At 71.1% G+C, this 56974-nt stretch carries 53 protein-coding genes and 4 pseudogenes (1 of these 57 cut by a window edge); 29 read left to right on the forward strand and 28 right to left on the reverse strand.

What is annotated here, in order from left to right; genetic code table 11:
- The 10 genes and pseudogenes from P3T35_RS27850 to P3T35_RS27895 form a co-directional block, all read left to right on the forward strand.
- Positions 1-213, forward strand: a 213-nt coding sequence (locus P3T35_RS27850; RefSeq protein ID WP_280708213.1) for a potassium-transporting ATPase subunit C, incomplete at its 5' end; no start/stop codon positions are given.
- Between the two features lie 175 nt (positions 214-388).
- Complete coding sequence (locus tag P3T35_RS27855; protein WP_101378627.1) at positions 389-2941, forward strand: ATP-binding protein; 2553 nt, start codon at positions 389-391, stop codon at positions 2939-2941.
- Positions 2942-2966: 25 nt separating this feature from the next.
- Positions 2967-3644, forward strand: coding sequence for a response regulator (locus P3T35_RS27860; RefSeq protein ID WP_101378628.1), 678 nt, complete (start codon positions 2967-2969; stop codon positions 3642-3644).
- Positions 3645-4089: 445 nt separating this feature from the next.
- On the forward strand, positions 4090-5457 hold the full coding sequence (locus tag P3T35_RS27865) for a hypothetical protein (RefSeq protein WP_101378629.1): 1368 nt from the start codon (positions 4090-4092) through the stop codon (positions 5455-5457).
- Positions 5458-5588: 131 nt separating this feature from the next.
- Positions 5589-5759: a hypothetical protein gene (locus P3T35_RS27870; RefSeq protein ID WP_218976625.1), complete on the forward strand. Its 171-nt coding sequence runs from the start codon at positions 5589-5591 to the stop codon at positions 5757-5759.
- A gap of 24 nt (positions 5760-5783) precedes the next feature.
- Positions 5784-5915, forward strand: a complete 132-nt coding sequence (locus P3T35_RS27875; RefSeq protein ID WP_280708217.1) for a hypothetical protein — start codon at positions 5784-5786, stop codon at positions 5913-5915.
- 154 nt (positions 5916-6069) lie between these two features.
- A complete protein-coding gene (locus P3T35_RS27880) occupies positions 6070-6591 on the forward strand; it encodes a TerD family protein (RefSeq protein WP_101378630.1) in 522 nt (173 codons plus the stop codon).
- Between the two features lie 651 nt (positions 6592-7242).
- Positions 7243-7718 (forward strand): annotated as a pseudogene (locus P3T35_RS27885) (AAA-associated domain-containing protein).
- 163 nt (positions 7719-7881) lie between these two features.
- Positions 7882-9942, forward strand: a complete 2061-nt coding sequence (locus P3T35_RS27890; RefSeq protein WP_101378632.1) for a serine/threonine-protein kinase — start codon at positions 7882-7884, stop codon at positions 9940-9942.
- Between the two features lie 135 nt (positions 9943-10077).
- Positions 10078-10806, forward strand: coding sequence for a hypothetical protein (locus P3T35_RS27895; protein ID WP_143676699.1), 729 nt, complete (start codon positions 10078-10080; stop codon positions 10804-10806).
- Positions 10807-12292: 1486 nt separating this feature from the next.
- On the opposite strand, the gene P3T35_RS27900 is transcribed toward P3T35_RS27895, so the two are convergent.
- The 11 genes from P3T35_RS27900 to P3T35_RS27950 all read right to left on the reverse strand — a co-directional run bounded on the left by P3T35_RS27900 (position 12293) and on the right by P3T35_RS27950 (position 20802).
- The gene (locus tag P3T35_RS27900; RefSeq protein WP_143676700.1) at positions 12293-12850 is read right to left on the reverse strand and encodes a hypothetical protein; all 558 of its coding nucleotides are present in this window, start codon (positions 12848-12850) and stop codon (positions 12293-12295) included.
- A gap of 636 nt (positions 12851-13486) precedes the next feature.
- A complete protein-coding gene (locus tag P3T35_RS27905) occupies positions 13487-13618 on the reverse strand; it encodes a hypothetical protein (RefSeq protein WP_280708220.1) in 132 nt (43 codons plus the stop codon).
- Positions 13597-13722, reverse strand: a complete 126-nt coding sequence (locus P3T35_RS27910; protein ID WP_280708222.1) for a hypothetical protein — start codon at positions 13720-13722, stop codon at positions 13597-13599. The genes P3T35_RS27905 and P3T35_RS27910 overlap by 22 nt, the downstream gene beginning before the upstream one ends.
- Before the next feature lie 304 nt (positions 13723-14026).
- The gene (locus P3T35_RS27915) at positions 14027-15514 is read right to left on the reverse strand and encodes an RICIN domain-containing protein (RefSeq protein WP_101378634.1); all 1488 of its coding nucleotides are present in this window, start codon (positions 15512-15514) and stop codon (positions 14027-14029) included.
- Positions 15515-16444: 930 nt separating this feature from the next.
- The gene (locus P3T35_RS27920) at positions 16445-16642 is read right to left on the reverse strand and encodes a hypothetical protein (RefSeq protein WP_280708225.1); all 198 of its coding nucleotides are present in this window, start codon (positions 16640-16642) and stop codon (positions 16445-16447) included.
- A 132-nt stretch (positions 16643-16774) separates the two neighbouring features.
- Positions 16775-16993, reverse strand: a complete 219-nt coding sequence (locus P3T35_RS27925; protein ID WP_280708227.1) for a hypothetical protein — start codon at positions 16991-16993, stop codon at positions 16775-16777.
- A 403-nt stretch (positions 16994-17396) separates the two neighbouring features.
- Positions 17397-18023, reverse strand: coding sequence for a hypothetical protein (locus P3T35_RS27930; protein ID WP_280708228.1), 627 nt, complete (start codon positions 18021-18023; stop codon positions 17397-17399).
- Positions 18024-18053: 30 nt separating this feature from the next.
- Positions 18054-18665: a hypothetical protein gene (locus P3T35_RS27935; RefSeq protein ID WP_280708230.1), complete on the reverse strand. Its 612-nt coding sequence runs from the start codon at positions 18663-18665 to the stop codon at positions 18054-18056.
- Positions 18666-18733: 68 nt separating this feature from the next.
- Entirely contained in the window at positions 18734-19870 is a 1137-nt protein-coding gene (locus P3T35_RS27940; RefSeq protein ID WP_101378636.1) for a WXG100 family type VII secretion target, read from the reverse strand.
- A 2-nt stretch (positions 19871-19872) separates the two neighbouring features.
- A complete protein-coding gene (locus P3T35_RS27945; protein ID WP_101378637.1) occupies positions 19873-20184 on the reverse strand; it encodes a type VII secretion target in 312 nt (103 codons plus the stop codon).
- 114 nt (positions 20185-20298) lie between these two features.
- The gene (locus tag P3T35_RS27950; protein ID WP_101378638.1) at positions 20299-20802 is read right to left on the reverse strand and encodes a transposase family protein; all 504 of its coding nucleotides are present in this window, start codon (positions 20800-20802) and stop codon (positions 20299-20301) included.
- 462 nt (positions 20803-21264) lie between these two features.
- Here P3T35_RS27950 and P3T35_RS27955 point away from each other — a divergent pair, with 462 nt between their 5' ends.
- From P3T35_RS27955 to P3T35_RS27970, 4 genes are all read left to right on the forward strand, one after another.
- Positions 21265-21675, forward strand: a complete 411-nt coding sequence (locus tag P3T35_RS27955) for a DUF2254 family protein (RefSeq protein ID WP_101378639.1) — start codon at positions 21265-21267, stop codon at positions 21673-21675.
- 493 nt (positions 21676-22168) lie between these two features.
- The gene (locus P3T35_RS27960; protein WP_143676701.1) at positions 22169-22462 is read left to right on the forward strand and encodes a hypothetical protein; all 294 of its coding nucleotides are present in this window, start codon (positions 22169-22171) and stop codon (positions 22460-22462) included.
- Complete coding sequence (locus P3T35_RS27965; protein WP_101378642.1) at positions 22459-22761, forward strand: hypothetical protein; 303 nt, start codon at positions 22459-22461, stop codon at positions 22759-22761. The genes P3T35_RS27960 and P3T35_RS27965 overlap by 4 nt, the downstream gene beginning before the upstream one ends.
- Positions 22762-22878: 117 nt before the next feature.
- Complete coding sequence (locus tag P3T35_RS27970) at positions 22879-23082, forward strand: hypothetical protein (protein WP_101378643.1); 204 nt, start codon at positions 22879-22881, stop codon at positions 23080-23082.
- 275 nt (positions 23083-23357) lie between these two features.
- On the opposite strand, the gene P3T35_RS27975 is transcribed toward P3T35_RS27970, so the two are convergent.
- Positions 23358-23483 carry an ester cyclase gene (locus tag P3T35_RS27975; RefSeq protein ID WP_180356280.1) on the reverse strand — a complete coding sequence of 42 codons (126 nt, stop codon included), beginning with the start codon at positions 23481-23483 and terminating at the stop codon, positions 23358-23360.
- A gap of 393 nt (positions 23484-23876) precedes the next feature.
- Positions 23877-24047: pseudogene (locus P3T35_RS27980) on the reverse strand (pirin family protein); the annotation flags it as partial.
- A 167-nt stretch (positions 24048-24214) separates the two neighbouring features.
- On the opposite strand from P3T35_RS27980, the gene P3T35_RS27985 reads away from it, so the two are divergent.
- Entirely contained in the window at positions 24215-24991 is a 777-nt protein-coding gene (locus P3T35_RS27985; protein WP_101378644.1) for a DUF427 domain-containing protein, read from the forward strand.
- A 249-nt stretch (positions 24992-25240) separates the two neighbouring features.
- Here P3T35_RS27985 and P3T35_RS27990 read toward each other — a convergent pair whose 3' ends face one another.
- Positions 25241-25612, reverse strand: coding sequence for a helix-turn-helix domain-containing protein (locus P3T35_RS27990; protein ID WP_101378645.1), 372 nt, complete (start codon positions 25610-25612; stop codon positions 25241-25243).
- 93 nt (positions 25613-25705) lie between these two features.
- Here P3T35_RS27990 and P3T35_RS27995 point away from each other — a divergent pair, with 93 nt between their 5' ends.
- Positions 25706-26545 carry an NAD(P)H-binding protein gene (locus P3T35_RS27995; protein ID WP_101378646.1) on the forward strand — a complete coding sequence of 280 codons (840 nt, stop codon included), beginning with the start codon at positions 25706-25708 and terminating at the stop codon, positions 26543-26545.
- Positions 26546-27305: 760 nt separating this feature from the next.
- Here the strand turns inward: P3T35_RS27995 and P3T35_RS28000 are convergent.
- The 3 genes from P3T35_RS28000 to P3T35_RS28010 form a co-directional block, all read right to left on the reverse strand.
- A complete protein-coding gene (locus P3T35_RS28000; protein ID WP_143676702.1) occupies positions 27306-28535 on the reverse strand; it encodes a hypothetical protein in 1230 nt (409 codons plus the stop codon).
- Positions 28528-29601 carry a ThiF family adenylyltransferase gene (locus P3T35_RS28005; RefSeq protein WP_101378648.1) on the reverse strand — a complete coding sequence of 358 codons (1074 nt, stop codon included), beginning with the start codon at positions 29599-29601 and terminating at the stop codon, positions 28528-28530. The genes P3T35_RS28000 and P3T35_RS28005 overlap by 8 nt, the downstream gene beginning before the upstream one ends.
- 407 nt (positions 29602-30008) lie before the next feature.
- A complete protein-coding gene (locus P3T35_RS28010) occupies positions 30009-32822 on the reverse strand; it encodes a BTAD domain-containing putative transcriptional regulator (RefSeq protein WP_143676703.1) in 2814 nt (937 codons plus the stop codon).
- A gap of 714 nt (positions 32823-33536) precedes the next feature.
- Between P3T35_RS28010 and ssuE the strand changes: the two genes are divergently transcribed.
- Entirely contained in the window at positions 33537-34091 is a 555-nt protein-coding gene (gene ssuE, locus P3T35_RS28015) for an NADPH-dependent FMN reductase (protein WP_101378650.1), read from the forward strand.
- Between the two features lie 30 nt (positions 34092-34121).
- Here ssuE and P3T35_RS28020 read toward each other — a convergent pair whose 3' ends face one another.
- Positions 34122-36038: an FAD/NAD(P)-binding protein gene (locus tag P3T35_RS28020; protein WP_101378651.1), complete on the reverse strand. Its 1917-nt coding sequence runs from the start codon at positions 36036-36038 to the stop codon at positions 34122-34124.
- Positions 36035-36331, reverse strand: a pseudogene (locus tag P3T35_RS28025) (ABC transporter permease subunit); the annotation flags it as partial. The gene P3T35_RS28020 and the pseudogene P3T35_RS28025, both read right to left, overlap by 4 nt.
- 718 nt (positions 36332-37049) lie before the next feature.
- Between P3T35_RS28025 and P3T35_RS28030 the strand changes: the two are divergent.
- Both P3T35_RS28030 and P3T35_RS28035 read left to right on the forward strand, forming a co-directional pair.
- Positions 37050-38210: an LLM class flavin-dependent oxidoreductase gene (locus tag P3T35_RS28030; protein ID WP_101378652.1), complete on the forward strand. Its 1161-nt coding sequence runs from the start codon at positions 37050-37052 to the stop codon at positions 38208-38210.
- 25 nt (positions 38211-38235) lie between these two features.
- Positions 38236-38403: pseudogene (locus tag P3T35_RS28035) on the forward strand (transporter substrate-binding domain-containing protein); the annotation flags it as partial.
- A gap of 98 nt (positions 38404-38501) precedes the next feature.
- On the opposite strand, the gene P3T35_RS28040 reads toward P3T35_RS28035, so the two are convergent.
- Positions 38502-39251 (reverse strand): dienelactone hydrolase family protein, encoded by a 750-nt coding sequence (locus tag P3T35_RS28040; protein ID WP_101378653.1) that lies wholly within the window; start codon positions 39249-39251, stop codon positions 38502-38504.
- Between the two features lie 108 nt (positions 39252-39359).
- Between P3T35_RS28040 and P3T35_RS28045 the strand changes: the two genes are divergently transcribed.
- Entirely contained in the window at positions 39360-39842 is a 483-nt protein-coding gene (locus P3T35_RS28045) for a MarR family transcriptional regulator (protein ID WP_101378654.1), read from the forward strand.
- 64 nt (positions 39843-39906) lie between these two features.
- Here P3T35_RS28045 and P3T35_RS28050 read toward each other — a convergent pair whose 3' ends face one another.
- The 5 genes from P3T35_RS28050 to P3T35_RS28070 all read right to left on the reverse strand — a co-directional run bounded on the left by P3T35_RS28050 (position 39907) and on the right by P3T35_RS28070 (position 46027).
- Entirely contained in the window at positions 39907-40971 is a 1065-nt protein-coding gene (locus P3T35_RS28050) for an aromatic ring-hydroxylating dioxygenase subunit alpha (protein WP_280708282.1), read from the reverse strand.
- 177 nt (positions 40972-41148) lie between these two features.
- Complete coding sequence (hpnR, locus tag P3T35_RS28055; RefSeq protein ID WP_101384783.1) at positions 41149-42651, reverse strand: hopanoid C-3 methylase HpnR; 1503 nt, start codon at positions 42649-42651, stop codon at positions 41149-41151.
- Positions 42652-42838: 187 nt separating this feature from the next.
- Positions 42839-44311: a SulP family inorganic anion transporter gene (locus P3T35_RS28060; protein WP_180356281.1), complete on the reverse strand. Its 1473-nt coding sequence runs from the start codon at positions 44309-44311 to the stop codon at positions 42839-42841.
- A 530-nt stretch (positions 44312-44841) separates the two neighbouring features.
- Positions 44842-45375, reverse strand: coding sequence for a GNAT family protein (locus P3T35_RS28065; RefSeq protein WP_101378656.1), 534 nt, complete (start codon positions 45373-45375; stop codon positions 44842-44844).
- Positions 45376-45436: 61 nt separating this feature from the next.
- Complete coding sequence (locus tag P3T35_RS28070; protein WP_101378657.1) at positions 45437-46027, reverse strand: TetR family transcriptional regulator; 591 nt, start codon at positions 46025-46027, stop codon at positions 45437-45439.
- 190 nt (positions 46028-46217) lie between these two features.
- Between P3T35_RS28070 and P3T35_RS28075 the strand changes: the two genes are divergently transcribed.
- The 9 genes from P3T35_RS28075 (at position 46218) to P3T35_RS28115 (ending at position 55650) form a co-directional block, all read left to right on the forward strand.
- Complete coding sequence (locus tag P3T35_RS28075; protein WP_218976627.1) at positions 46218-47423, forward strand: MFS transporter; 1206 nt, start codon at positions 46218-46220, stop codon at positions 47421-47423.
- Between the two features lie 32 nt (positions 47424-47455).
- Positions 47456-47845 carry a nuclear transport factor 2 family protein gene (locus P3T35_RS28080; RefSeq protein ID WP_101378658.1) on the forward strand — a complete coding sequence of 130 codons (390 nt, stop codon included), beginning with the start codon at positions 47456-47458 and terminating at the stop codon, positions 47843-47845.
- Positions 47846-48242: 397 nt separating this feature from the next.
- Complete coding sequence (locus P3T35_RS28085) at positions 48243-49991, forward strand: FAD/NAD(P)-binding domain-containing protein (RefSeq protein WP_101378659.1); 1749 nt, start codon at positions 48243-48245, stop codon at positions 49989-49991.
- Positions 49988-50596, forward strand: a complete 609-nt coding sequence (locus tag P3T35_RS28090) for a GNAT family protein (RefSeq protein ID WP_218976628.1) — start codon at positions 49988-49990, stop codon at positions 50594-50596. Before P3T35_RS28085 ends, P3T35_RS28090 begins: the two co-directional genes overlap by 4 nt.
- Positions 50596-51843 carry an MFS transporter gene (locus tag P3T35_RS28095; RefSeq protein WP_218976629.1) on the forward strand — a complete coding sequence of 416 codons (1248 nt, stop codon included), beginning with the start codon at positions 50596-50598 and terminating at the stop codon, positions 51841-51843. The genes P3T35_RS28090 and P3T35_RS28095 overlap by 1 nt, the downstream gene beginning before the upstream one ends.
- Positions 51840-53303 carry a lyase family protein gene (locus P3T35_RS28100; RefSeq protein ID WP_101378660.1) on the forward strand — a complete coding sequence of 488 codons (1464 nt, stop codon included), beginning with the start codon at positions 51840-51842 and terminating at the stop codon, positions 53301-53303. The genes P3T35_RS28095 and P3T35_RS28100 overlap by 4 nt, the downstream gene beginning before the upstream one ends.
- A gap of 92 nt (positions 53304-53395) precedes the next feature.
- On the forward strand, positions 53396-53980 hold the full coding sequence (locus P3T35_RS28105) for an N-acetyltransferase (protein ID WP_101378661.1): 585 nt from the start codon (positions 53396-53398) through the stop codon (positions 53978-53980).
- 149 nt (positions 53981-54129) lie between these two features.
- Positions 54130-55044, forward strand: coding sequence for a hypothetical protein (locus P3T35_RS28110; RefSeq protein WP_101378662.1), 915 nt, complete (start codon positions 54130-54132; stop codon positions 55042-55044).
- Positions 55045-55086: 42 nt separating this feature from the next.
- Complete coding sequence (locus P3T35_RS28115) at positions 55087-55650, forward strand: GNAT family N-acetyltransferase (RefSeq protein WP_101378663.1); 564 nt, start codon at positions 55087-55089, stop codon at positions 55648-55650.
- A 42-nt stretch (positions 55651-55692) separates the two neighbouring features.
- Here the strand turns inward: P3T35_RS28115 and P3T35_RS28120 are convergent, their stop codons facing one another.
- The 3 genes in view from P3T35_RS28120 to P3T35_RS28130 are tightly spaced (at most 46 nt apart) and all read right to left on the reverse strand, a layout consistent with a single transcriptional unit that may run on beyond the window.
- Positions 55693-56286 carry a GNAT family N-acetyltransferase gene (locus tag P3T35_RS28120; protein WP_101378664.1) on the reverse strand — a complete coding sequence of 198 codons (594 nt, stop codon included), beginning with the start codon at positions 56284-56286 and terminating at the stop codon, positions 55693-55695.
- Between the two features lie 26 nt (positions 56287-56312).
- Positions 56313-56840, reverse strand: a complete 528-nt coding sequence (locus tag P3T35_RS28125) for an STM3941 family protein (RefSeq protein ID WP_280708251.1) — start codon at positions 56838-56840, stop codon at positions 56313-56315.
- A gap of 46 nt (positions 56841-56886) precedes the next feature.
- Positions 56887-56974 carry the 3' portion of a hypothetical protein gene (locus P3T35_RS28130; RefSeq protein ID WP_180356282.1) on the reverse strand. It continues 71 nt past the right edge of the window, so 88 of the gene's 159 nt are visible here — the last part of the coding sequence; the start codon falls outside the window, past its right edge; it ends in the stop codon at positions 56887-56889.

The following is a 56974-nucleotide window of genomic DNA, read 5'->3' on the forward strand; positions in this document are numbered from 1 at the left end:
ACCGCCTCCGGCTCCGGCCTCGACCCGCACATCTCGACGGCCTACGCCAAGGAGCAGGTCAACCGGGTCGTCCAGGCCCGCGGTGGCAAGGTGACAGCCGATCAGCTGAACACGCTGATCTCCAAGTACACCGACGGCCGCTCCCTCGGCTTCCTCGGTGCCCCGGGAGTCAACGTGGTGCTGCTCAACAAGGCGTTGAGCGAGCTCCAGTGACAACCGCACATCCGTTCAACCAGTGATCCGACCGACCCGGGCGCAAGGGGAGACCCTGCACCCGGGTCGGTTGCCCATGTGCCGTGTCCGCTGAGCGGAGCCCGTCGTCCTGCTCGGCATCCCGGCGACCGCTCCACCCCATGTCCGGCCTCCGTCGCAGGAAAGAGCAGCGCCCATGTCCCGTGACCTCACGCCCGGCTCCTTGAAGCGCCAGGGACAGCTGAAGGTCTACCTCGGTTCCGCCCCCGGTGTCGGCAAGACCTACCGAATGCTGGACGAGGCCCACCGCAGACAGGACCGCGGGACGGACGTCGTGGTGGGCTTCATCGAGTGCCACGGCCGCCGGCACACCGAGAACCTGCTCCAGGGCCTGGAGCTCATCCCGCGGCTCACCCGCCGCTACCGGGACACCGACTTCCCGGAGATGGATCTCGACGCGATCCTCACCCGCCGGCCCCAAGTGGTACTCGTCGACGAACTCGCGCACACCAACATCCCCGGCGGCAGCCACGCCAAACGCTGGCAGGACGTCGAGGAACTGCTCGCCGCCGGAATCGACGTCATCACCACGGTCAACATCCAGCACCTGGAGAGCCTCAACGACGTGGTCCAGAAGATCACCGGCACCCCGCAGCGGGAGACCGTGCCGGACGAGGTGGTCCGCCGGGCCGACCAGATCGAACTCGTCGACATGGCCCCGCAAGCGCTGCGCCGACGGATGGCTCACGGCAACGTCTACAAGGCCGAGAAGGTGGACGCCGCGCTCACCAACTACTTCCGGGTCGGGAACCTGACGGCGCTGCGGGAGCTCGCCCTGCTCTGGGTGGCCGGCCGGGTCGACGAAGGCCTGCGCGACTACCGTGCCGAGCACAACATCGACCGGGTCTGGGAGACCCGCGAACGGGTGGTGGTCGCCCTCACCGGCGGGCCGGAGGGCGAGACCCTGATCCGCCGCGCCGCCCGGATCGCCGACCGCACCGCAGGCGGCGAACTGCTGGCCGTGCACGTCACCCGAAGCGACGGCCTCGCCGGCGCGTCCCCCGGCGCGCTGGCCCAGCAGCGGCAGCTGGTCGAATCCCTCGGCGGCATCTACCACGTGGTCGTCGGCGACGACATCCCCACCGCACTGCTCTCCTTCGCCCGCGCCCACCACGCCACCCAACTGGTCCTCGGCACCAGCCGGCGCGGCCGGATCAACCGCTTCCTCACCGGCCCGGGCATCGGCGAGACCACCGTGGACGCCTCCGAAGACATCGACGTCCACATGGTCACCCACGAGTTCACCGGGCGCGGCCGCCTGCCCTCCCTCGGCCGTCGCCACTCGCCGCGCCGCACCATCGCCGGGTACCTCGCCGGTCTCGCACTGCCTGTGTTACTGACGGTGTTTCTGTCCCTGTTCCGGCACGCCATCAACCTCACCACCGACGCGCTGATCTTCCAACTCGGCGTCGTTGCCGTGGCATTGCTCGGCGGCGCGGTCTCCGCGCTGGTCGCTTCGCTGATCGCCTCCCTGCTGCTCAATTACTACTTCATCCCGCCGCTCCACACCTTCACCATCGACCAGCCCAACAACATCGTCGCCCTCCTGGTCTTCGCCGCCGTCGCACTCACCGTCTCCTCCGTGGTCGACCGCGCCTCCCGGCTGGCTGCCCGCGGCGCCCGCGCCACCGCCGAGGCCGAGACCCTCTCCACGCTCGCCGGCAGCGTGCTGCGCGGCGCCGACGCCGTACCCGCGCTGCTGGAGAAGACCCGCACCGCTTTCGGCATGCACTCCGTCGCCCTGCTGAACCGCACCACCGGCGAGGCCATCGCCCGCAGCGACGGCGACAGCGAAGCTGCCGGCGACCACGACGTCAGCGAAGTCGCGGTCAACGCAGGCGCGTTGATGGTCCTGGTCGGTCGGCGGCTGCCCGCCTCCGACCAGCGCGTGCTGACCGCCTTCGCCGCCCACATCGCCGCCGCCCTGGAGCGCGACCGACTGGCCACCGTCGCAGCGGAGATAGAGCCGATCAAGGCTGCCGACAAGATGCGCACCGCGCTGCTGGCCGCGGTCAGCCACGACCTGCGAACCCCGCTCGCCGCCGCCCTCGCGTCCATCGGTTCCCTCCGCAGCTCCGACGTCGAGTTCTCGCCCGAGGACCAGACCGAACTCCTGGACCTCGCCGACGAGTCGCTGGTCAAGCTGACCCGGCTGGTCGACAACCTGCTCGACATGAGCCGCCTCCAAGCCGGTGTTCTCACCCTCCACCTCGCTCCCACCGAACTGATCGACGCCCTCGCGAGGGCCATGGACTCCCTCACCCGCCCCGATGCAGCCGTCCAGCCGCTCGACCTGGACACCGTCCCGGCCGTGCTGGCCGACCCGCCACTGCTGGAGCGGGTCCTGGCCAACGTCATCACCAATGCCCTGCGCCACAACGCCCCCGGCGCTCCCGTACTGGTCACCGCCAGCCACCACCAGGACCGCGTCGAGGTCCGCGTCATCGACCGCGGCCCCGGTATCGCCCCCGAGGACCGCGAGCAGGTCTTCCTACCCTTCCAACGCCTCGGCGACAACGACAACACCACCGGCCTCGGTCTCGGACTCGCCCTCTCCCGTGGCCTGGCCGAGGCCATGGGCGGCACCCTCGACGTCGAGGACACCCCCGGCGGCGGCACCACCATGCTCCTCGTCCTCCCGGCCGCCGCGGAGAGCGCCGAGCCGCCGGCTGCGCAGGAGGAGCAGTGAGCGCCAGCCGAGAGGAGACAGGGCGGTGAGCCACATCCTGGTGGTGGAGGACGACCCCAGGCTGCTGCGAGCCCTGCGGATCAACTTCCACGCCCGGCACTACTCCGTGCTCACCGCCAGCACCGGGCAGCAGGCCCTGGACTCCGCCGGCCACACCCCACCCGACGCCGTGCTGCTCGATCTGGGTCTGCCGGACTTCGACGGCATCGACGTCATCCACGGGCTGCGCTCCGCCCTGACGGTGCCGATCATCGTCCTGTCCGGCCGCAGCGGACTCCAGGACAAGATCCAGGCCCTGGACGCGGGCGCCGATGACTACCTCACCAAGCCGTTCGAGGTCGAGGAGCTCTTCGCCCGGCTACGCGCGGCGCTCCGACGCTCGGCCGCCGAAGTCGGCCCACCGCCGACCGCAACGATCGGCGACCACACCGTGGACTTCGTGGCGGGCACCGTCACCGGTCCGGACGGCGTCGTTCGGCTCACACCGACCGAGTGGCAGATCCTCAAGGTGCTGCTCGCCGCTCCCGGTCAGCTGGTGCCCGGCCGGGAGATCCTGCGACAGGTCTGGGGGCCCGAGCAGGAACACCGCACCAACTACCTACGCGTCTACTTCGCGGGACTGCGCCGCAAGCTCGAACCCAACCCGACCAGACCCCGCCATTTGCTCACCGAACCAGGTATGGGCTACCGCTACCGGCCCTGAGGGGGCTGTCGGTCTGACACGCTAGTCAGTCCGCGTCGGGCGGATCAGGAAAACGTCAAAGCCGCCCTGCTCAGCGCGAAGATACCGTCAGGAAATCCGGCATCAGACATTGCGGCTCATAGGTTCATCACCAAGGCCCGGTCCGCTCCGTGGGGGAGCCCGGACCGGGGCTGTTGCCGCCGGTGCCGAAATGGCTTGGGAGCACCGGCGGTCAGGTGACGGGGAGCACGCGGCAATGAGAGAGCGGACACCGGCCGGAACGATCGGGCCTGGGAAGACGAGGCTGCCTGAAGCGGCACGTCCCGGTACGACCGGTCCGGTATCCGCGCCGCGTGCCCCCCGCACACCGTTCCCCGGGGAACCCGTTCCGGGCCGGGCCCAACGGCCCGGCAGGGCACGGTGGTCGGCTGCGCTGGACCGGGCCTGGTGGAACACCCCACGCCTGGTGCGCGGTCTCACCGGCGTCTGCCTGGCCGCCCTCCTCGCGGCGGCCGCCGCGATCGCCGGTGTTCTCAGCGACGCCCGGGGCGGCATCGACGACATCGGCCACCGCGACGCGCCGCAGGCCGTCCGTACCGCGGACCTGTACTTCGCCCTTAGCGACATGGACTCCCAGGTCGCCAACCTCCTCCTGTTCGGCGCCGACCCGGGCTACGCCGCCCAGCGCCAACAGACCCTCGAAACCTACGACCAGCGCCGCACCCAGGCCGACGGCGACCTCCAGAAGGCCGCCGAAGCGTCCGCCGGCGACCCGAACGGACAGCGGGCCGTCCAGTCCGTCCTCGACCAACTCGGCCAGTACGAGGCCCTCGTCGCCCGCACCCGGCTCCTCGAAGACCAGGCCCACGCCCCAGCCGGCCAGCCCCCCGCCGACGCCCTCGCCGCCTACCGCCAGGCCACCGACCTGCTCCGCCGGCAACTCCTGCCGGCCGCCGACCAGGTCACCGCCGCCAGCGCCGCCACCGTCGACCGCACCTACACGGCCCAGCGCAGCGCCATCTCCGGAGGCTGGTGGTGGATCCTCATTACCACCGGACTCGCCCTGGCCACCCTCGTCCTGCTGCAGCGTCTGCTCTCGGTGCGCTTCCACCGCATCATCAACCCACCGCTGGCCGCCGTCACGCTGCTCACCGTCATCACCGCGACCGCGGGCCTCACCCTTGCTTCCCGTGCCGAGAACCACCTCATCGTCGCCAAGAGCAACGCCTACGACTCCGTCATAGCCCTCAGCCGCACCCGCGCGGTGGCCTACGACATGAACGCCGACGAGAGCCGCTACCTCACCGACCCGGCCCGCGCCGCCGCCTACGAGCAGAGCTTCCTCGACAAGAGCCAGTCCATCGTCCGCCTCGACGGCGCAACGATCGGCACCTACGACGACAGGCTCGCCCAGGCCGCCGACCAGCACCGGGCCGACCACCGCAGCGTCCCGTTCGGTGGCTACCTGGGCACCGAGCTCGACAACATCACCTTCCCCGGCGAACAAGCCGCCGCCGAACGCCTCCTGACCGCCTTCCAGCAGTACGAGAAGGACGACCGGACGATCCGCGGCCTGCGCAACCAGGGAAAGCTCAAGGACGCGGTCACCTTCGACACCGGCACCGCCCCTGGCCAGTCCGATGCCGACTTCGACCAACTCAGCCACGCCCTGGACGATGTCCTGACGATCAATCAGAGAGCTCTCGACCGGGCGGTCGCGGACTCCGATGACGATCTCGGTCTCGGGGTCACCCTCGCCGGCGGCCTCACCCTGGCGGCCGCCCTCGCCCTGACCGTACTCGGTGTCCGCCCACGGCTGCGGGAGTTCCGCTGACGGCCCGCCCGCTCCCGCGGTGCTCGCATCTCGTGGATCCCGGGTACGGGAGGAAAGGTGGTCCGCGCTCCCTATGGTCGAGGGCGGCGACCTCGCGAGCGTGCGCCGGCCCGGCCGGACTCGCGGCGGGCGTGTACGCCTCGACCGGCGCCGAGGCCGAGGAGGAGGCGAGGTTCGTCTTCACGTTCATCGGGGCACGGCCGCGTACCGCCTGGCTGAACGGTGTCGTGGACTGTGACGAGCATGGGTTCGTCCTCACCGGGCCCGACCTGCTGCGTGCCGGAAACCCGCCCGCGTCCTGACCCCTGGAGCGCACCCCTTTCCTGTTGGAGACCAGCGCCCCCGGGGTCTTCGCCGCCGGTGACGTTCGGGCCCACTCGATCAAACGGGTGGCATCGGGGGTGGGCGAGGGCGCCATGGCCGTCGCGCTCATGCACCGCTACCGGGCCGGCGCCTGACGCTCCGCCACGGGCGGGCGGCCAACGAACTCATGGTTGCGGAGTCTGGCGGCTGACGCCATGTCAATTTAACGTAACTATCCAACCGTTGCCCACTGCTGTCCGTCCTGTGGTGGCACCATCGAGAACGGTGTGCCGACGAACGGAGAGTCCGGTGAGCAGTCTCAACAAGGGCCTGGAACGAGTCGAAGTGGGCCTGCTGTGGGATCCGAGTCCCGCGGGCTCGGCGCCCCACGACCTGGACCTCCTCGCGGCGACGTACACCACCGACGCTCCGTCCGGTGCCCCCGCCTACCTGGTGCATTTCGACAGCCGCTCTCCCGACGGCACGATCACGCTCAGCAGGGACAGCCGCGACGGCAAGGGCCTCGGTGTCGACGAGCGCCTGGTCCTGGAGCTCGACCGCCTGGCCGACCGCTACCTCCGGGTGGTCGTGGGCGTCGCCATCCAGCAGCACACCGGCCGGCTGACCTTCGCAGACATAGCCCATCCCGCCGTACGGATCCGGACCGGGCACGATGACCTCGCGGTGGTGGACTTCACCGGCGTCGGCGACGCCACGGCCGCGAGGGTCGCGGAATTCGTCCGCGAGGGCTCAGGAGCCTGGGGATTCCGTGCCGGCGTCCACGGCTTCGACGCCGATCCGGCGACCTTCGCCACGATCATGGGCAGTTAGAGAGCCGGCACCCGGGCCCTGCCCTCGGTGGCTGGTCGGCGACGGGACAATTGCCGTCCTCCACCTCACCAGCGACGGCAACTACACAAGCGGCTTCCCGAGTTCTCGGTACTCGCTTCCTCCGCCCACCCCTCGGTGTTCGGCCGGCCGGTCGAGTTCACCGCAACTGTCGTACTGGTACCGGCCGACGGCACGGTCACCCGCCAAGTCGACGGCACCCGGCGCGGCAGCGCGGTGGCGGTCGACACCACGGCTGGGCCGGCGGTCTCCGACAGCATCGCCACGCCCACCGCCGGCCCGCACACCGTGGACGCCGCCTGCAGCGGTGCCCCGAACCGTGGCCGGACCGAAGCGGGCCACGCAGCCGACGTCGGCGAGACCACCGTACAGATGCTGTTAGGGATCCTGCTCCCCCCGACCGGATCCTCGTGCTGTCCTCCGATCCGGGGCGGATCAAGGCAGAGCTCCCGGTCTCGCTGCCACGCCCGCGCGACCGGCGCGACCCCGCGTTCGAGGCTCCCGTCGACACCGTCTACGGCATCCTGACCGGCCGCGAGCAGACTCCCACCGACGCGGTCGGCGACAGCAAGGGCGGCGCGGCCGTCTCCACCGTGCTCGGCGCCCCCGCCCCCCACCGGTGCACCGCTGCCGATGGCCAGTCCCGGCGGCCTCTCCGGCCTGCTGGAGATCCTCGCCGCACGGGACGGCGAGGACGGCCTGGCCGAACTCGCCGACGAGCTCAGCTTCGAGGTGGACGACCTGCTGCCGCTGGTTGACGCGGCGGTCGTGTTGGACCTTGCCCGCACCGCCGGCCCGCGGATCGCCTTCACTCCGGTCGGCCGGGAGTTCGCGGGCGCCGGCATCCTTACCAGCAAGCAGCTCTTCGCCCGGCACGCCCCAGTCACGTGCCGCTGGTCCGTGCGATCGTGCAGGCGCTCACAGCGGCCGGAGACCACGTGCTGCGCGAGGGGCTGTTGCTGGACCTGCTCCACCGGGGCTTCTCCGATGAGGACGCCCGCCGCCAGCTCGACACCGCCATCGACTGGGGCCGCTACGGTGAGCTCTTCGAGTACGACAGGGCCGAGGGCCGCCTCGAACTGACCGTCGAGGCTGCCACCCACCGATGACCACCGGTCTCAGTAGTGGTGGCGCAGGAGTCGTGAGGTGTGACGGCCGGGTTGCCGCTGCCGAAGCTCGGTCTTGAGGCCCTTCCAGGATCTCGGGCCGCAGTACAGTCGTGCTGCGGCATCAGCTGGCCCGTGGCCTCCGGGATCCGAGGAAGCGGGCGGAATGCGGGGGGTCTTGAACGCTGCCGGGATTCACATCGTTGGCCGGTACCGGCTGGAGAAGCTACTCGGGCGCGGTGGGATGGGCGAGGTCTGGCGGGCCCACGACGCCAGACTCGACCGCCACGTTGCGATCAAGTTCCTTTCCACCCATACGGCCGTCGACGGCGAGCTCCTGGACCGGTTCCGTCGCGAGGCCAGGGTCACCGCGCGGCTCCAGCATCCAGGCATCACCCAGGTCTTCGACAGCGGGGCTCAGGACGGGCAGCTCCACCTGGTGATGGAACTGCTCGAGGGCCGGGACCTGCGCGCGGTGCTCAGAGCGCGGGAATCCCCGCTGCCCGTGGACCAGGCGGTGGACCTGGCCGCGCAGGTCGCCGACGCGCTGTCGTACGCGCACCAGGCGGACATCGTCCATCGGGACATCAAACCCGCCAACCTCATGCTGGTCGCCGGTGGCCGGGTCAAGGTGTGCGACTTCGGACTCGCGGGATTCGTGCGGGCCGACTCCGACCTCACCCGGGAGGGCGACCTCATGGGCACGCCCGCGTACATGGCTCCTGAGCAGTGCCTGGGGCAACGGGTCGACGGGCGGGCGGACCTGTACGCCCTGGGCTGCGTGCTGTTCGCGCTGCTCACCGGGAGCCCACCGTTCTCGGCCTACGGGGACTACCGAGCAGTGATGCTGGCTCACCTTCACACACCGCCACCGCCGCTGGCCTCGCGGCGCCCCGGGCTCCCGGACGCTCTGCAGCAACTCGTCTCGGCGCTACTCGGCAAGGACCCCGCAGCGCGGCCTAGGTACGCCGGGGCCGTCGCGGACCAACTCCGGCGCCTGGGACGACCCCGGTCCGGCAGTGCGCCCCTCGGACCCCGGCCAGGCCCGGTGTCGACCGCCGCACACGAGCCGACGGTCAGAACCGAACCCGGGTGGCCTTCCACGCCGGCCGCCTCAGGGATCGGCCTCGAGGTGTTCCAGAACGAGCACCTGCCGCCGGACGCCGCCGAGGCCAACGCCATCCTGACAGTGAGCGGAACGGATGCCGGCTCACCGGACTTGGCGGCTGCGGCACCGCGCTCGCTCGTGCTGCTGCTCGGACTCTCCGCAGACCTGCCCGACGCCGACTTCCTGGCCGTCAGGCGCGGTGTCGCCGAGGCGATCGACGGCCTGGACGACGGCGTCTCCTTCGCTGTGGTGGCCGGCTCGGAGTACGCGCGGATGCTGTATCCGGACAGCATGCGGCTGGTCCGGGCGAACGCGGTGACGAAGGCCGAGGCACGCGCCGCCCTGGGGCAGCTGGAGCCCGTCGGAGCGGCGGCGTTCGGACGCTGGATCCGGCTCGCCGACCGGCTGTTCGCCGCCCATGCCGACACGGTGCGCACCGCGATCCTGTTGGCGGACCAGGACGCTGCCGCCGAGAGTGCCGAGGAACTGGCAGCGGCCCTCGCCTCCTCGGCGGGCCGCTTCACCTGCCATGCGCGTGGGATCGGCACCAACTGGAAGGTGAGCCAGCTGAGATCGGTCGCCAGTGCACTGAGCGGCACCCTGGACATCGTCGCCGAACCAGCCGCAGCGACGGAACAGGGAAGTCTGGCACACGACTTGGCCTCGATCATCGACGGCACCCGCCAGGCCTTCGCCCGTGACCTCGCGCTGCGGATCAGCATGCCGTCCGGCGTTCGGGTGGGGTTCTTCAAACAGATCGCACCGGGCATCGAGGACCTGACCGATCGCGGGATTCCGGTGGGCCCCGGCACCGTTGAGTACCCGATCGACGTTGCGGGTAACGCGTCGTGCGACTTCCACCTGTCGCTGGCGATACCGCCCGGCCACATCGGCGACTCATTCCGGGCGGCTGAACTCAGCGTAGTCCTGCTGCCCCCGGCGGGCGACGGCCAGACCCTCGCCAGGCAGCCGGTGCTGGTGGTACGGACGCAGGACCTGACGGCAGAGCAGGTGTCGCCGGGCGTGGCGCGGTACACGGGGCAGGAGGAGTTGGCCCGAGCGATAGCGGAGGGACTCACGGCGCGGCTCCGGGGCGAGGATCCTGACGAGGGGGCCTGACGGGTCGAGTATGCCTCGGTGCAAGGTACGCCAGTTCGACGAATTGACGATCTCCTGACTCGCCAACGCGTGTGGCGGGTGTGACTATTGATGTTGCGCCAACCAGTTGTTGGCGCAACATCAATGGGGGTTGAATTGAAGAGTGTTGTGAGGCGTGCCGCGCTGGGCGCGGCGGCGCTGGCCGCAGCCACCGGCATGCTGCTGACGATCACGCCCGTGGCTTCGGCGGCGACCAACTCGCAGCAGGCCCAGGTCGGCACGGCCGCGCTGCACGGATCGGGGGCAGGCGACCATCTCCCGGCCGGCGAGCTCGCTCCGCAGTCCAGCCCGCTCCACGTGCTCAACGACTATGTCACCTTCTCCAAGTCCGGGTACTCCATCGACGCCCCGGCGTCGGTGCTGAAGAAGGTGCCCGCCGCGCAGCTGGAGCAGCTCCAGTCGTTCATGGCACAGGTCAACGCCAACATCAAGAGCGGCAAGCTCGAAATGTCGCCGGACGGAGTCGCGGTTCCCAGCGATGGTCTCCTGGAGAGTGTCGGGCAGTCGACCGGCGGCGGCCAGCACCCGATCCCGATGACGACCTGGCGCGGCCACGACGGCTACATCAAGACGCACTGGTACGGCATCGAGGTCGGCCTGGACTCGTGGCTGACCAACAAGGTCGAGGGTGGTTTCTGGGTCGGCGCCGGTGTCGCCGGCCTGGCGGCCGCGCTCGGCGGCGGCCACTACGCCGCAGCCGTTGCCGCCGCGCTCGGCGTCATCGCCGGCGGGATCCAGGTCTGCCAGCACCGGGACGGGTGGACCATCATCTACTGGCTGGGGACCATCGGGGCGGGGGGCTTCGTCTGCAACCCCTTCGGGTAAGCACTTCCCCGGGCGAACTCAACGGATCGGACGAAGGTAGGCCCCATGAAACAGGTAGCAGCCGCGGTCGTCGTCGGACTCCTGGCATTGGCGGCACTGGTCGCCCTCATCGCGGAGTGGGACTCCACCCGAAACGATGCCAGCATTCTCGGCGGAGCGGCTTTCACAGCTTCTCTGGTTTTCCTCGCGCTTGGTTGGACGAAGCGCAATAGAACTCGCTGAACCACCACGGAACGCTCGTGCTCCGGACCTGACGAACGGTCCGGAGCACGGGCGTTCGCCACTCCCAGGGGCCGTGCTCAGCGCGGGATCTCGCTCCTGAACCCCAACCCACAGATCATCGTGTCGGTGTCGGCACGCACGCTCCGGCTCTGGCAGTCAGCCAGGTTCCACCACAGGGCGGGCGCAGCGGCCGATGGCGCGGTCAGTTCAGAACGAGGCAGAACAGGGCATGGTGCAGAACAGGCGGTCCAAGGCACGGGCGGGGCAGTCAGCGAAGGAACGTGCGGCGGCGCGCGAGCGGCAGCGCGTTCACCGGCAAGCAACATCAACAACGGCACGCCACTGGTCGCCTGGAGCTGCTCAGGCCTCCGCAACCAGCAGTGGTTCGGCGGGACGTTGTAGGGCCGCGAACACGAGACCGAACGATCGCGGGGACGGTCGACAGGTACCGTCCCCGCGATCTGCGCCTTCCCCCGGGCCTACTGGAAAGGTGACGGTCAGCGGGTCACTCGTGCCGTGGGTAGTGGCTGCGACCCAAGACGCGGTCCTTCCACCAGCGGCAGGTCGAAGTGCGGGCCCTCGCCCCACTGTGAGCGTTTGGGCCTGTCCAAAGCGAAGGCCGATGTCGGACGAGCCGGGCGACACCGCCGCCAACCAAGATGCACCGGGTCCTGGAGCTCTACGACACTCCGCTCGTCGACGGCCGGGTGGTGTGCGTGGACGAGTTCGGCCCGCTCAACCTCCAGCCCCGCAAGGGTAAGGCCTGGTGTCCCGTGCGTTCGCCGCGCCGGCTGAGGGCCACCTACAACCGCTACGACGGCGTGATGCACATGCTCGCCGCCCTTGACCTGGCCACCGGCAAGATCTACTATCGAATCCGCAAGCAAAGCGGTGGCGGGGGAACTTCAGCCTGCTCAAGGCCCTGCGGGCCCGCTGGCCCGAGGAGAAGTTGTACGTCGTGCTGGACAACTTCTCCCCGCACAAGCACCCGAACGTACGGGCCTGGGCCGGGGACAACGAGGTCGAGTTGGTCTTCCTGCCCACCTACGGCTCGTGGCTGAACTGGATCGAGCCCGAGGTCGCGGCGCTTCGCTACTTCGCTCTCAACGGCACCGACCACCGCAGCCACGACGAGCAGAACGCCGCCATCGGTGCCTACGTCCGCTGGCACAACGCACGCGCCGAACCGAAGACAACTTCGCCCCCGACTCACCCATCCGTACCTGGACCCATTACCCGGCCAAGGCCGCGTGACAAGCCACCGCTAGCGGGGCGGCCGGCGGTGGAGTTGGCGCAGCCCGAGGCTGCCGCCGGTCAGGAAGAGGCCGAAGAAGGTGAAGAACCCGTCCTCCCGGACGAACTCGGCCTGCCAACGGTCGTACTGCTCGCGCGGGACGTCGGTCCAGTCGGAGCGGTTGAGGTTCGGCACCGACACCTGGTACCTCGGGCCGGTCAGCATTCGCGCGCTGCCCTTCGAGCCGCCGACGGCGAACCCGCCGACCACTACGCCGAGGCAGAGAAGGGCGACGATGCCGAGCCCGATCCGCACCCGCCGGTGCGGGAACATGGCACCCCAGATCTGCTTCTCGGCCGCGCGTCGCGCGGCCCGCTCCTCCTTGCCGCGCCTGGGTCTACTCACACCCACGACCAGCGCGAGCGACGCGATGAGCCAGAACCAGAGCGGGATGAGGGTCGCGCCCGCGAAGTCTGACAGATCGTCATGGGAGAGCATCACCCGGTTCGAGGGCCAGGAGGCCAGGCTGTCGACCGCAGCAAGGAGCAGCAGAGCGGCGCCGCCCGCTCCGGCGGCCAAATCGATCACGGCACAGACACGGGAGCGGGTGCGCCACCGCGCCAGCCGTACAAGAGTGGCGGAGTTCCCGCCCAGAGCGGGGATTGGCGCAGTGTTCTCGGGTATCGGCACAGCTGGAGGTTAGACCTCCGCCCCACCGGCGTCGATCACATCTTCCATCCGACGCACCGTCCAGTAGCAATTCATGGCCAAGCTGGAAGGTCATGACAAAGCCACCGCTCCGCGCGAGCTTTTCGAGGTCCGGTCGATCGCTGCAGCCGCCGGCACCCTCCATGCTCACCGGCTGGACGAGCACTCCCGGACGACGCCCCACGACTACCTCCGAGATCACACCCCAGCACTCGCCCGCCCACGCCGCTCCAACCAGCGAGCGTGCCTGCTCGGTGGTCAGCGCCGGGTACTTCGCCCGCTGCACCGCCAGGCGCCGGCCGCCGGAGCCCAACACCGCGACCGCGGCCAGTTCGGCTGCCAACTCGGCGAGTTGCTCCGCCTCCGGAACCCCCGTGCGCCGTCGCCGCAGGCGTCGCATCCTGGCCTTTTCCCAAAGCCACCACAGGTTGCTCAGAACCACGAAGGACACGGCCCCGAGCCACAGGGCGTAGCCGGACCAGCCCATAGCGCTTCTCCCCACCGTCAGCCGAACGCCTACCGGATCCGGTTCTCGATCCCGGCCGCGTCGGGCGCGCCCGGCCCCGCGTACGCGAACCGCGGCTGCCGTCGCAGCACCATGAGCGGGTCGCTGAACGAGAGCTCCTTCAGCGCGGCACCCGCGACCATCCCCCGGTCCGCCCACTGCTCCAGGTACTCGGTGCTGAGGCGTCCGGGCCCTTGGCCAGCCGCTCCAGATCCGGCAGCTCGACGACGATCCGCCCGTCTCCCATGCCCCGCGCACCTCCCGGTCGATCGACTGATGCCCAGTCAGGTCTCGACCCTAGGGCACTGGTCACGGCTGCAATGCACGACGGGCATCAAGGCTTCGTCAATCATGAGTTCAGCCTTCCGGCCTCCCTTCGCGCTGGCCTAGAAGGCTGATGAAGGTCTTGGTGTGATGCGGGCCGACGCCGTCAGGCGATGGCCCTTCTCCCCATACGCAGCAGCCCTTGCGGTCAGAGCAGTTGGCAACAAGGGGTGAACCCGCGAACGGGCCCGCCGCAGCGCGGTGGGCCCGTTCGTGTCACCGGGTCGTCAGCTGAGTGCCCACTGCTGGGTCCAGCCGCTCTTGCAGGTCCACACGCCCAGGGTCTTGAAGTCCTCGTCGTAGGTCAGGCAGTCGTCGGAGCTGATCCGGAGCTGGTAGGTGCCGTTCCCCGCGCTGACGAGCTCCCACTTCTGCTCGTCGGCACCGTTCCAGGGCTGGGTCTCGGCGAGATAGCTGCCGGTGTTCTCGGTGAGAGCCAGGCCGGAGGAGACGTTGGTGATCTTGTAGCGGCCGCCGCCCAGGGAGGTGAACTGCCACTTCGAGTCGCTGCCGCCCCGGATCCCGGCGACGACCGACGCTCCGGCGTTGGAGCCGGTGACGACGGCGCCCAGGCCGTCCGACAGGCGCAGGTACGGCGTGCCGTCGATGACCTTGCCGCCGTCACCCGTTCCCCCGCCGCCACCCGCGATCACGCCGCCCCAGTGCCAACTCTGGTGGCCGAGGCTGCCGTTGGCCGCCGATCCGCAGCCCCAGACCTGGAGCCGGGTGCCGTTGGTGACCACGCCGTTGGGGACGTCGATGCAGACGTCCTTGCTGCGGTCGGTGGGGTCCTCCATGTGCCGGAAGGTGCCGTCGGGCGTCAGGTACCAGCGCTGACTGGCGACCTCCACGCAGTCCCAGAGCTGGAGCTTGGTCCCCTGCGTCGTGTTGTCACCGGGCAGGTCGAGGCACTTGCCGTTGGCGCGGAGCTGGAAGCCGTTGTACGTCCAGGACTGGTTGCCGCCGCCGTGGCAGTCCCACAGCTGGATCGGGGTGCCGTTGGCGGTGCCGTTCTGGTCGACGTCCAGGCAGGCGTGGTGACCGGGACTGGCGTCCGGGCTCAGGCTGTTGGTCTGCTGCGGGGTGGACCGGGCGGGAAAGTGGAGGGTGCGGTCGGTGTGGCTGCAGGCGATCTTCCCGCACGGGGGGTGTCGCACCGTGTCCGTCTCGCCGTCGCTCCCAACGAAAGCCCAGTTCGAGTAGCCGCCGTCCCCCTTGTTGGTGAACGTCGACTCGTCCTTGAAGATCCAGAGCCGGAAGTCGTCGTAGCCGAACGGGCCGCCCTCCGAATCGTGGTGCTGCAGCTTGAAGGTCGTGTCGAGCAGCACGCCGTGCATGTTCGCCGTGTAGGGGTTGACGAACCATTTGGTGTCGTAGGCGTCGGTGCCGTCGTACTTGAACACCAGGATGTTGTATCCGGGCGCCGTGGCCTGGAACTGGGTGACGGCGTCCTGGGTGAACTTCGCGTTGTCGCTCTTGGCCCCCTGGGCCGCCGAGACGAAGACGTTGATCTCACCGAAGATGGAATTGATCAGGGCGCTGATGCAGTTGCCGCCCCCTGGGGTGTCCTGCCCCGCGCAGCCGTTGGCGCCGGCCGCGGCAGCACGCTGCGGTGCGGCCAAGCCGCCCACGCCCGCCATCGCCAGGGCCATCAGCAGAACCGCCGCGATGGCGCGATGGCGCAGCGCTTGTTTCAGGCGCGAGAAAGCGCGCATGGTGAACCCCTGTTTCCTCACTGGACTGTGCGAAATTCGGATGCTAGATCCACTTCTCCGCCGAGTCAGACCACCCTGACGAGCCCCATACGCCCACCGGCTCGATCTTGACGCGCCACCGTTGACGGCAGGCTGGGAGCCCCAGTGCGGAGGCTTCCCTCGCTCCGGAGCCGACCAACATTCAGACAGCTTCGAGCTCGTCTCCGAGGAGTCGTCAGCGCCGCGCTCGCAAGTCTTCCGGAAGTCTTCCGGAGAAGCGCCCACGGTCGGGGTCAGGATGGAACTCCCCGACGATCTGCCGAGTCCGCCAGCCGAGTCCGCAGCCGATCCGGGCCTACTGGAACCGGACCACCGAACACCCACAGCTGACGCCGTACCCCGCCCGCTGCCGTGCCAGTGATGCGTCAAGATAGCCCCACTGGACGCAAGGAAAGGTCAGGACCCGGCGGAAGCCGATCACCCGCCGCATAGCGTGACCTGCGAGAGATGGTCCCGCTCCACCCGTGGGGGGGGACGGACCGCGCCGATAGCGCATGCCAAGCTCGGTGAACGCTTCACCGAGTCCGACATCGGCGGCCACATGATGGGGGACAGGGCGCGCGGCTCCTGCCGCGCGCCCTCGGCACCCGTGCGGACCACTCGTGACGAAGAACCGATGACGAATTGACGTTCGGCCGAGTGAACGCCCGTCAGGCGCCGTGCTCCGCTGAGCTCCCTGCCTGGCGCGCCGGGAAGGCTGGTCGGCAACGGCCCTGCCCCCTGCCCTCAGGAGCCCGTCGTGCCCACGCCTTCGCCTTCCACCACCGCCTGGTACCGGGAGCGCCTGCGCACCAACCTCTGGCTGGTCCCGGCCGTCGAGGCGCTGCTCTTCGCCGTGCTCTTCGCGGTCACCGTCGGGCTGGACCGGCTGGCCTACGACGGCCGTCTCAACTACGCGGCATGGGTACTGAACGGAACGGCCGACGGGGCCCGCCAGATCCTCAGCACCATGGCCGCCGCGCTGATCACCGTGGTCGGCCTGGTCTTCTCGATCACCATCGTGGCGCTCACCCTGGCCTCCACCCAGTTCGGGCCGCGGATGCTGCGCACGTTCATCCGGGACCGGGGCACCCAGCTGACCCTGGGCACCTTCGTGGCGACCTTCTGCTACACGGTGCTGGCACTGGTGGCCACCAGTCCGGGGCCGCACGGCGACTTCGTGCCGCACCTGTCGGTGACCGTGTCACTGGCGCTGACCCTGGTGGACCTGGGGGTGCTCATCTACTTCATCCACCACATCGCCACGATGATCCAGCTGCCGCAGGTGATCGCGGTGATCGCCGCCGACCTGGGCGAGGCCATCGACGCGCAGAGCGGCGCCGACCACGGGCCGGTGCCGTCCACCCGTGCCCCGGAGAGGGTGCCGGACTGCGGACCGGACGCCTCCGAGCTGCTGCGCCAGGTGGACGAGGCGGGCGCGGTGATCCCGACGCCGGCCACCGGCTACCTGCAGTTCCTCAAGCACGATGAACTGTTGCGACTGGCCACCGCGGCCGACGCCGTGCTGCACCTGCCCTACCGGCCTGGACACTTCCTGGTGCAGGGGCAGCCGCTGGCGGTGGTCTGGCCGCCACGGGCCGCCCCGCAGCTGGCCGCGCGGCTGGCCAAGGTGCAGGTGACGGGGCCTTACCGGGCGCTCACCCAGGACGTCTCATTCGGCTTCGACCAGCTGGTGGAGATCGCCATCCGAGCCCCCTCCCCCGCCGTCAACGACACCTTCACCGCGCTGACCTGTATCGATTGGCTGAGCCACAGCCTGTGCCGGATCACCACCAGCTGGCATCCGCGGAGCGGGAATCGGCCGGGGTATCCGGGTGAGGCCGGAGATCAGGGCTCGAAGGGGCTAGCGCCGGTCCTCCGGCACGGCCCACGCCTGGGCAGCGAGCGGGAAGGCCGCGACGATCGCGGCCAGCCGCTCGGCCATGGCGACCAGGTACTCATAGGTGCGGCGCTTGTCGGTCCAGCCGATCAGATGCCGCCCGGCCAGGCGCCAACCGCAGTCAGCCTCCAGGGTCAGCCGCAGCAGCTCGTCGGTGATCAGCACCGCGCCGAACCCGTGGTCAACACTCACCCGGCGCACAGCGGAGTTCCTACCGCCGCCGGGCAACGGGTAGGCCGGGCCGGCGCTGGGCGCGTACGGCCATACCATGTCGGTCCGCCAGGCATGCGCCAGCCGACGGGGCGTCACCGCAGTGTCGGGCAACGAGAACGGCAACTCCAGCACCACCAGCGAGAGCTTCAGGTTCCGACCGATCTCGGTCTCCCCCTTCGGCAACACCCACATGTGTGCCAGGGTCGCGGGGTACCCGGCGACGGGTCCGCTCACCAGGCTCTCCGCCCTGCCGCGGCCATCTCCCAGGGTGAACGGGAAGCCGCGCCGGTCGACGGCCCAGTCGGCGGGCGCTCGCCACCGGAACTCCCAGGCCGGGTCCTTGCGGAACCTGCGGATACTCCTGCTGACTTCGAACACCTGCTGCCCCTCGGTCGATCTCCGGTTCCATCAGCGCACGGTGGGCCACTCCCATGCGGCCCGTGGAAACGCTGTCACGATCATGATCAGCCGTTCTGCCAAGGCGATGATCTCCTCGTACGGGCGGTGTCTCCGCGTCCAGCCAATCAAGCGGTTGTCCTCGATCCGCCAACTGCACTGTCCCTCGCGGGTCAGGCGCTCGACCTGGTCCGTCAGCACCAGCCGACTGAACTCGTAGTCGTCACCGACGCACTGGAGACCGGCGTCGTGGCCGACCGGGAGTGCGGGGTGATCCCGCCACCGGCCGAACGGCAGTGGCGCCTGCAACGGCTTCTTCGCGGACGGCGACAGCAGCCGCGTTTCCACCACGGCCGTAGCCGGCAGGATCCATGGCAACTCCACGACGGCAACCGAATACGGGCTCCCGTCGCCGTTTTTGGGGTCCAGCGACAGATGGAACAGAGTGACCTCGTAGTCGGAGATCACGCCACTCAGGAAGTTGGTCGCCACCTTGTTCCGCCGGGCCAGCGAGAACGGGTAGCCCCGATCGTCGAACTGCGCGTACGGCGCCCGCGAGCGCTTCTCGTAGGTCCAGGCCGGATCATCACGGAACCGCTTGACGCTCTTGCTGACATCGAACACTGCTGTTACTCCCTCACGGACGGGGCGCGTTCCGGATGCCCGGGGCGCGCCCCACCCCAGCCCACGTGCTACGAGTGGTAGGCGCCCCTGGGATCGACCAGTGGGTTGCCCTTGTCGAACGGCTCCTGCTGATCGGGCTCGCCGGTCAGACCGTTCTCACCGGCGCCCGCGATGCCGTACGCGCCCGCGTTTGCGCCCACGGGACCGATGATCGGGCTCTCCAGCTGGCCGCTGTACCCGCCTGCGTGAAGGTGCACACCGGCTCCACCCAGCAGGCCTCCGACAGCCGAGGTGAGCGGGTCCTGCCAGAAGCTGTCGCCGGTCTTCGTGCCGTCGCCCTCCGCCAGGTGTACGCCATCGGCCGCCTCGGTACCGGCCGCACTGGTGATGGCGTTGTTGAGCATCGAACCGGTCAGGCTTTCGCTCTCGCCCGTGAGAATGTCCTTGAGCAACTGAGGCCCGACCTTGGTCGCGGCGTCCTCACCGAGCGCACCCGATTTCGTCCCCACCCAGGCCGAGACTCCCGCGTCCTGGAGGTCCGTGCCCCAGTCGACCTTCTGGCCGGCGAGAGCCTGCCCCAGCACGTTGCCACCGAAGTTGGCAGTAAGGTTCTTGCCGAAGTTGACGGAGAACTTGAGCAGCTTGCTCTCCTCCATCGCGTCCTTGATCTTCTCCAGGACCTCGGCTATCGCCTTCAGGATCCGGGCCAGCCGGGCCACCGCCGCGCCGGCCTCGGCCGCCTCGGCGGCGCCCTCCGCTGCGGCGGCCGCGTCGGAGACGCCGGCGGTGACGATGGAGAGACCGATGCCGATGGCGGCGGTGGCCGCGATCTGCAGGACGATCTCGTGGATCTGGCTGTTGACCTGCTCGATCGAGTCGGCGGCCTTCTCCAGTTGCTGCGCGACCGTCTCGAAGTTTGGCAACGCGGCGTCGATCTGGCCGCGAGTGTGCTCCCAGTGCTTGTGGAAGGCGGTGGCCGCGGCGCCGGTCCAGGCGTCGCCGAGGCCGTTGACCTGCGTGTCCAGGCTGTCCCTGGTGGCCTTGAGGTCGGCGGCCATGGTGCGCCATTCGACCGCGCAGGCGCGCAGCATACTCGGATCGCCTCCGGGGTTGAAGATGTCGTAGCTGACATCGATCTTCGGCGGCGGGTTCTGGCCGGAGTCCTGACCGGAGGCGTTCTGCCCGCTGTCCTGGTTCTGGGACATCGTCAGGCCCCCAGGTTCTTGGCGTGCTGCCGGTCGGTGTTCTGGTAGGCCACCACGGCAGCGGTCAACGTGTCCGAGTAGCCCTGGAGTTGGGTCTGCAGTTGACGCAGGCTGGTCACGGTGGCCTGGGTCATCGCCACGTACTTCTGCAGTGCGTCCACGGACTCCGCCATGACTCCGAAGGCGTCGTTGACGTTCTCACCCTTGGCCGCGAACGTGGTCACCTGCCCGTCCAGGCTCGTGGCGCTGCTGCTGAAGTCAGCGCTCAGTGCGACCACCTTGGCGGGCTCGATGTGGAAATGATCTGCAGCCATGTACGAACTCCCCCGCTGGTTCCGTGATAAGCGCGGCACCATTCGCTGAACTCAGCAACAACGCCGTCAGGGGTATACGACTCGACCAGAACCACGCGAGTTCCTGACTTGTCGTCAAGAAATCGTCAGTGCTGGGCTGAGAGCCTCGGGCAAGGCGGTCACCTCGAGCTCGATCCGCCAAGGCCGATTCGCCACTCCCACACCGCCGAGGGGAACGCCGCCACGATGACGGCCAGTTGTTCTGCCACCGTGATGATTTCCTCCTAGGGACGGCTTCTCGACCCAGCCGATCAGCCGGTCGTCCTCGACCTGCCAGTCGAGGCCGCCCTCCCGGGTCAGCCGCTTGATCTCGTCCGTCACCACCAACTCGCCGAACTCGGGGTCCGCGCTCACCCGTTTCGCTCTGGACACAGTGGAGCGGTCCATCCCGTACAGACGGGCCAGCGCCGCGTGCGGCAGGCCCAAGCGCAGGTGCACCAGCGTGACCAGCAGCCGGTCGGTGAGCACCAGGCGCTGTTTGGGCCCGGCTCCGGCCGCCTGCCGTCGGTCTCCACCGCGCCGTTCGCGCAGTGCCGACTGCCAGGCCGTTTCGCACTTCGGGGCGAGCTCTTCGAACATCTCGCCGAAGTGTGCGCGAGACACCCCGGACAGGACAGATGGGAACAGGCCGCACGGGCCCAGGTAAGCATCACAACTCACCTAACCCGTGTGGCCGTTCCCACGTCGCGGCCTGGGGCGAGGCGCGATACTCGACCGGTGGACTCAATCTACCGCAGTACGACGGGCAGGGAGCTCATCCGGCACTGGTGCTTCGACCAGCTTGACGCGTGGGCGGTGCCGCACGAGCGAACGACGGTGACCGCCAACGGCGCACCAACCCACGTGGTCCTCGCCGGAGCCGGCGCTACGACCGTCGTGTTCGTCCCGGGCACCAACTTTCGACGCCGCCGCGTCCCTGCCGCTGGCCACGGCCCTCGTCACCACCGGCTACCGGGTTCTGCTGGTGGACGTCCCGGGCCAGCCCGGTCTCAGCTCCGGCGAACGAGCAATCTCCGGCGGCCGGTTGTCCTGGTACGGGGCATGGTGATCCCGACTCCGGAGACCGGCTACCTGCAGTTCCTCAAACACGAGGAACTGGTCCGCCTCGCAGCGGCCGCCGACGCCGTGCTCCACCTGCCCTACCGCCCGGGCCACTTCCTTGTACAGGGCCAGCCCCTGGCCGTGGCCTGGCCGCCTTCGGCCGCACCGCAACTGGCCGCGCAGCTGGCCCGCGTGCAGGTGACCGGACCATACCGAACGCTGACCCAGGACGTCTCGTTCGGCTTCGACCAGCGGGTGGAGATCGCCATCCGCGCGCTGTCACCCGCCGTCAATGACACCTTCACCGCGCTGACCTGCATCGACTGGCTCAGCCGCTGCCTGTGCCGGATCACCCACAGCTGGCACCGCAGCGCGTCCACCGCAACCGCGCCGGCCGGATCCGCGTCCTGACCTACCAAGCCGACTACGACCGCCTGGTCCAGCGCGCCTTCGAGAAGATCCGTCAGAGCTCGGCCGGCATGCCAGCCGTGATGATCCGCCAACTGGACGCCCCTGTGCCGCATCATGGAGCAGACCAGGATCCCGCGCCGTCGCGAGGTGCTGCTGGAACAGGGCGCCATGATCCTGGCCTGCTGCGAAGCCTCCGTAAGCGAGCCGGCCGACCGCGCGGACGTCCTACGACGCCACGAGGCGCTCATCGCACTCCACCACGCATTGGATTCGCGGACAACGGCCGTGACCCGCGAGTGGGTTCGGGCACCTGCCCAGCAAGAGCGTCGCCGGGAGTAGCGGCGAGGTGATGTTTCGTGGACTGAGCAGACAGCCGGTACGAAATTCTGTCGTTGACCTTGTCGTCTTCTTAACTGCATTTTGTGGAAGCTATCTGACGCTGAGTTAGGCCCCTCGGACAGTCGTCACGTTCGCGCTGGGACAAGGGGGGACGATGTCGGATTTCACTGTTGACGTGAACGCGCTTGCCCAACTGTCGAAGGACCTGCAGGGCTGCGCCGACGGGCTCGACCACAGGCTGAAAGCCCTGCACGATGCAGGCGCCGGCGGGCTCGGTTTCGACTTCCTGGACGGCTCGTGCAAGCACTTCCAGGGCAAGTGGGAGTACGGTCTCAAGAAGGTCCAGGAGTGCGTCAAGACGCTGCACGAAGGACTGGACCAGGCGCAGCAGAACTACGTGCAGACCGAGCAGGGCCTGGCCAGTGGACTCGGGGCGAGCGCCTCGTGACCGAGCAGCGGAACTGGACTGGCCTGGGCTTCAATCCTGCGCCCGGCGACCAGGGCGTGGTGAGCGGGCTCAGCAGCAGCCTGCGCCAGGTGGCCGGCCACCTGATCTCGGTGCATGCCGTCTTGACCCGGATCGTGAAAGGTCAGGACGAGTGGACGGGGGATGCGGCCAAGGCTTTCGGGGACCACCTCGGGAAGCTGCCCGGCTACCTTCAGGACGCGCCCCTTGCGAACCGGCCAGCGGTCAAGCCCCACCACTCCCCCGAACACCTCCTGCCAATGGGCACAGCCACGCCGTGACCTGCGCAGGATCTTCAGTCTTCACACACTGGTGGTCAACGGTGGCCGCATCCAGTACTCCGCCGAGTCGGCCGGCAAGATCACGAGCCCCGCTGAAGTACCGGAAAGGAAAGAACCATGAGCGAACGCAACCATGTCGTGGTAGCCGAGATCGGCCTGACGAAGAACCGATATGGCGCTGAGGTTCGCACCTCCGAGTCGATGTCTGCGGAGGAGGCACGCGAGTTCGTGCGAAAGCTGTCCGAGGTGACAATCCCGACTTCTACCGGCGCCCGAAGAACGTGGTCGTGCTCCGCGTCGGAGCAGCGGATCAGTACCTGATCGTTGAAGGAAACCGACTGAGCCCAGACAGCCTGTCGCGCTTCACCGTCGCGCAGGCGGTCGACGCCATCTGATCCATGGCGGCCTTTCAACTGGCAGACGGCTTCAGCGGGGTAGTGTCTCCGGACTGTGCCCGGAGACACTACCCCGCGCGGACGGTGTCGTCAGCGTGCAAGCGTGGCGGCGGCCCGGTCGGACGGCCTCGACCCCGGCCTCGGCGTGCCGCCCACGCTTGCTCCACAGTCCGCGGCCCGCGGTTCAGGGCGAGGGTCGCTTCACGCCGCGGTCAGCTGCTGTTGGATACCCCAGAGGTCCAGCTGCGCCCACTGGCCGGTGACCTTGCCATCGCGCACGTTGACGATGCGGATGGCCTGGAAGGAGACCCGCTTGCTGGTCGCCACTCGTCCCTGATCTCGCACTGGTTCCCTACCCGTTCAGGCGGGACCGACTGTGGTCGGCCACCACAGCAGCATCGCCCCCCAGCAGACCCAACCAACACCGGGCGCCCGAGGCAGCGCCTCGCCCTGCGAAGCCAGGAGCCGCTGACCATTGAGGCTCAATGGACTAGACCAGCAACCTGACGATCCGTCAGGAAAGTCAGCAAAAAGTCAGCATCAGTACGAGCAGACCCTGTTATACGCGCGTAAACGTGAGAACGATTCATATTTTCAGCATGATCCTCCAAACCCACTCTTCGAGCAGCTCCGCGCATGCCCTCAGGCGCCTCGGCGCGGCAGCCGGACACCCTGCTCGCCCCGCCTCACACCGTCCGCACCATCGGATATTTCCGCAGGTCAGCGCACTCTCCCTCGCGGTTTCAAGCCCACCTTCGGCATCGCTGGCGCCCGTAGCGGCTCCCCCTCGTAGCCGTGCACCTCACCGAACCTGACCCCCTTCTCCCAGTCCATTCGTGCCTGTACGATCTCCTCGCTGGAGCGGCCCACGAAGTTCCACCACAACTTCAGGCGGAGGTCCGAAGGGATCGATACGCCTCCGCGGAGCGACCAGACGGCCGACGACGCGCCGACAGGTGGGGCACCAGCACAGCGGCATGGACTGCGGTGGCGTGGTTGACTGTCGACCGGGGCGCAGGCGTCCGGGCCGCGCCTGCCGATGAGGAGGCGGGACTCTGATGGACGATCAGCTGAAGCTGCCACCGGTGACCATGCCGGTCAACCATGTGGAGCCGGTGCCCCGGCGGGTCCGCGCGGTGCTGGGCGGCGAGACGGTCTTCGACACCGTGCAGGCGCGCTACGTCTGGGAGAAGCCGTACTTCCCGCAGTTCTACGTCCCGTTGGCCGATGTGCGGGCGGAGCTGCTGGTGCCGGACGAGGAGGCCGGGGCCGAGGAGAGTTCGCGCGGGACGGCGCAGTGGTTCGGGCTGCGGGTGGGCGAGGTGCTGCGGCCGCGGGCCGCGCGGGTGCTGGCCGAGTCCCCGGTCCCGGGGCTCAGCGGCACCGTGCGGTTCACCTGGGCCGCGCTGGACGCCTGGTACGAGGAGGACGAGCAGGTCTTCGTGCACCCGCGCAACCCGTATGTGCGAGTGGACGCGTTGCGTTCCACCCGAACCGTACGGGTGGAACGCAACGGAGTGGTGCTGGCCGAGTCCTCGTCGCCGGTGCTGGTCTTCGAGACCCTGCTGCCGACCCGCTACTACCTCAACCGCACCGACGTCGACTTCAGCAGGCTGGAGCCCAGCGACACCGTCACCCGCTGCCCCTACAAGGGCACCACCAGCGGCTACTGGTCGGCCAGGATCGGCGACCGCCTGCACCCCGACCTCGCCTGGTGCTACGACTTCCCCACCCGCGAGGTACAGCCGATCGCCGGCCTGATCGCCTTCTACAATGAACGCGTCGACCTGTTCGTCGACGGCAAACAGCTCGAGCGCCCGAAGTACCCTTCCTAGCTGGTGAGCTGGCAGGGCACGGGGTCGTGGGAGCGGCTGGTAAGGACGGAACCCAGCCGGTTGCCTCGTCACCCAGCTGCCGGTCACTCAGCCCGGACGTCACCGGCCCGTCGGCGCACAGCACCGTCTGCCTCGGCGCGAGTTGAGCGTGGCTCAAGCCCTCCCCCTGGCGGACCAGCCGGACCAGGTCCTCGGGTTGTGGGGTGCTCGGTCACGCTGGATGCGATTTCGTGGCCGGCTACCAGCACGCTATCCCGCGCTGCGCGGCGAAAGCCGCCGTGTAATCCGGTCGAACAGCTGGGCCAGCGGCTCGCCCACGTCCCGGCCGAACTCGGTCAGCCCGTAGGTGACCTGGGGCGGCGTCGTCGGCTCGACCTTCCGCCAGATCAGGCCGTCCTCGACCAGCGTGCGCAGGGTCTGGGCGAGCATCTTCTCGCTGATGCCCTGGATGCTCTCGCGCAGCTGGTAGAACCGGAGGTCGTTGCTCCGCAAGGAGATCAACACCCAGACGCCCCACCTGCTGGTCACATGGTCGACCACATCGCGCGCGGGGCAGTCGGTGTGAAACACCTCATACCCCTCCCCCGGCTCGGCCTGCCTGAGCTGCGAACCTCCCACCATGTGAAGAGCTTACCTCAAGGTATGTCCTTACCAAGAGTTAGCCGGGGCTCCTAACGTCGGGGCCACAGAGGACATCTGACGAAGGAGCAGATCATGATCGTGGTGACCGGGGCTACCGGGAATGTGGGCCGGCCGCTGACGCGGGCACTGGCCGAGGCGGGCCAGCGGGTGACGGCGGTGTCGCGGCATGCGGCAGCGGTGCCGGACGGCGTCCGCCACCTGGCGGCCGACTTGGCCGAGCCGACCGGCCTTGAGCCTGCGCTGACCGGGGCGAAAGCGCTGTTCCTGCTGCTGTCCGGCGACCTGCACGCCGCCGGAGCCCGCCCGGCCGACATCATCGGCCAAGCCGCGACCAGCGGGGTCCGCCGCGTCGTCCTGCTCTCCACGCAGGGCGTAGCGACCAGGCCCTTCGGGGCAACGCGGATCGCGATGCGCGCGGTCGAGGACGTGCTGCGGGAGTCCGGCCTGGAGTGGGCGATCCTGCGGCCGGGCGGCTTCGCCTCCAACGCCCTGTGGTGGGCCGAGTCCATCCGCGCGCGGCGGGTCGTCGCCGCGCCCTTCGGCGACGTCGGGGTGCCGATCATCGACCCGGCGGACATCGCCGAGGTCGCGGCGGCCTGCCTGCTGGAGGACCGGCACGCTGGCGGCGTCTACGAGCTGACCGGCCCGGAGGTGATCACGCCGCGCCGGCAGGCGGAGGCCATCGCCGCCGCGCTGGGCTCGCCACTGCGGTTCCACGACCTCACCCGCGACGAGGCCAAGGCCGCCATGGCCCAGAGCATGCCGGCGGAGCTCGCCGAGGACACCCTGACCATCCTCGGTTCCCCGAACCCGGCCGAGTTGCGCGTCAGCCCGGACGTCCAGCGGGTCCTCGGCCGCGCCCCGCGCCCGTTCGCCGACTGGGCCGCCCGCAATATCGCCGCGTTCCGCTGAAACCGGTGAGCGCCGCTGGAATTGCTCGGCGTGCTCGGCGATCCACTGCTGACAGTCGAGGAACCCGATACGAAGTTGACGTTGGCGCAATGCCGGGACTGGCACTCCAGCCAACTGACGTCGCTGCGACTGCCGGATCGGGCGCCTTGGCCAGTAGTTCAAGGGTGTCGGGGACGTCCGGGATGCGCGCGATCGACTGCGCAGGCGCCGCCGCTCCTTCGAGGCCATGACCGGTCCTGGCGATTGCGCTGCTCGGGCTGGTCAAGGTGCCCGGCGAGGTGGCCCAGAGCACTCACTTCCGTTACTGATCTCGGCTTGTAGCTGATCATCACTGTACTGGTGCGCTGTTGCGGGTCGCCCGCCGTTGTTGGCGGGTCCGTTGCGTGGCGCGCTGACCGGCCGAAACGCCAGCCTGAACGCCAGCAGCCACAACCGGTAGTGCATATCGAGTTCCTGACGGACAACCAGTCGGCCGCCGGAGTCTGACGAACGTTCGAAGCCATACTCTGAACCGCGGAAGTCGACACGCATGTCCGCACGGAACAACGCCCGGCGAGCTGTCCGAAGCCTGGGGCGCAGTGACCACGTCAGCCACCGGGTGATCGAGCATCAGACGCGTGGTCCGTCAGCGGTTCGCCCGCAGCGTGGCAAAGGGTGTGCCGGCCAGAGCACCGGCGGTCGGCACGGTGAGGACACGCGCCGCGCCGTTTGCTACGAAGGGGAGGGTCACCTCTCGCAGGTTCAGCAGTCGGGCGGCGGCTCAGGTGCGCGGCGAGGGGCGGGCCGAGCGCGCGGTCCCCCGGCCCAGCAGCGCCCGAACTCTGGCACCGTGCCGGCGCCACCAGGCGAGCATCCAGAGACCCTGGGCGCTGACCAGGGCCGCTAGGGTGGCGACCGCGTCCGCCGTGGAGAGCGGGCCCGACGGCTGCGCGAGGGTGTGCACGGCCCTGGTCGCGAGCACCAGGGTGACCTTGGTGTACACCAGGTAGGCCAGTACCAGCGAGCAGACAGAGCCCGCCACCAGCAGCACGGCGTAGCCGCGGACGATCCGCCGTTCCCGCGGCTGCAGCCCGGCCACGGGTGAGGCGTGCTCGCGGCCGGCGCAGCGGGCCGCGAGGTAGCGGCAGTAGGCGGCTGCGTCCTGGTAGAGGCTGCGGCAGGAGAGCATGTCCTGGAGCAGGAAGTAGACATCGGTCCGCATGAACACCATCAGCTCGATGGCCACCCCGAGCAGCTTGGTGATCATGACGCTGGAGAGGAAGCGGTTCGGGCCGATGGCCGCCTGGGTCAGCACACAGCTGCCGGAGATCGCGAGGTCCAGCACGATCCCCGAGAGGTAGACCGTCCACCGGACCCGCCGGGTGCACTGCCAGATCCCGGAGACGTCCGTCTGCATCACCAGGAACTGCAGCCGGGTGCCCAGCCGGATGGTCCCCGGCACCCCGGCCGCCCGCGCGGTCAGCAGGTGGGAGAGCTCGTGCAGGTAGATCAGCACCCAGGCCAGGGCCGCCTGTCCGGCCAGGAACAAGGTGCCCCGGTCGCTCCAGATCAGCTGGTGCCAGCTCGGCCGGAGCCCCGGATCGACCACCAGCACGGCGGCGGCGGCCAGCGGGACCGCCAGCAGCAGGACCGCGACGACCGGGGAGAGCAGCCAGCGGACGTGCTCGGCCCGGATCCGCGGGAGGCTGGGCCGGATGGGCGCGGGCGAGTCAACCTCCCGGCCGTCCAGGGAGCGGACGAAGCCCAGTGCCGCCAGGGAGTCCACGAACGACGCCACCGCGAGGCGGCGACCGGTGTCGTGGTGGATGCGCCATTGGGTCTCGGCCACCGACAGCCCGGACCGGAGCAGGCGGATCGCCCGGACCCCGTCGGGCGGCAGGGCTACGAAGTGGCCCGTGTCCGCCCGCCCAACGATCCACTCCCCGGCGTCCTCGCGCATGCCCAGCGGGTGGAAGACTACCCGTCTGTCGTCAACGATTGCCTCAGGCATGGCAGTTCGGGCAGTCTGGCCGGCTCTCGTGCCGGGTCAGCGACTGGTCGTCCGGCGCGATCAGGTTGACGACACGCATGTAGCCGGGGTTCAGCCGGGAGACCCCGGTGAGCAGGGTGATCAGCTCGTAGGCGACCAGGTTGCCGGAGATGCCGGCGGACGCGGCGAGCACTCCCGAGCCGCCGAGCTTGGGCGGTGGCCCAGCGGGCAGCCGGGCCTCCTCGCCGGCGGCCACGCACTGGAAGCACGGCCCCTCCCGGGTGAAGGTGCCCACGGACACGAAGGGACCGTTGTAGCCGCCGCCGACCCAGGGCACGCCGGTCTGGGCGCAGACGTCCGAGGCCCACCCGCGCAGGGTCTCGCCGTCCGGCTCGTCCGCGCACAAGGCCAGGGCGTCGTAGCCGGCGACGAGTTCGGCGAGGGCGGCCCTGCTGTCCACCGCCCGGGTGGCGTGGCTGACCTCGACATCGGAGTTGACGGCCCGCAGCCGTTCTGCGGCGACCTCCGCCTTCGGCCGGCCCAGGTCGGCCTCGGTGTAGAGAACCTGACGGGTCAGGTTGCTCAGCTCCACACGGTCCGGGTCGACGCAGTGCACCCGGCCGACGCCGGCGGCGGCGAGCGCCCAGGCGGCGTGGCTGCCGGTGCCGCCGACCCCGAGCACCACCACGCCGGCGTCCTTGAGCTTCAGCTGGGCGTCCCACTGGCTCTCCCGGGGCCGCAGGTCGATCCGCCGGAAGAACGCCTGGTTCTTGGCGTACCGGGCCCGCTCGGTGGCGCTGAGCCGGTCCGTCCCGGCGCCGGCCTCGTCCTCGACGTAGCCAGTGCCGATCAGGCCCTGGACGAGTCGGTCGGCCGAGGTGGGCGTGAGCGCGGGGAACTCGGTGCAGAGCCCGGTGACGATCTGCTCGACGGTCCGGGTGCCGTCCATCCGGCCGAGGGCGGCCCAGATCCAGCCGTTCGGGTCGCGGATCTCGGCCGCGAGCCCGTAGAGATCGCCGCCGATCCGGACCGAACCGCTACCGGTGCGGAACGGCAGGTGCTCGAACTTCACCTTCGGAAACTTCATCAGGACTACTCCGGGGAGGACGGTTTCACAGGTGGTGCCGGCGGGGGTCCGTGACCCCCGCCGGCGGTTCGGATCGCTCCGAGGCCCGGACTCAGCCCTCGACGTACTTGCTGAGGATGGTCTCGATCCGGTCCAGCATGCGGATCTCGATGACACCGGCCTCGTCCTCGATCTGGACGTTGACCTGCTCCACGATCTCGTTCTCCATGTGTGTCGCCTCCTGACGGTCTGTCGGACGCCTGACCCGGACGGGCCCGGCCGCCCCGCCGCGACCGCCTGGGCGGCCCGGTGGGGCTGTGACTTCATCCTCAGGGGCCCGCCTACTCGTCCGCTTCCCCTCGGCTACCCGTCCGCCCCACCCGCCACAGCGGGCGGTTGCGGGGCCCGCGGCCGCCGGGAGCACCGCCTCACCCGCAGGCGGCGAGCCGGCCTCGGACCTCCTCGGCCTCCGGGTTCCTCTCGATCCGGACGAAGGTCTCCACCGCCTCCTCCCAGTACGTCCGGGCGTCCGCGCTCCGGCCCTGTCCGGCCCGCGCCAGGCCCATCTGGTCCAGCATCCGCGCGGACACCAGCGGGTCACCGAGCCGGCGGGCCTCGGCCAGCGACTGCTCGCTGAGCGCGAAGGCCTCCCGGTGGTCACCCATCCGGTGGAGGACCCAGGCCAGCTGGCCGCGGAAGATGGTGGCGAGGTGCCCCTCGCCGTCGGCCTCCGCGCGGGTCACGGCCTCGGCCAGCAGCCACCGGGCGGTCGCGTGGTCGCACTCGGTGCGGACCAGGTTGGCGAGTGCCTTGACCAGCAGCCGGCCGTCGTCCAGCTCACGGGCCGCCTCGATCACCTGCTGCAGGTACCCGGCCGCCCGCTCCGGCTGCCCGAACTCGTAGTGCATGCTGCCGAGGTTCAGCCGGGTGTGGGCGGCGCGGCGCCGGTCGCCCCGGGCGAGGTGGCCGGCGAGGGCCCGCTGGTAGCACTCCTGGGCGCGGTGGTCCCGCTGGTTGGAGTACGCGATGCCGAGGTTGTCGGCGAGCGTCGCGGCGGCGAGGCCGTGGCCGACCAGGAGGGCCGCGCGCTCGCCCAGCCGCTGGGTCTCGGCCAGCACGCCGAGGCGATGGCTGCGCAGCAGGTAGGCGTGCTGGACGGCGGCCAGCCGCCAGACCGTGTCATGGTCGCCGAGCGAGGCGGCGAGCCTGGTGAGCGCGACGAGGTTCCCCGACTCCCGGTCGAACCAGTCCCGGGCCCCCTCCACCGCCTCGAAGGGGTACGGGCCGGACCAGGGGTGGCGCGGCTCGATCGGGAGGTGGAGGCCGGCCGGGTCCAGTAACCGCCGGGCGGCGTCGGCCACCGTCAGGTACCAGGCGAACAGCCGGGCCCGAGCGGCCGCCGACTCCGCCGGGTCCGCGTCGGCGAGCTGCCGCCCGTAGAGCCGGACCAGGTCGTGAACCCGGTAGCGTCCACCGGGGGCCGACTGCTCGATCAGGTGGACGGACTCCAGGGCCCGCAGCAGCGGCCGGGCCGGTGCCGCCGAGGCTCCGAGCGGGGTGCCCGGCAGGCCGAGCAGAGCGGCCGCCGAGGCCTCCGCCACGACCCCCGCCGGGTGCAGGCCGAGCAGCCGCAGCAGGCGGGCCGGGCCCTCACCGAGCCGCCGGTAGGTGTGGTCCAGCGCCCGGGAGACGGTCAGCTCGTCCTCCGGGAGGCTCAGCCCGCTGAGCCGCTCATCTTCGCAGGCCAGCTCCGCCGCGAGTCCGGACAGCGGCAGTTCGGGATGCTCCGCGAGCCGGACCGCCGAGATCCGCAGCGCCAGCGGGAGTCCGCCGCACAGCCGCGCGAGTTCGTCGGCCGCCTCCGGGGCCCGGGCCACCCGGTCCTGACCGACGATCCGGCCGAGCACCTCCACGGAGTCGGCCAGTGACAGCATGCCGAGCCGCATCGGGAAGGCGCCCGTCCCGGCCACCAGAGCGCTCAGCACGCCCCGGCTGGTGACCACGGTGAAGCTCCGCGCCGAGCCCGGCAGCAGCGGCCGGACCTGCTCGTAGTCCCGGGCGTTGTCGAGCACCACCAGCAGCCGGCGGTCCGCGACGGTGGAGCGGTAGAGGTCCTCCCGCAGCGTCGCGTCGCCGGGGATCCGGTGCCCGGGGACGCCGAGGGCAATCAGCAGGCGTTCCAGGACCCGCTCGAGCGACTCCCCCTCGTCCCGGTCGTAGCCGTGCAAGTCGACGAAGAGCTGGCCGTCCGGGTAGTCCGCGGCGAGGTCCTGGGCCGAACGCAGCGCCAGCGAGGTCTTGCCGACCCCGGCCGGGCCGGTCAGCGCGACGATCCGGGTGCCGCCGGCCCCGGCGGCCGAGAGTGCGGCCAACCGCTCGATCTCCTCCCGGCGGCCGACGAACCCGTAGGTGACCCGGGGGAGTTGGGCCGGGGGTGGGCACTGGGGCGACCCGCCGGGTCCCGTGGCGTCCGCCACGACGGCGGATCTGGCCGCCACCGGGACGGGGAGCTCGTGCCGCAGGATCGCCTGCTCCAGGTCGGCGAGCCGGTCGCCGAGGTCGAGGCCGTACTCGTCGGCCAGCACCTGTCCGGTCGCACGGACGACGGCGAGGGCGTCGGCCTGCCGCCCGCAGCGGTAGAGCGCGGTGGCCACCCGTTCGGCGATGGACTCGCGGGCCGGGTACTCGCCCAGCAGGGCGGTCAGTTCGGGAACCAGCTCCCGGTGCCGGCCCCGGTCCAGCTCCAGGTCGGCCAGCAACTCGTAGGCGGCGAATCGCTCCTCCTCCAGTCTCGTCCGGGCCGACGCGGCGAACGGCGCGTCGATACCGCTCAGCGCCGGTCCGCGCCACAGGGCCAGGCCCGACCGCAGCCGCTGCGCGGCCTCCCCCGCATGCCCGTCCGCGGCGAGCAGCCGTGCGCGGGCCAGTGCCGCGGCGAACGCCGTCGCGTCCAGATCCGCCTCGTCGACCGCGAGCCGGTAGCCCGCCGCTTCGAAGGTGAGCAGCCGCGAGCCCGCCGGCGGGAGCACCTGCCGGAGGGCGGAGACCACCTTGTGCACTTGGGCGCGGGCGGTCCGCGGCGGGGCCTCACCCCACAGCGCGTCCACCATCCGGTCGATGCTCACCGGACGGTTGGTGTTGGCCAGTAGCAGCGCCAGCCCGGCGCGTTGGCGAGGCCTGGGGACCTCCACCGAAGCGCCGTCGAACCGGACCTCGAACGGCCCCAGAATCCCGTACTGCACTCGTTCTCCTCCCCGTGGCCGGGTCCGGTGCGCCGGCCGGCGGCGCCGTCGCACGCTGGACCACGCCTCTCCCGCCCCAGTAGCTTGGTAGCACGAACGTTCGTCAGCATATGGCGGCCGACTCGCTATCCGTCAGCACCGCGATATGTACGGCCGGTTGCGGCTGCGGTTGCCAGTGGCCAGGCTGGCGTTCTGGCCGGTCAGCGCGCCACGCCAAGGACCCGTCATATCGCCGCCAGTTGACCGGCGGCTCGCAGCAGCCCCCTTGTGCAGCTCCCGGCGAGCTGCAACACGGAGCGCACTCGCACCACGGCTCTCGCTGCGCGGCGATCGGCTCAGTGAGCGACCGTTCGTCCAGCTGGAGCGGGGGTTGGACCGCTCCGCCGGGCGATCGAGCGTGATGCCGGGTCCATCGTTGACGAAGCGGCGGGATGTCCTGCATGCTCCTGCTGTGAGTCAAGCTCAGAGCCTTGTGGCGCGCCTGCACGTCGATCTGCGACGGCACGCGAGCGCCCTCTGTCTGGTCGGTCGCTGATCCCCGCCTGAGCTCGTTCCACCGTTGCCCGCCCCCGGACGATCCGTTCGGTTTCAGGTCCGGGAGCGGAATCCTCTCGCCGCGCGATTTGAACCGTCGAGTCCGACTCCCGGTATCGCCATGCGAGTTCTCCCCTGCGCGCACGTGCCTGCGGCCAGTTCCCGAGCCTGGAGCAGCAGATGACCTCTGTCCTCGCCATATCCGGAAGCCCGTCCGTCGATTCCCGTACCGCTCTGGTCACCGGACACCTGGTGAACCTGCTCGCCGCGAGAGGCATCGCGGCACGGCAGCTCGCCGTGCGCGAGCTGCCCGCAACCGAGTTGCTCGCGGGGCGGTCGGACAGTCCGGCCATCCGTGCCGCGGCGGACGCGCTCGCCACGGCCGAGGGGGTCATCGTCGCCACACCCGTCTACAAGGCGTCCTACACGGGCCTACTCAAGGCCTTCCTCGACCTGCTGCCGCAGTCGGGTCTGGCTGGGAAGGCCGTGCTGCCGGTGGCCACCGGCGGGAGCCTCGCCCATCTGCTGGCGATCGACTACGCCCTGCGGCCGGTGCTGTCGGCCCTGGGTGCGCGGCATGTGGTCGCGGGTTGCTTCCTGCTCGACAAGGACATCGAGCGGCTGGCCGGCGGTGCGGTCCGGATCCGCCCCGAGGCCGAACTCCGGTTGCTGGACGCCCTCGACGGCTTTGTCGACGCGCTCACCATCAGGACCGATCTGACCCGCGCTCGCTGACGCGTGCCGAGGGGCGGTGGGGGCCGACACTCACCGCCCCGGCACAGGCAGACATGCCTCCTCGGCCAGACTGCGCAGGATCGCCCGCGCCGCGGCGTCGTTCTGCCGGAAGGCCGGCGCGTCGGTACCGGGCCGGGCGAAGGCCGCGTAGGCCCGGCCGTTGGTGTGCGGGCCGAGGGCGCGGCGCCTGGGGTGCGGGGCGCCACCCAGGGTGGGGTCGAGTATCCGGCCGTCGGGCGGTGAGACCGCCACCAGGCCGGAGCGGTGCGCGCCGGTGTCGTCCGCGACCACCTCCTCGGCGATCTCGCCCACCCGGTGCAGTTCGCGCAGCAGCGGATCGTCCGTGCGGGCCGGCGTGTGCTTCGGCAGGTACCCCTCGATCAGCGCGTCGGCCCGCACCGCCCGCCCGGGCACGGTCGGGCTCGTCGCGAGGAAGCTGCCCGTCGCCTCGTCCGCGCTCACCCGGATGTTCGCACCGAGGAAGCGCACCACGCCCGCCTCCGACAGCGCGAGCAGTTGGCGCAGCCGGAAGGCGGGCGGCCCGGAGGCGAGGAAGTTGAAGAACCCGCTCCACCAGCCGTCCAGCTCCTCGGCGAGCGAGCGGGCGGTGAGCCGCCCCGAGGAGACCACCCGGGGCAGCTGGCCGAAGAGCGAGAGCAGGGCGAGGAACGCTCCCAGGTCGGCGCTGTGCGCCGGATCGGACCGCCGGTCCGCGTCGTCGGCGATGTGGTCCCGCAGCTGCTTCTGCAGTTGCTCGGCGGTGTCGAACTCCAGGTGGGCGAGCGGCCGGTCCAGTGCCTCGAAGTCCAGCCGGTCCGCGGGCTCGGGGACCGCCGAGCCGATCAGCTGGGCCAGCGCCGAGGAGTACCAGTCCAGCCGGTCGTAGGCGGCCAGGAAGTCCGCCCAGGGCAGGGCGGTGCGTTCCGGGTGGGCGTGGAACAGCTCGTGGTAGTAGCCGAAGCCGATCTCCTTGGCCATCAACGGCCATATGTCGCGCCGGAATTCCAGCCGGTGCGGCCGATCGAGCAGCTCGTCCACCACGCTGGTGCCGAAGTACCGCGGCAGCGGTGCCGGTGGGCCCTGCAGCCGGTAGGCGGTCTTGGAGCGGTACGGGACGCCTCGGCGCGAGCCCACGTGGATCACCGGCTCCTGCCCGGACGGACGGTAGACCAGCTCGGCCCCGTCCTGCTCGAACCGGCCGCCGCGGCCCTCGGTGAGCAGCACCATCAGGTCGATGAAGGCCAGGCCGAAGCCGCGTACGATCACCGGTTCGCCCGGGGCGAGGCCGGACAGGTCGACGTCCGAGGAGAAGGCGGGTGGGAGGTGGAACAGGCCGTGCCGGGCCGCGAAGTCCGCCATCGCCTGGTGCCGGGAGTCGGGTGCCGAAGCCAGATGGCCGAGGGTCAGGACGACCTGGTCGGCCAGCAGGGTGGTGTTGGTCAGCCGCACCTCCTGCGGCCCGTCGGTCGGCCCGGCGAGCGAGACCACGCTCGCCCGGTGGACGGTGACGGTGATGTGCTCGGGGCGGTCGGCGACCGTGCGCCGGAACACCCAGTCCAGATAGGCGCCTTGGGCCCGCCGGGTCGGGAAGTCGGTGGGCGCCAGGGCGGCCAGCTCGGCCGCCACCCCGGGATCCGCCGGGGGCTCGTACGGCTCGAACTCGCCGATCTGCTGCGCCCATTCGGCGAGTGAGGGGCCTGGGCGCACTGGTCCTTCGATGGTGGAGCTCGGGTCGGTGAACATCGTGACGTCCTCGGCCATCGAGTTCATCCGCAGCAGCGACGACTGCGCGTGGCGCCAGATCCGGCCGGCGCCCGGCGGGTGCGGGTCGACCAGGTGGATGTGCAGGCGCCGGTCCACCGGGAGGAGTTCCGGCGCGTTGGCGACGATCCGTTCCAGCAGGCCGGTTGCGCGCGGCCCCGCGCCCACGATCACCAAGGTGCTCATGCCGCACCGTCCGGCCGGTGGCCGCGGGCGTAGTACCGCTCCCGGTAGTACTGGCCGACGGCGAGCACACTGGCGACCGCGAGGTACCAGAGGGTCGCGACCGTCAGTAGCGGGATGATCTGGTAGGTCTGGTTGTAGACGAGCTGGACCGAGTAGAGCGGGTCGTGCACCGCCGGCACGCTCACGATGCTGGTTCCCTTGAGCGCGCCGATCAGCATGTTGCCGGCCGCGGGCACGATCGAGCGCATCGCCTGCGGCAGGACGATCCGGCGCAGCACGCGCAGCCGACCGAGCGCGCCCGCGAGGAGCCGGCCGGGGCGTCGGCGCACGACGATCGCGGTGGTGGGGTCGGGGGCCGGTTCGGGCGGTGCGGCGTTGGTCGCGGGCAGGCTGTCCTGCGGCATGGCCATGAGGGCGGACTCCAGAGCGGCAGAGTGGATCACGGGCTGCCATCACGCACAACCGCGTCCCTCAACGCGGGCGGGCACTGGGCCCGTTGCTCACTCGCTCCGCCTACGATCGTACGGGGCAGCGGACTTGCCCTGTCAAGGAACCGGCGGGAGTCCCGGTGGTCGGACGGTGGTTGACGAACTCCCGGGTTCACTGCTCAACTTACGCCATGAACGCCGCGCAGCCCCTGGTCACCCGCGACCACATCGACTTCGGTCGGGTGTGGTCCGCGGCGTGTCGCGGCTGACCCGGCAGCAGGCCGTCTGACCGGCCCACCAGCGACCGGCGAGCGCCAGCGAGTGCTGGAGCCGGCCCGGTTCGCTGTCTCCTTCGGAGACCTCCCTCGGTCGCCCCGTCGCGGGCCGGGAACCCGTCCAGCCATCCGCTCCCTGTGCGCGGGTGCCGCCGCACGGACGGACATCGGGCGCACGCTGCCGTCCTCCTCCTCGCCGCTCGCTCCAGCTGACCGGCCATCACACGCATGCTTCCGCTTTGCCGTACGCCGACTTCCCTTGGTTGTCGGCCAGTTCAGCATCCCACCCTCCGAAAGGCCCAACCGTCATGCCTGTCGAGTTCCTGGGAATCGCCGCCACTGCCGACGGCTCGGAGACCACCGCCCGCACCACCGCCGCCTTCGACCGCGACTACACCCTGCGGCTGGCCCGCGCCCACGAGGACAACGGCTGGGACCGCGTCCTGTTCGCCTACGGCGCCGGCTCTCCGGACCCCGCCCCGGCGGCCGCGTACCTCGCCGGCAGGCTGGACCGGCTGCAGATCCTGCTCGCGCACCGGCCCAACGTCTCCTACCCCACCTTCGCCGCCAAGACGTTCGCCACTCTCGACCAGATCAGCGGCGGTCGCCTGACCGTGCACTTCATCACCGGCGGCAATGACCACGAGCAGCAGCGCGAGGGCGATTTCCTGACGAAGGACCAGCGCTACGACCGGACCCGCGAGTACATCCGGATCGTCAAGAAGATCTGGACCAGCAGGGAGCCGTTCGACCACGAGGGCGAGTACTACCGCTTCCAGGACTTCGTCTCCGACGTCTTCCCGGTCCAGCAGCCCCGGCCGAACGTCTCGTTCGGCGGCTCCTCCCCCGCCGCCCATGCGGCCGGCGGCGCCGAGGCGGACATCTACTGCCTGTGGGGAGAGCCGCTGGATCGCACGGCCGAGCAGATCGAGGCCGTCAAGGCGGCGGCGCGCGCGGCGGGTCGGACGGACGTTCCGCGCATCCAGGTGGCCTTCCGCCCGATCATCGCGCCGACCGAGGAGTTGGCGTGGGAGAAGGCCTACCGGACCGTCGACGCCATCAACGCCCGCAAGGCGAACGGCGATCAGCTGGTCCGCCGCCGGTACCAGCCGGCGGCCGACGGCAGCTACCGGCCGGAGAACACCGGCTCGCAGCGCCTGTTGGAGATCGCCGAGGCGGGCGAGCGCTACGACCGCGCGCTGTGGACCCCGACCGCGGCCGCCACCGGGGGTGCGGGCAACTCCAACGCCCTGGTCGGTACGCCCGAGACGGTCGCCCAGGCGCTGCTGGACTACTACGACTTGGGCGTCGACGTCCTCTCCGCGCGCGGCTACGACCTGCTGAACGACGCGATCGACTTCGGCCGGTACGTCATCCCGATCGTCCGCGAGGAGGTCGCCAAGCGGGACGCGGAGAAGGCGGCCCGCGCCGAGCAGGACCGCCACCAGCTGATCGCGTTCCAGGCATGACCCAGACCCGGACCCGGCGACGAAGCAGCCGGCCGGCGTCGACATCGACATCACCGATGCCGTCGCCAAGGTCCTCGGCATCCGTGTCGAGTGGCAGGAGGCGGCCTTCGTGAGCATCCTGCCGGCGCTCGGCAGCGGCAAGTTCGACGTCGGCACCGGCAACTTCGGTGTCACCGGCGCCCGTTCGAAGAGCACGAGCGCACCCGCGCCTTCCTCGCCAAGGTCCTCTGATCACCGCGCGCTTCAAGGGAGTTCCGCCTCCCCGTTCCGCCTCCCTTGAAGCGCGGAGCGTCAGCTGCCGGCCAGGGTGCGGCCGAGGAGCGGGAGCAGGCGGTCCCAGTGGCGTTGCAGTCCGGCGGGGTTGAAGGCCGAGGTGTCGGACATGGTGAAGCCGTGGACGGTGCCGGGGTAGATCTCGCAGGTGTGGTCGACACCCGCGGCGTCCAGGGCCTGATTGAGCTTGCTGGTGGACTCGGGCGTCATGTCGCCTTCGGCGAGGCCGAGGTGGACCTGGGCGCTGAGCTTGGGGAAGACGTGGTGCGGGCTGTCGGGTGCGTCGGTGACCAGGAAGGCGGGGTGGAATCCGGCGACGGCGGCCACCTGGTCCGGGTGGGCGGCCGCGGTGCGCAGCGCCAGCATGGCGCCCATGCAGTAGCCGATCGCGGCGACCGGTCCGGCACTGACCTCGGGCTGGATGGTGAGGAACCGCAGGTAGGCGTCGGCGTCGCGCAGCGCACGTTCGGTGGTGTGCGCCTGCATCAAGGGCATCAGCTGGGCGAAAACCGCAGGCCGCTCCTCTTTCCCGAGGTGCGCGGGGAGTTCGACCACCGGTGCCGGGCCGTGCCGGTAGTAGAGGTTGGGGACGAGCACGTAGTAGCCGTGTTCGGCCAGTTCGCGGGCCATCTCCTCCAACACGGGCCGCACGCCGAAGGCGTCCGGGTACAGCAGCACCCCCGGGTGCCGCCCGCCACCGTCGGGGAAGGCGGCGAAGGCGTCGGCCTGGCCGTCCGGGGTGGGAATCCGCACGTTCTTGCTCGGCAAGATCTTCCTTCCGTGGAGTCCACTCCAACAACGTTAGTGACACTAACGTTTTGACGGAAGTGACGGTACATCGTTAGTGGGACTAACGCAATGGCTAGGATGAGCTCCATGAACAGAGCCGAAGCCGCGGACCCGCCCGACGACGGCACGCTCCAGACACCCGAGAGGCTGCGCCGGCGGGCGAGCCGACTGCTGTCCCAACTGACCGTGCGGTCGGACCGGTTGATCACCGACGGACTGGCCGAGGCCGACACCCGCAAGTGGCACTACGCCGTGCTCGCCTCACTGCAGGAGTACGGGCCGGGCAGCCAGGCGGAGTTGAGCAGGCGCTCCGGCATCTACCGCAGCGACATGGTCGGCGTACTCAACGAACTGGCCGAGCGCAACCTCGTCGAGCGGGCACCCGACCCCGACGACCGGCGCCGCAACACCATCACGATCTCCACCGAGGGCCGCCACCGGCTGCGCCGCCTCGACAAGGTCCTGGACGACCTCCACGACGAACTGCTCGCGCCGCTGAGCCCGGCCGAACGCGACCAGTTCGTGCAGTTGCTCACCCGCTTGCTGGACCACCACACCCGGAGCTCCTGAGACCTCCCGTCAGTTGGGCGCGGCTCCGGGGTGCTGTGCTGACCGCGCTCACCGGAGTCGCCGGCTATGGCAGGGCCGGGCCGTCCGGGTGGCGCTCGGCCTGCGGCGCGGCGACGGCGCACGGCGCCGCGGACCCGCCGCGCCGCACGACCGGGCGAAGCGGAACTCCGTTGGCGCGCAGGAGATCCCGGACTTCGAGGATCAGCGGGAAGACCTCGTGGTTCCAGTCCTCGCCCTGCTCCTCCCAGGCCCGCTGTTCGGCCTCGACCGCCGTCCGGTCCTGGGCGAACACCCGCTCGGTGAAGCGCCGGATGAGCGGCCACGCGAGGTGGAGGGCCCCCGGGATCGACGGCTTCGCGATCGTGAGCAGGCCGAAGGTGTTGCTGCTGCGCTGTTCGGCGTCCTTCGGCACATAGGCCGCCCACAGCGAGAACGAGGGCAGTTCGGCGTTCTCCGGGAGGAGTTCGAGGCTCTGGTAGGGGTATTCGGTTCGGATCGTCATGAGGTCCGCCGAGTCCTTGCCGCCGATGCCCTCGCTGGCGAGGAACCCGGCTCCGCGGTCCCTCTTCCCGCCGGCATGGGTGAAGAGGTACCGGGCCTCCACCGACCGCGCGCTCTTGCGGCGTTCCAGCAGCTCCGGGTGGATCTTGCCGAGGATGCCGCGGTGCAGGAACTGGTGGTTCATGTCGAGCAGGTTCTCGTGCATGAACGAGTAGTGGCAGCGCACCAGCCGCGAGAACATCATGGTCCGGTGCTTGGCGGGATCGAGCTCGGGGAGTGCGGGAAACGGCACGGTGGCCGCCTTCTCCGGGTCTCCCGGGAAGACGAACACCAGGCCGTGCGCCTCGCGGACGGGGTAGGCGCGAACGCCTTTCGGCGGCCGCTCGGTCTCCTTGGAGAGGTACGGGATCTGCGAGAGGCGGCCGTCGCCCCGGTACTGCCAGGCGTGATAGCAGCAGCGGAGCGTGTCCCCCTCCACCACGCCCATGCTCAGCGGGACTTGGCGGTGGGCGCAGCGGTCCTCCAGGGCGTGGACGGTCCCGCTCTCGCCGCGGTACAGGGCGATCCGCTCCCCGGCGAACGCGGCGGCGAACGTCCTGCCTCTGCGCACCCTGCGGGACGTGGCCATCGGGTACCAGTAGTCGGGGTTGATGCCGACGCGCCTGAGGTCGGCGGAGCTCCCGGAACTGCCGAGGCGGTGGTGGCCGTCGGGCTGCACCGCCGCGTCCACCGGCCAGTTGTCAGGCATGAGTTCTCCCATGGTGCGGATCATCCGAGCGGAAGGCAGGGTTGGCGACGGCGGAGCTCAGTCGGGCACCGGCGGCGCGGTGGGGCGGCGGTGTGCGGCGGGCGCGGCATGGACGTAGAGCTGGCGCCGGTCGCCGGGCGCGGCGCGGACGGGCAGGGGCAGCTCGTAGCGCACCGGCCGCCGGTGGTCGGCGACTTGCCGGTCCGGGTTGTAGACGCTGTTGAACTTGAACAGCATCCGGGCGAAGTTGGTCTGCCCGCGTGCCAGGTTGCCCGCGAGGATGCGGGCCGCGCCCAGGGCGGTGCTGACGCCCAGGTGCTTGCGGTTGATCACCGCCTGGGTGCGCACCAGTTCGCGGTAGAACTCCGCCAGCGGCAGGCCGGTGGGGACCACGGCGTGCTGGATGTCGAAGAGCCGGTAGTCGAGGGTGGTCAGGCGCCGGGACTCGGTGTGCCAGATCTCGGTGCCGGGGTACGGGGTCATCACGGTGAGATGGACGATCTCGGGCACCGAGAGGGCGAACTCCCGTACCATGCGGAAGCGTTCGGCGCCCCAGGCCGGGTCGACGATGAGGTTGATGGCCACGTTGATGCCGAGGTTGCGGGCGACCTTGAGGGCGCGCACGTTCTCGTCCGGATCGATGCGCTTGCGGTACAGCTCCAGGCCTTCGGCGTCGAGGGCCTCCATGCCGAGGAACATGTAGCGCAGGCCCAGGCGGGCCCAGCGTTCGAAGACCTCCTGGTTGCGCAGCAGGACGTCGGAGCGGGTCTCCAGGTAGTACTGCTTGCGGATGCGGCGGCGTTCGAGTTCGGCGGCGATGGCGTCGCCGTGCTCGGGGCGGATGAACGCGACGTCGTCGACGATGAACACGTTCGGCTCGCGGATGGCGGCGAGTTCGTCGGCGGCGGCCTCGGGAGTGGCCTTGCGGTAGCTGCGCCCGTAGAACGTCCACGCGGAGCAGAACGAGCAGTCCCACGGGCAGCCGCGGGTGAACTCGATGGAGGCGCAGGGTTCGAGTTCGCCGATGAAGTAGCGGCGGCGGTGGGCGGTGAGGTCGCGGGCCGGCCGGGGTTCGTCCAGGCCGTGCATCATCCGGGGCATCGGCCCGCGCCCGTCGCGGGTGACGACGCCGGGCACGGTGGTCAGCCCGCCGTCGCGCACGGCTTCGAGGAGGGGCTGCATCGCGGGCTCGCCCTCGCCGCGGACCACGGCGTCGACCGCGCCGGCGGCCTGCTCCAGGACGTGGTCGGCGACGAAGGAGACGCTGTGGCCGCCGAAGAAGACGAAGCAACCCGGCAGGGTCTGTTTCACCCGCTGCGCGATGTCGATCGCCTCGGGGATGTTCGCCAGGTAGTTCAGTGACACGCCGACCGCTTCCGGCGCGAACTCGTCGATGACCGCGTCCAGCCGGGACCGCCGGGTCACCTGCAGGTCGACGAGGCGGACCTGGTGGCCGGCGTCGCGGGCCGCGGCAGCGACCCGCTCCAGCCCGAGTGGCTCAAGCCTCAAGAAGATCTCGGAGTACATCAACGCGCTCGGATGGACCAGGAGCAGTCTCACGGGCACCTCCACTTGGCATCCCGATCGAGCCTGCGCCCGCTCGCGGCGCGGCGCACTCGGGCTCGGCCATACGGCCCTACGCCGGCGGCCGCACGCGGGTCGCTACGGGCCGGCCGCAGCCGCTCCCCCGGCTCATGGCGGCCGAACGGGTCCCTCCCGGAGCATCGGCCCGCGCCGGCCCGCCCGGTCACCGCTCGCCGGTGCGGCCACCGTTCACCGGTGCGGCCGCAGACGTCGACTCGGTGTCGCCGCGGTGGGGCGCGGCGCGGCGGCGGCTTGCGGCGAGACGGGCCAGGCATGGCAGCAGGCTCGGCAACAGCGCGTACTGCAACGGCAGTTGGGTGGACGCCAGGAAGGTGGCGACCATCGTCGCCCGCTCGCCCGGGCCGCCGCACCAGGCCGCGCGGATCTCGGCTGCCCGCCCGGCGATCAGCTTGGCCCCGATGACGATCAGCAGCGCCCCGATCACCGGCAGCGGGATCAGCCCGACCCCCGCCCCCAGGCCGCACAGCAGCAGCGCCAGCGCACAGCCGGACGCCACCCCGGCCCAGCGGGTGCGGGCGCCCGCGCTGGCGGACACCGCGGTGCGGGAGAGCGAGCCGCCGGCCGGCAGCGCATGGCAGAACGCACCGGCCGCGTTCGCCGCCGCCTGGGCCAGCATGTCCCGCGCCCGGCCCGCCGCAGGCCCGCCCGCCGCAGACGGACGTGCCGGGGCGATCCCGGCCGCCTGGGCGAGCGCCACCAGCGCCACCGAGCCGGCCCCACCGACCAGGCGCGGCATCGCCTGCCAGGCGGGCACCGTCAACGGCGGCACACCGTCCGGGATCCGGCCGAGCGAGCCGGCCAGCGGCACCGCGATCCCGGCGGCGTGCACCAGCGCGGCGGTGGCCACCAACGCGATCAGCACCGCGAGCGGCCGCGCACCCGGCAGTACGTGGGCCAGCGCCCACACCAGCACGGTCAGCACCGCCACCGCGGTCACCGTCATGGACCACGCGCCCGGGTGCGCCGCCCATGCCAGCACACGGAGCAGCCGGTTGTGCTGGTGCGCCCGGAACCCGGTCGCGTCGTGCAGCGCCCCGGTGATGATCTGCAGCGCGATGCCCACCGAGAAGCCGGTCATCGCCCCGGCCGGCACCAGCCGCAGCAGCGAGCCCAGGCGCAGCAGGGCGAACAGCGCCATGGCCAGCGCGACCAGCAACGTCAGCGCCGCGACGTTGCCGGGCACGGTCGGATCCAGCCGGGCCTGCCGCAGCGCCCCGCCCGAGGTCAGGGCGATGGCGCTGGTCAGGGTGGTCACCATGAGCGGTGTCTGCGCGAGCAGCGAGCCCACCACCGCCGGCCACACCCCCGTGTACAGCCCCGCCGCCGGGTCGAAGCCCGCCATCGCCGCGTACGCCATGCCCTCCGGCACGCTGAACAGCGCCGTGATCAACCCGGCTGCCGCATCCGCCGCGCTCGGCCCGCCCAGTCGGTCACGCCAGGGGGTGGCATCGCCGGTCGTCGCGCCGGTCACCGCCGCATCCGCCGCGCTCGGCCCGCGCAACCGGCCACGCCTACCGGTGCCGTGGCCGGTCTGCGCCGCCGCGTCGGTGGCGACTCGCGCCGCGGGGATGGTCACATCACCGGTCTCGACCCGATCCGCATCGAGCTCATCCACCTCGCGCCTCCCACGACGGCGGTGCCGAATCCGCCGACCCGTCAGCATCGGCGCCCTGCCGTCCTCCAGGTCACCAGGAGCAGCGCAGCATCGCGAAAACGGCCGCCTGCGGCGTGGGCCGTCCGGGTGCACGGGCACGGAGTGCGGCGTGTCGCCGGCCGGGATGCCCTATAGGGCGCCGCGCCGCCTGTGTCCTGCTGGGTGGCCGGGGTCGGTCGTCCTCATGCGTGGTTCGTCGATGCGGCGTCGGCCTGGCCGAGTGGGCGCGAGGCGATAGTGGAATTGGTGCAGGTCAACGGGGGTGCGCGGGGTGCAGCCAGCCGGCGGCGGCCCCTACCTGGTCAAGCGGGCCGATGCCGTCCGGGCTCTCACCGCGGCCTTCGCGCTGGCCGCCCTCGGCGTGGGGTCGTCACCGACCGCCGTCGATGGCCCGCACACACCGCTGCCGTCCCGGGCCGGCCTGCCGGGCTCGGAGCGCCGCGCTGACCGGGTCGAGTTCGACCCGGTCAGCGCGGCGAGTCGACGCTGCGTCAGGCGGCCTCGAGCATCTCGGCGGTGATCGCCCAGCGCTCGTGATCGCGCCAGGCGCCGTCGATGAAGAGGAAGTCGGGCGACAGGCCCTCCAGGCGGAAGCCGAGCCGCTTGGCCACGGTGATCGACTTGGTGTTGGCCGGCTGGGCGTTGATCTCCAACCGGTGCAGTCCGAGCGGACCGAAGGCGTGCCGCACCGCCAGCCCGACGCCTTCGGTGACCAGCCCACGCCCGTGCGCGAACGCACCGTATCCCAGCGCCCCGCAGCGGAATGCGCCCTGCACGATGTTGTTGACGGACACGTAGCCGACCATCGCGCCGGTGTCCGGCAGGCAGATCGCGAAGCCCGCGCGGACGGGCTCCTCCAGCCGCGTCATGTAGGCGTCGAACTCGGCGTCGGTGCGCGGCGGGGCCAGCCAGGGGTGGTGGCGTTCGGCGTTCTCCTGAGCCAGCCGGGTGAACTCGTCCCGGTCGTCGCGCCGCAGGGATCGGATGGCGACGCGGTCGCCGTGCAGAAGGTAGTGGCTGGTCATCCCATGATCGTATCGACGCGGCAGTCGATCAAGCCAACGGTTAAGGATCACTGACCGAGCGTCAGGCCGACGGCTGCCTCGCCTCGGCGAGCGCTCGGACGGCCGCGACCACGGCCGGGCGCAGCCGGGACAGGTCCGTACTGGCTGCGGCTGCGGCGTCCGTGCCCGCGTCGAGGATCATCCGGCGCAGCTGCGGCATGGCCAGCGTCCAGCCGACCAGGCCGAGCGCGAAGAACAGCAGGGTGCGCGGATCACCCTCACCGCTGCCCTCGGCCGCTCGGATCTTGTCCTGGTAGTGGCGGGTGCGCCCCGGCTCGTCGGGCACCGGCCGGTCGCCCAGCTCCAGTGCCTCCCAGAGCAGCAGCCGCAATGCCTGGGGGTGCGCGAGGTGGTAGTCGAAGAGGCGGCCGGCGTACTCCCCGAGGTCCTCGCCGGTCGGCGGAACGGCCTCGGCCAACTCGGTCAGCAGTTGCTCGAGCACGGCCGCGAAGAGCCGGTCCTTGTCGCCGAAGTAGTCGTAGATGGCGCGCTTGTTGGCCTGGGCGGCGGCGGCGATCCGATCCACCCGGGCCCCGGCAACACCGTGCTCGGCGAACTCGGCCGCGGCTGCGGTGAGGATGCGGGCCTTGGTCGCCTGGGAGTCGTATGCCACGGATGCATGCTAGCCGAGTAGGCAACGAACTGGTTCGTTTCAGAGCCCGAGCCCGAGCCAGCGCCCGAGCCCGAGCCCGATGCTTGCCCCAGTTCGAACGAACCAGTTCGTTTGACATCCGCTCCACCGCCGTGTGAGCCTCGTGGCGTTCCGAACCAACCAGTTCGCTCAATGGAGGGCCCGCCCTGCCATGCCCACACCCCCGCACCCCCGGCTTCCGCTGATCATGGCTCTGGCCTGCGGCGTCGCCGTGGCCAACGTCTACTTCCCGCAGGCCCTGACCCCGCTGATCGCCCACGGCTTCGCCGTCTCCCCCGCCACCGCCGCCACGGTCGCCACCGTGGCCCAGCTGGGGTACGCCGCCGGAATCTTCCTGCTGGTGCCGCTCGGCGACCGGCTGCCCCGGCGGCCGCTGATCGGCACCCTGCTCGCCGCCACCACCGCCGCCCTGCTCGCGGCCGGCCTGGCCCCCTCGCTGGGCTTCCTGCTCGCCGCCGGCGCGGTGGTCGGCGCCGCCACCGTCGTGCCGCAGCTGCTCATCCCGCTGGCCGCCGGCCTGGTCGCCCCCGAGCGGCGCGGCGCGGTGATCGGCACCCTGCAGGGCGGACTGATCGGCGGCATCCTGCTCGCCCGCACCTTCGGGGCGACCGTCGGCGGCGCGCTCGGCTGGCGCGCCCCCTATCTGATCGCGGCCGCGCTCACCGCCCTGCTGACCGTCGTCCTCGCCAAGGCCCTGCCGCCCGGGCCCGGCCCCGCCGGCACCGAGCGCTACCCCGCCCTGCTCGCCCAGACCGTGCGCCTGCTGGCGAGCGAGCCAGCGCTGCGTCGCTCCGCGCTCTACCAGGCCACGCTGTTCGCCGGGTTCAGCGCGGCCTGGACGGCGCTGGCCCTGCTGGTCACCGGCCCCACCTACCGCCTCGGCGCCCAGGCCGTGGGCCTGCTCGCGCTGATCGGCGCCGCCAGCATGCTCACCACACCGGCCGCCGGGCGGCTCGCCGACGGGCACGGCCCCGACCGGGTCAACCTCGGCTGCATCCTCGGCGCCCTCCTCGCGGCCGCCGTGCTCGGCCTGGGCGGCCTCGGGGGGATCGCCGGGCTGGCCGCGCTGATCGCCGGTCTTGTGCTGCTCGACATCGCCGTCCAGGGCAACCAAGTGGCCAACCAGGCCCGCATTCTGGCGCTGCGCCCCGAGGCCCGAGCCCGCCTCAACACCGCCTACATGACCTGCTCGTTCCTGGGCGGCAGCGCCGGATCGGCGCTCGGCGTGCGCGCCCAGGCGGCGTTCGGCTGGGGCGGCGTCTGCGCCCTGATCGCCCTGGCCGCCGCCGTCGCGCTGGGCGCGCACATCTGGCTCGCCCGCCCGATCCGGGTGCGGCCCGGCCGAGTTCACACCTGATCCACCACCATCACCAGCACGAGGAGACCCCGATGACCTTCCCCGCCATGCCGCCCGCCGTCCTGCAGTTCTTCCGCGAGTCCCAGTCGGGCGATGCGGCGGCGTGGGCCGCCGCCTTCGCCGAGGACGGCGTCTTCCACGACCCGGTCGGGCAGCCGCCCTTCGAAGGGCGCCCCGCGATCGAGGAGTTCATCCGCTCGATCCTGCCGAACTTCGACCCGTTCCTCGGCCTGACCCCGCTGACCGCCCACACCGTGGGCCGCCACACCGCCGTCTCCTGGCGCGGCGCCGCCGTCGCCAAGGACGGGAGCCCGGTCAACTGGTCCGGTATCAACATCTACGAACTGGACGACGACGGGCTGATCCGGGAACTCAAGGCCTACTTCAACCCGGCCGTCTTCCAAGCCCAGCTGGCCGGCTGAGAGCCTCCTGACGATCGGCGAACGCCCGCGGAACTCCCCTGCGGGCGTTCGGCTTTCGGCTCCGGTCCGGTATCGTCACACCGCCACCACGCTCCCCACCACCCTCAGCGGCCCCAGCCCCGCACTTGAACGTCGCCTTCGCCGTGGTCTGTACCGCGCCCGTGAAACAGCCGTCGGAGCTTGCGATTTGCCGCCCGATGGCCGAAAGCGGGCAGGTCTCTTGGCTGGAACCCAGCTGGTCCGCCATCCGTGCGCCTGCCTATGGTGAGGCCCCGATCAGCGCTGGATGACCACCACTCCCACCATCCCCTGATCGCCTTCCTCAGGCCCCTCATGCGCGTTGCCGCGCATTCACGACCCCACTCGCACCACGTCATCACTCTGGAGCGTGGCTTCCATGCACGTCTCGGTAGCCGTCGTCGGCGGCGGTCCGCGCGGTCTCAGCATCCTGGAACGGATCTGCGGCCAACCACACACCGACTGGGATTCCCTGACGGTTCATCTGATCGACCCGCACCCGCCCGGAGCGGGTGTCCATCTCCCCGACCAGCCGAACTACCTGCTCATGAACACCATCGCGGGACAGGTCACGATGTTCCGCACCGGCGACCGGTCCGCGACCGGACGGCCCATCGCCGGCCCCAGCCTCGCCGACTGGGCGGGCGCCGCCGCCGACAGCTACCTGCCGCGCGGCACCCTGGGACGCTATCTCGCTTTCGCCTACCGGCGGTTGCGCCGCCAGGCCCCGCCCAACGTGCGGATCCAGGAGCACCGAGCCGGCGCCCACCAGGCGCGCACCCTGCGCGACGGCTCCTGGGTGCTGCACCTGTCGGACGGCTCGCTGCTCGCCGTGGACTTCGTCTTCCTGACCACCGGCCACGGCACCAACCAACCCACCGAGGAGGACCAGCGGATCCAGCGGTTCGTCGCCGACCACCGCCGGTCCAACCCCGATCTGCGCTACCTGCGCAGCTGCTATCCACTGCACCAGCTCGACACCATCGAGCCCGGCAGCCGGGTGGCGGTGCGCGGCATGAGCCTGTCGGCCATCGACACGGTGGCGGCCCTGACCACGGGGCGCGGCGGACGCTTCCTCCCGGGCCCGGACGGCGAGTTGGTCTACCGTCCCAGCGGGGCCGAGCCACGCCTGCGGGTGTACTCGCGCAGCGGCCGGATCTTCGCGCCCCGGGCGGTCAACCAGAAGCGGCCGACCGACGTCCACCAGGCCGCCCACCTGACTCTGAAGGCGATCGACGCCCTGCGCGCCGAGGTCGGCCAACTCGACTTCGAGCAGCACCTGTTACCGCTTCTGACGGCCGACCTTCGGGAAGCCGCCGAGGCGACCGGCGGACCGCTCCCAGACGTGGCGGCGCTGCTGCGCCCCCGGGAGCACCGGTTCCCCCGCACCGTGGCCGCCCACCAGCAGGACCTGGTCGACTTCCTGACGGCGGACGAACGCCAGGCCGCCGCAGGCAATCTGACCAGCCCGCTGAAGGCCGCCACCGACGCGATCCGCGACCTGCGCACCGAGCTGCGCCATGCGGTGGAGCACCGCGGCCTGACCCCGCGCTCCCACGAGCAGTTCTGCCAGGTGTACGCCCCGCTGCTGAACGCCGTCGCCGCTGGTCCCCCGGCGCACCGGTCCCGCGAGTGGCGGGCGCTGTTCGCCGCCGGTGTGCTGCAACTCGGCGCCGGCCCCGGCGGCTCGCTCCGACTCGACTCCGAGCGCGCCGAGTTCGCCATCACCGGCGCGGTCCAGTCATCACCGCCGGTGCACTGCGACGTGCTGGTGGGCGCCAGTGTGGACCCGTTCCTGCCCGAGCGGGACACCGCACCGCTGACCCGGTCGCTGCTCGCCGGCGGCCACGCCCGGCCGTTCACCAACGGCTGGTTCCACCCCGGCGGCTTCGACATCGACCAGGTCGGCCGGCTGGTCCGGGCGGACGGCACGATCACCCCGAACTTCTGCGCCCTGGGCCATCCCACCGAGGGCGCCCACTACTTCACCAACATGCTGCCCGCCCCGGGCGTCGACTCCCGGGTCACCGCCGACGCCGAGGCGGCGGTGCGGGCCATGGCCGAGCACCTGCGCCACACCGTCGCGCACCGCGCCAACCCCCTTCCCGTCCAAGGAGTCGCACCGTGACCGTCGCCCCGCAGCGCCTGCGCTGGATCGACCCGTTCACCGTCACCGGCCGCCATGTCTCGCTGATCCCACTGGAGTTCGAGCACGAGCAGGGGCTGGTCGAGGCCGTCCAGGACGGCCGGGTCTGGGACACCTGGTTCGCCGCCGTGCCCTCCCCCGACCGCATGCGCCAGGAGATCGAGCGCCGCCTCGACCTGGCCGCCGCCGGCACCATGGTGCCGTTCACCGTGCTCGACGCCCAGGGCCGGATCGCCGGCATGACCAGCTACATGAACGTGGACGCCCCCAACCGCCGCCTGGAGATCGGCTACACCTGGTACCGCGCGAGCGTGCAGCGCACCGGGCTGAACACCGAGGCCAAACTCCTGCTGCTGGGCCACGCCTTCGAGCAGGCCGACTGCATCGCCGTGGGGTTCAGGACGGCGTTCTTCAACGCACCCAGCCGGCGGGCGATCGAGCGGCTCGGCGCCAGGTTCGAGGGGATCCGGCGCAACCACCTGATCCTGGCGGACGGCACGGTGCGCGACACCTGCTACTACAGCATCATCGACAGCGAGTGGCCGGCCGTGCGGCGCCATCTGACCTGGCTGCTGGACCGGTCGTAGTGCAGCCCGTCGCCGACACCGCCGGGCCGGCGATCGCACCGACTGCGCCGGCCGTGGGGCGGGTGCTGACGGCACCGGCCAAGTGCGCCGTCTTCCTGCTCGGGGTGTGCGCGCTACTCAACATCTACTCCACCCAGCCGCTGCTGCCGGTGCTGTCCCGGGACCTGCACGTGCCACTGGGCCAGAGCACCTGGACGATCAGCGCGACCACCCTCGGCGTCGCCGTGATGGCCCCGCTGGCCGGCTCGGCCTCCGACCGGCTGGGGCGGCGGCGGGTGATCCTGGCGGCGATCGGCGCCTCGCTGGTCACCACCCTGGCGCTGGCCACCGCCTGGAGCTTCACCGCCCTGCTGGTGCTGCGGCTGGCGCAGGGCCTGCTCATCCCGTTCGTCTTCGCGGTGGCGGTCGCCTACCTCGCCGAGGAGTACGACGGCGCCCGGGCCCAGGCCGCCAACGCGCTCTACGTCTCCGGCACGGCGTTCGGCGGCTTCCTGGGCCGGTTCCTGGCCGGGGTGGCCGCCGCGCACGCCGGCTGGCGCGCCTCGTTCCTGCCGCTGGCCGCCGTGCTGCTGGTCACCCTGCTGGCGGCCTGGCGGTGGCTGCCGGCCGAGCGCCACTTCGAGCGCTCCCGCTCGCTGCTGGCCGGCCTGCACGGCATCGGCGGGCACCTGGGCAACCCGCGGTTGCTGGGCACCTGCCTGGTCGGTGCCGCGCTGCTGTTCCTGCAGGTCGGCGCGTTCACCTATGCGGGCCTGCGCCTGGAGGGCCCGCCGTTCCGGTTGAGCACCCTGCAGAGCGGCGCGGTGTTCGCGGTCTTCCTGATCGCGGTGGTCGCCACCCCGCTCGCCGGCCGGCTGATCACCCGGTTCGGGCGGCTGCGCGCATTCGCCGTGGCCGGGCTGGTCTCGCTGATCGGCCTCGGCCTCACCCTGATCCCCACCACGCCCACCGTGGTCGCCGGCCTGGCGGCCTCCTGCACCGGGGTCTTCGCCGGTCAGGCCTGTGCGATCGGCTACGCCGCGACGGCCGGCCGGGCCGCCCGCTCCGGCGCGGTCGGGCTCTACCTGGCCGGCTACTACGCCGGGGGCAGCGTCGGCGCCGTCGCCCCGGCCCCCGTCTACGCCGCCGGCGGCTGGACCGCCTGCGCCGCCCTGCTGGCGGCCGTCACCGGCCTCGCCATCGTCATCGCCCGCCTGAGCTGGTCGACCACCACCGACCGGCGCCGCCCCGTCGAGGAGTCCAGATGACCGACCCGAACCCGTCAGCTCTGCTCAGCAGCCGCGACACCTTCTTCTGGCTCTGCACCCTGGACCAGGCCTCGACGGTGATGACCGTCGAACAGGGCATCGTGCCGGCAGAGATCGGCGCCCGGACCGCCGCGGCGATCGCCCAGGTGATCGCCGACGCCGCCGAGCCCGGCGCGGACCGGCCCACCGACTACCTCCAAGTCGAGCCATTGGTACGACAGTTGGTCGGTCCGGACGCCTCCCGGATGCACTCCGGGCGCAGCCGTCAGGACATGCTCGCCACCGTGCACCGGCTGCTGCTGCGCGACCGGCTGCTGCTGGTCCACCGAGCGCTCGGCGAGTTGCGCGGCCGGCTGCTGGCCATCGCCGAGCGGTACCAGCACGCCATCGTTCCGGCCTACACCAACGGAGTTCAGGCCCAGCCCGTCACCTTCGGGCATCTGCTTCTCGGCTACGAGGCCACGCTGCGCCGCTCGGCCGCCCGGCTGACCGAGGCCTATCCCCGGGTCAACTCCTCGCCGTTGGGCGTGGCCGCGCTGGCGACCTCCAGCTTCCCGGTCAACCGCACTCGGCTGGCCGAGCTGCTGGGCTTCGACGACACCGTGCACAACTCCTTCGATGCGGCCCAACTCTCGCCCGTGGACGTCGGGTTCGAGGTCGCCTCGGTCGCGATGGCGCTGGCCCTGTCGATCGGCACCCTGGTGCAGGACATCCATGCGCAGTACCACCACGCCCGCCCGTGGATCGTGTTGGACGACACCGGCCTGCTGGCCCCCAGCACCCTGATGCCGCAGAAGCGCAACCCGGTGGCGCTCAACCGGGCCCGCCTGCTGGCCAGCGAGGTGGTCGGCGACGGTGTGTCGACCGCGATGGCGGCGCACAACGTCGCCTCCGGGCTGACCGACTACAAGCGCGCCGAGGCGGCCCGCACCCTGGAGCGCGCGCTGGCCCTGCTGGCCGAGGTCGACGCGATCGCCGCCGCACTGCGCCTCGACGAGCAGGCTGCCCTCGACGAGGTGCGCGGCGACTGGTCCACCACGTCCGAACTGGCCAATGTGCTGCAGCAGAAGGCCGATGTGCCGTTCCACATCGGCCACAAGTTCGCCTCGGCGCTGGTCACCCACGGGCGCGGCAAGCAACTGACCATCGACCAGCTGGACTTCGCGGATGTGCGGCGGCTGTATCGGGAGACCGCTGTCGGATTCTCCGAGGCCGAGGCCGAACTCCCGCTGACCGAGCCGCAGTTCCGGGATGCGCTGGACCCGGCCGCGATGATCTCCCGGTATCGCGGCCTCGGCGGTCCGCAGCCGGCCGAGGTGCACCGGATGCTGGGCGCCGCCCGCAGCGCGCTGGTCGAGGACGTGGGCTGGCGGGAGGCGGCCGAGGGCCGGCTGCGGGCCGCCGAGGCGGGGTTGCGGGGCAAGTTCACGGCGCTGCTGGCGCAGGCGGCCGGGCGGTGAGCACGATCGGTAGAAAACGCCTCGCCGTACCGTGAGCGCGATCGGCAGAAAACGCCTCGCGGTGCGACAGGCCCCCGCCTACCCTCGCCTGCATGACCTCAGCTGACCTGTCACCGCTCGGCCCACTCACGATCCGCCCGGAGACCGCCGCCGACCAGCCCGCCGTGCACGAGCTGGTGGCCCGCGCCTTCGACGGCCCCGAGCGGGTCCCCGGGCTGGTCGCGGCCCTGCGCACGGCGCCGGCCGCACTCGCGCCGCTCTCCTTCGTGGCCGTGGCCGTGGCCGACGAGCGGATCGTCGGCCACGTCATGCTGAGCGCGGTCCGCCTGGACGCCCCACGCCGGCTGGTGGACGTGCTGTCCTTCAGCCCGCTGTCCGTGCTGCCCGAGGCGCAGGGTCGCGGGATCGGCACCCGGCTCATCCGGCACGCGCTCACGGCCGCCGACCAGACCGGGGCGCCGCTGGTGTTCCTGGAGGGCTCGCCCCGCTACTACGGCTCCCGGGGCTTCGAGCCGGCGAGCCCGCTCGGCTTCCGCTCGCCCTCGCTGCGGATCCCCGACGCCGCCTTCCAGGTGGCCAAGCTCACCGCCTACCAGCCGTGGATGACCGGGACCTTGGTGTACTCGGAGCCGTTCTGGGCCTTCGACTGCGTGGGGCTGCGGGATCCGAGCGCCTGACGGGCCGCCAGGCCGCCAGGCCGCCGGGGCGCTGGGGCGCTGGGGCGTGATCGCCGGACGGGTGGCCGCGCCCGCCCGGCGCACGACAGAATGTTCCCGCACGTCCCGCGTGCCCCTGCCGATCCACCCAGCATCCGATGAGGTCACCCGTGTCCGTCCCCGTAGAACCGTCCGGCGCGTTCGGCCCCGCCCACGCCGCGGCCGCCAGGCTGATACCGGCCGACGCCGTTCCCGTCACGGACGAGGACGCCGCCCCGGCGGGAGCCGACACCGACACCACGGAGGACGGCGGCGTGCGGGCGCTGCTGCTGCGGCTGCGGGCGGCCGCCGCCGACGCCCCCTCGGACGAGGCGACCGGCTATCTGCTGGAGCTGGTGGCCCGTGAGATGACGGCGGTGCTCGGCCGGTTCGACCGTGACGCGCTGATCGCCTGGCGGGAACGCGCCTGCCAGCACGACGCGGCCGGCAACCCGGGCGCTGCCGTCCACCTGCTCGCCCAGGTGGTCACCGAGATGACCCAGCACCTCGGCCCGACCGACTCCGACACCCTGGTGACCCATCTCGAACTGGCCACCGCGATCGGCAACAACGGCGACCCGCGCACCGCCGTCCAGCGGTTCCAGGAGCTGGTTCCGGCCCTCGCCATGGCGCACGGCGCCCAGGACGCCCGGGTGTTGACGGTGCAGGTGCGGATGGCCACCAATCTGGCGCGGGCCGGCGAGGTGTTCCCCGCCGTCCAGCAGCTGCAGTCGCTGGTCCCGTGGATCCAGCAGAACCTGCCGGCCGGCCATCCGCTGCTCGGCGAGGCCCGCTGCGCGTTGGCCCGCCTGGTACCGACGTTCCGCCACCTCACCGGCACTCCGGACAGCGCCGGGCTGGGCCCGGTCGAGGCGGTCGCCATGGTGCACCGCCTGCTGGTCTGGGACTTCGGCTCGGACGCCGAGGCGAAGGCCTGCGTCAAGGACCTCGGCCGGTTCACCGGCAAGCGCGGCATCGCGGACCGGCTCGCCGCGATCCCGGACGACATGTCCGCCGAGCAGGCGGCGGGATTCCTGCTGGCCTGAGCGGCAGTCCTACCCGGCAACCACTTTTCCAGGAGCTCCCGCATGCCGCAGCCCGAAACCGTTTACGCCACCGGTCGCCTGACGGTACGTCAGTGGCACCCCGCCGATCAGGACCGGGCGTTCGACCTCTACTCCCGCTGGGAGGTGGCCCAGTGGCTCGGCAGCACCCCGCGCGCCTACGAAAAGCCCGACGAGGCGGCCGTGTTCATCGAGCGCTGCCGGCTGCGCGGCGCCGAGGATCCCCGGTTCGGGGCGTGGGCGCTGGAACGCCGGGACACCGGTGCGGTCGCCGGGACGGTGCTGCTGCTGCCGATGACGGACGCCGACGGACCGACCGATGTGGTCGAGGTCGGCTGGCATCTGCACCCCGACTCCTGGGGTCACGGCTTCGCGACGGAGGCCGCCCGTGGCGCCCTCGCCAAGGGTTTCGGCGACGGCCTCGCGGAGATCCGCGCCGTGGTCCGGCCCGACAACCAGCGCTCGGCGGCCGTCTGCCGCCGCCTCGGTATGGCCGACGCCGGTGTCACCGAGCGCTGGTACGGCATGCCGCTCATGGAGTTCCGCATGACCCGTGCCGCGTGGGAGGCGGCGGTCGGCGAAAGGTAGAGGCCCTGCTGGCACCTGCTGCACCTGCGGGGTCCACACGTGTCAGACGTCGCCCTTGATGCGGGCGTGCAGGTGCTGGTCGTGCCAGCCGTCCGCGTGCAGCAGGGCGCTGCGCATGGTGCCTTCGAGGGCGTAACCGGCCTTGGCCGCCACCCGACAGGAGGCCGGGTTCGCCGTCGAGTGGCAGAGCACCAGCCGATGCAGGCCGAGCTCGTCCAGCGCCCACTGGCTGAGCCGGCGCACCGCCGCCACCGCGACACCGCCGCCGCGGGCCTCGGGCAGCAGCCAGTAGACGATCTCGGCGCTGCCGCCCGCAAGGTCCAGCTCGCGCCAGCCGATCAGGCCGACGGCGAGGCTGTCGGCGCCCGGGTGTGCGATCGCCCAGATGGCGGCTTGCTCGGCCTGGCGGCGCTCATGCATGCGCTGGATCCGGCGGCGGGCGTCCGCCAGGGAGTCCACGCTGAACAGGTTCCACTGCTGGATCGCCGGGTCCTGCGCGGCCGTCAGCAGGGCCCGGGCATCACCGTCGCCAGCCTCGCGCCAGGGGCGCAGGAGATGGCCGGTGGGCAGGCTGAGCTCGGGGTGCGGCGGTATCGCGAGGCGGCCGGGTGGGACGACGGGGTCGATCGGGGGCATGTGTTCCCTGCCTGGTTGAAACGGCGTCAGCGGTAGACGGCCAGCTGGGGGTGGTGGCGCAGCATCGCTGCGATCACCTCCTCCGGGCCGACCGGCAGCGTGTTGGCGGAGATGTTCGCCGGGCCGAAGCCCAGACCACGGTTGCCGGAAGCGGTCATCCTCACCAGCCGCGGTGCGCGCGCCAGGTAGCCGGCGGGGTCGTGCAGCAGCAGCTCGATGAAGCGCTGGTTGGCGCTTCGCACGGTCATCTCCCGGATCCGCAGCCCGGCGATCTCCTGCCAGGCGATCCGCCCGAGTTGAGCGTGTTCCACTCCGGCCTGGTCGATGATCAGCTCCGGCCGGCCCTTCACCAGTCGGATCCCGTACAGGACCGCGCAGGCCCCGAAGAACGGAACCGCCAACCCTCCGCCGATCACCGCCTTCACCGAGCCGTGCCAGATCAGCAACCCCACGCCCAGCGCGACGAAGGCCAGCGCGCCGAGCAGCATCAGGACGACCCGCCGCTTGTCGGACGGGTACACGGTCGGCGGCAACACGCCGGTCTCGTTGATCACGCGGCACAAGGTAGCGCCTGGCCACCCCACCTGACCAGGGTGTTTCTCAGCTCATCCGCCGGCGCCGGAGTTCGTCCAGCCAGCCCCGCAGTTGCTCGTCACCATGCAGGAACCCCGCCGGTGGCGGTCCGGCG

Origin of the sequence: Kitasatospora sp. GP30 (assembly GCF_029892145.1) — a bacterium.
Classification (GTDB): Bacteria; Actinomycetota; Actinomycetes; order Streptomycetales; family Streptomycetaceae; genus Kitasatospora; species Kitasatospora acidiphila.

Excerpts from the sequence above, each read along its gene's own strand:
- P3T35_RS27855 (WP_101378627.1), top strand. The coding sequence starts at position 389 with ATGTCCCGTGACCTCACGCCCGGCTCCTTGAAGCGCCAGGGACAGCTG.
- P3T35_RS27890 (WP_101378632.1), top strand. The coding sequence starts at position 7,882 with ATGCGGGGGGTCTTGAACGCTGCCGGGATTCACATCGTTGGCCGGTAC.
- P3T35_RS27905 (WP_280708220.1), bottom strand. The coding sequence starts at position 13,618 with ATGGTCGCGGGTGCCGCGCTGAAGGAGCTCTCGTTCAGCGACCCGCTC.
- P3T35_RS27910 (WP_280708222.1), bottom strand. The coding sequence starts at position 13,722 with ATGGGAGACGGGCGGATCGTCGTCGAGCTGCCGGATCTGGAGCGGCTG.
- P3T35_RS27915 (WP_101378634.1), bottom strand. The coding sequence starts at position 15,514 with ATGCGCGCTTTCTCGCGCCTGAAACAAGCGCTGCGCCATCGCGCCATC.
- P3T35_RS27940 (WP_101378636.1), bottom strand. The coding sequence starts at position 19,870 with ATGTCCCAGAACCAGGACAGCGGGCAGAACGCCTCCGGTCAGGACTCC.
- P3T35_RS27945 (WP_101378637.1), bottom strand. The coding sequence starts at position 20,184 with ATGGCTGCAGATCATTTCCACATCGAGCCCGCCAAGGTGGTCGCACTG.
- P3T35_RS27950 (WP_101378638.1), bottom strand. The coding sequence starts at position 20,802 with ATGTTCGAAGAGCTCGCCCCGAAGTGCGAAACGGCCTGGCAGTCGGCA.
- P3T35_RS27955 (WP_101378639.1), top strand. The coding sequence starts at position 21,265 with ATGGTGATCCCGACTCCGGAGACCGGCTACCTGCAGTTCCTCAAACAC.
- P3T35_RS27960 (WP_143676701.1), top strand. The coding sequence starts at position 22,169 with ATGTCGGATTTCACTGTTGACGTGAACGCGCTTGCCCAACTGTCGAAG.
- P3T35_RS27970 (WP_101378643.1), top strand. The coding sequence starts at position 22,879 with ATGAGCGAACGCAACCATGTCGTGGTAGCCGAGATCGGCCTGACGAAG.
- P3T35_RS27985 (WP_101378644.1), top strand. The coding sequence starts at position 24,215 with ATGGACGATCAGCTGAAGCTGCCACCGGTGACCATGCCGGTCAACCAT.
- P3T35_RS27990 (WP_101378645.1), bottom strand. The coding sequence starts at position 25,612 with ATGGTGGGAGGTTCGCAGCTCAGGCAGGCCGAGCCGGGGGAGGGGTAT.
- P3T35_RS27995 (WP_101378646.1), top strand. The coding sequence starts at position 25,706 with ATGATCGTGGTGACCGGGGCTACCGGGAATGTGGGCCGGCCGCTGACG.
- P3T35_RS28000 (WP_143676702.1), bottom strand. The coding sequence starts at position 28,535 with ATGCCTGAGGCAATCGTTGACGACAGACGGGTAGTCTTCCACCCGCTG.
- P3T35_RS28005 (WP_101378648.1), bottom strand. The coding sequence starts at position 29,601 with ATGAAGTTTCCGAAGGTGAAGTTCGAGCACCTGCCGTTCCGCACCGGT.
- ssuE (WP_101378650.1), top strand. The coding sequence starts at position 33,537 with ATGACCTCTGTCCTCGCCATATCCGGAAGCCCGTCCGTCGATTCCCGT.
- P3T35_RS28020 (WP_101378651.1), bottom strand. The coding sequence starts at position 36,038 with ATGAGCACCTTGGTGATCGTGGGCGCGGGGCCGCGCGCAACCGGCCTG.
- P3T35_RS28030 (WP_101378652.1), top strand. The coding sequence starts at position 37,050 with ATGCCTGTCGAGTTCCTGGGAATCGCCGCCACTGCCGACGGCTCGGAG.
- P3T35_RS28045 (WP_101378654.1), top strand. The coding sequence starts at position 39,360 with ATGAACAGAGCCGAAGCCGCGGACCCGCCCGACGACGGCACGCTCCAG.
- P3T35_RS28050 (WP_280708282.1), bottom strand. The coding sequence starts at position 40,971 with ATGGCCACGTCCCGCAGGGTGCGCAGAGGCAGGACGTTCGCCGCCGCG.
- P3T35_RS28065 (WP_101378656.1), bottom strand. The coding sequence starts at position 45,375 with ATGACCAGCCACTACCTTCTGCACGGCGACCGCGTCGCCATCCGATCC.
- P3T35_RS28075 (WP_218976627.1), top strand. The coding sequence starts at position 46,218 with ATGCCCACACCCCCGCACCCCCGGCTTCCGCTGATCATGGCTCTGGCC.
- P3T35_RS28080 (WP_101378658.1), top strand. The coding sequence starts at position 47,456 with ATGACCTTCCCCGCCATGCCGCCCGCCGTCCTGCAGTTCTTCCGCGAG.
- P3T35_RS28085 (WP_101378659.1), top strand. The coding sequence starts at position 48,243 with ATGCACGTCTCGGTAGCCGTCGTCGGCGGCGGTCCGCGCGGTCTCAGC.
- P3T35_RS28100 (WP_101378660.1), top strand. The coding sequence starts at position 51,840 with ATGACCGACCCGAACCCGTCAGCTCTGCTCAGCAGCCGCGACACCTTC.
- P3T35_RS28105 (WP_101378661.1), top strand. The coding sequence starts at position 53,396 with ATGACCTCAGCTGACCTGTCACCGCTCGGCCCACTCACGATCCGCCCG.
- P3T35_RS28115 (WP_101378663.1), top strand. The coding sequence starts at position 55,087 with ATGCCGCAGCCCGAAACCGTTTACGCCACCGGTCGCCTGACGGTACGT.
- P3T35_RS28120 (WP_101378664.1), bottom strand. The coding sequence starts at position 56,286 with ATGCCCCCGATCGACCCCGTCGTCCCACCCGGCCGCCTCGCGATACCG.